Origin of the sequence: Micromonospora sp. NBS 11-29, assembly GCF_002140155.1 — a bacterium.
GTDB lineage: Bacteria > Actinomycetota > Actinomycetes > Mycobacteriales > Micromonosporaceae > Micromonospora.
Genome location: NZ_NAPR01000002.1, coordinates 227,637 through 283,862 on the forward strand (window position 1 = coordinate 227,637; position 56,226 = coordinate 283,862).

Here is a 56,226-nt window from a genome sequence, read left to right on the forward strand (position 1 = left end):
GTGACTGGAACAGCATGGGTGCATCCCGACCTCCCACACACCCATGACGTTCCACCCACGCTCCTCCCAGCCCGTGAGTGGAACGCCATGGGTGCATCCGGGCACGACCCCGGCGAGTCGGACGCCGCGTCAGGCAACCGGGCACCACAGGACGCACGCCTCCGACTGCCCGCGAGCGACACCGGGTGGCATGTGCGCCGGAGGAGGCTGGCTCCCCGCCGAGGAAGCACGGCGGGGCGCCCGCAGACAAGGGGGCTGCCGGCCGCTTCCCACACTCCCGAGCGCGCAGATCGAGCACCGCGTGAGACGGGCGGTCAGGCGCCCGTCGGGCATCCCCGGCGAACGGTTCTGCCCTGGGCAGATCTGCTCACCGTGAACAGGCCGGCCCGGACCGGTTACCGGAGGGCAGAGTGGGTTTCATGCGACTGCTGATGCTGGGTGGTACGGGTTTCGTCGGCGGGGCCGTGGTGGCCGAGGCGGTGCGCCGAGGCTGGTCGGTCACCGTGTTCAACCGCGGCGTGCACGGTGAGGTGCCCGCCGGCGTACACCGGTTGCGGGGTGACCGCACCGCGCCCGACGGGCTGGCCGCGCTCGCCGGCGGCGAGTGGGACCTGGTGGTGGACACCTGGGACGGCGCACCCCGCGCGGTGCGGGACGCGGCACGGGCCCTGGTCGGCGCGGTGCCGCACTACGTCTACGTCTCCAGCGGCTCGGTGTACGCGCCGCCGGTCCCGCTGGGCACCGGGGAGGAGGTGCCGACCGTGGTGGCCGACCCGGACGCGGACGACGGTGACTACGCGCGCAACAAGGCCGGCGGGGAGCGGGCCGCGGCGCAGGTGTTCGGCGGCCGGGCGTTGCTGGCGCGGGCCGGTCTGATCCTCGGGCCGGGGGAGGACATCGGGCGGCTGCCGTGGTGGCTGTACCGGGTCGCGCGGGGCGGGACGGTGCTGGCGCCGGGGCCGCGGGATCTCCCGATCCAGTACGTGGACGTCCGTGATCTGGCGATCTGGCTGCTCGACCGGGGTGCCGAGGGCGTCGGCGGGGCGTACAACGTGATTGGTCGCACCGGGCACGCGACGATGGGTGAGCTGCTCGATGCGGCGGTGGCGGCGACCGGGTCGGACGCGGCGTTGCGTTGGACGGACCCGGCGCCGATCCTGGCCGGTGACGTGGAGCCCTGGAACGACCTGCCGATCTGGGTGCCGCGCGGCCACGAGTACCGCTGGTTGCAGGAGCGGGACGTCGAGCGGGCGTACGCGGCGGGTCTGGTCTGTCGGCCGGTCGGCGAGACGGTCGCGGACACCTGGCGGTGGTTGCGCGAGGTGGGTGGCGTGCCGGAACGCGCGGGCCGGCCGGCGCGGGCGCCGGTGGGCCTGGCCCCGGAGCGGGAGGCGGCGCTGCTGGCCGGCCTCCCGGCCTGACGGCAGCGAACCGGCCCAGGACGCCGGCGGCCCGGGCCGGTGCGAAAGCGGCGCGGGCCCGTGCGGGAGCGGCCCGGGCCGGTGCGGGAGCGGGCCGGTACGGGGCGGATCGGGCCGGGAAGCCAGGGCGGGCCGGTGAGCCGGCAGCCCGGGCTGGGCAGCCGGCAAGCCGGGCTGGGGAGCAGCCGGGACGGTGCCGGCTGAGCCGGCGTGGGTCAGCGGGTCAGGCCGGGACGACCGGTAGGTCGAGCACCTCGTCGACCGCGCGGCGTGGGGTGGCGCGGCCGGGCTGACCGTAGCCGATCCGCATCACCATCTGCGGGGTGCCGAAGCGGCCCAGGGACAGCCGCAGCGCCTCCCGCGCACCGGGCACCTCGATCGGCTGGGAGAGCATCGACACGCCGAGGCCGGCGTCGGTGGCGGTCAGCAGCACCCGCTGCAACGCCTGGCCGGCGACGATCTGGTCGGTGCCGGTGTTGCCGGCCGAGCCGAGCACCGCCACCAGCGGCTCCGGTTCGAAGTCCCGGCCGGGGGCGCGGTCGCGGCCGCCGAAGCCGCGCTGGGGCAGCAGGTCCTGCGGTTCGCTCTGCGGCCCGCCGGCGGCGGCGGGCACCCCGTCGGGGGCCGGCTCCGAGCGGATCCACGCCATCCGCTCGGCCACGTACGCGGGGTCGCGCTCCAGCACCCGGTGTGCGCTGCGGGCGACCTCGGCGAACGCGGCGACCGCGCTGGTGCCGATGACCAGTTCCAGCCAGCTCTGCTCGGCCCGGGCCGCCTCGCCGAGACGCCAGCGGGCCTCGGCCGGCACCGGGTCCGGCCAGAACGGCGCGCGGTTGCTGAACCGGCGGCCGATCGCCGCGTACAGGCTCTGCTCGGTCGGGGTGGGGCGGCGCGGCACGTCGGGCGCCAGCCGGGCCACCACGTCCGGGTCGCCCGGGTACGGGCGCAGCCGGACGGTGGCCGGGGTGCCCGCCACGGCGAGCGCCAGCCGGAGGTTGAACAGCGCCGCCCCGCAGGCGAGCCGGGCGCCCCAGCCGGTCGGGTCGGTGGCGGGCAGCCGGCGCGACGGGTCGATCGCGATCTCGATCCCGTCGTCGTGCAGCCGGAACCGCCACGGCTGGGTGTTGTGCAGCGACGGCGCGCGTACCGCGTCGGCTACCGCGGCCCGTAGCTGCGCGACGGTGTATCCGGTCGTCATGGTCGTGCCCCCTCCGTGCGGTGCCGGGCTTCCGGTTCCTACGGTGCGTCGGCGGGATGTGCCGTGAGCAGGGCCGGAGGTCCCCACCTCGGGCATGTTCGGCAGGGGCAGGCCGGCCCGGGGCGGCACGGCGACGACGGGACCTTCGGCCCGTGCCGGGGCGCGGGGGAGCGGGTAGAAAGGACGGATGATCCGGGTGTTCCTGCTCGACGACCACGAGGTCGTCCGTCGTGGCCTGGCCGACCTGCTGACCGGCAGCGGCGACATCGAGGTGGTCGGTGAGTCCGGCCTGGCCCAGGAGGCGACGCGGCGGATTCCCGCCCTCCGCCCCGACGTGGCGATCCTCGACGCCCGACTGCCCGACGGCAACGGCATCGACGTCTGCCGGGACGTCCGCGCCGTGGACTCGTCGATCAAGGGGCTGATCCTCACCTCGTACGAGGACGACGAGGCGTTGTTCGCCGCGATCATGGCCGGCGCGGCCGGCTACGTGCTGAAGCAGATCCGCGGCACCGACCTGGTGGATGCGGTCCGCCGGGTGGCGGCCGGGCAGTCGCTGCTCGACCCGGCGATCACCACCCGGGTGTTGGAGCGCATCCGCAGCGGCGTGGAGCAGCCGCGGGAGCTGAAGTCGCTCACCGAGCAGGAGCGGCGGATCCTGGAGTACGTCGCCGAGGGGCTCACCAACCGCGAGATCGCGGGCCGGATGTTCCTGGCGGAGAAGACGGTGAAGAACTACGTCTCCAGCGTGTTGGCGAAGCTGGGCCTGGAGCGGCGGACCCAGGCGGCGGTGCTGGCCACCCGGCTGCTCGGCAAGACCCACTGACTCTCAACCGAGCGGGACGCTCCAGCGCACCTCGGTGCCGTGCGGCTCGACCCGGCCCAGCGTGAACTCGCCGCCCAGGCGCGCGGCCCGCTCGCGCAGGTTGACCAGGCCGCTTCGGGCCGCCTCCGGGTCGCAACCGATCCCGTCGTCGGTGACCGTGACCTCGACCTGGCCCGAGTCCACCCGCACCCGCACCGACACCCGGTCGGCGTGCGCGTGGCGTACCGCGTTGGAGAGGGCCTCGCGCAGCACGGCGGTGAGGTCGGGGCGCAGGTCGTCCGGGACGGCGCTGTCGATCGGGCCGACCAGTTCCAGGTCGGGGCGGCGGCCCAGCGACTCGGCGGCCACCTCGATCGCCTCGCGGATCTCGGTGCGCAGCGCCGCGCTCATCGGGGTGCGCAGCTCGAAGATGGTGCGGCGGATGTCGCGGATGGTGGCGTCCAGGTCGTCGACGGCCTGGTTGATCCGCTTGGCCGTCTCGGGCCGGGCGTTCATCGCCCCGCTCTGCAGTTGCAGGCCGGTGGCGAACAGTCGTTGGATGACCACGTCGTGCAGGTCGCGGGCGATCCGCTCGCGGTCCTCCAGGACCACCAGCAGTTCCCGTTCCTCCTGCCCGCGGGCTCGTTCCATGGCCAGCGCGGCCTGCCCGGCGAAGCTGGCGAGCAGGGCGAGGTCGTCGTCGGCGGCGGGGCCGTGGTCGGGCCGGTGGGCGATCACCAGGACGCCGTGCAGCGTGTCGGCGGCGGCGAGCGGGGAGATGACCGCGGGCCCGGCGACCACCGGGCGGGGCCAGGGCGCCGCCTCGGCGAGGTCGTCGACCTGTTCGTGCCGGCGTCGGGTGACCGCGCCGGCGAAGCTGGTCTCGTCGGCGGGCAGCACCGCGCCGACCAGTTCCCGGGCGGCCGGGTCGGCGCCGTCGACCACCTCGACGGTGAACTGCGCCTCGTCCTCGTCGTAGAGCAGCACCAGGGCCAGTTCCGCCTCGGCGACCTCGCGGGCGCGGCGGGCGACGAGCGACAGCGCGTCGGTGCGGCGCACCTCGCCGAGCAGCACGGACGTGATCTCGGCGGCGGCGGCCAGCCAGCGTTCGCGTCGGTGCGCGAGCGCGTAGAGGCGGGCGTTCTCGATCGCCACGCCGGCGGCGGCGGCGAGCGCCACCACGATCTCCTCGTCGTCCTCGGTGAACTCGGCGGCGCCCTGCTTCTCGGCCAGGTAGAGGTTGCCCCAGACGTGGTCACGGATGCGCACCGGCACGCCGAGGAAGCTGTGCATCGGCGGGTGGTTCGGCGGGAAGCCGTACGACCTCCGGTGCCGGGTGATGTCCGGCATGCGCAGCGGTTTCGGGTCGTCGATGAGCAGGCCGAGCACGCCCCGCCCGTGTGGCAGCTCGCCGATGCGCGCGTGCAGCTCGGGACCGATGCCGTGGACGATGAAGTCGTGCAGCAGCCGGTCGGGGCCGAGGACCCCGAGCGCGCCGTAGCGGGCGCCGGCCAGCTCGCACGCCGACTGCACGATCCGCTGGAGCGTGCTGCGCAGGTCGAGGTCGGAGCCGATGCCGACCACGGCGTCGAGCAGGGCCCGCAGCCGTTCCCGGCTGGTGACCACCTCGCCGACCCGGTCGAGCATCTCTTGCAGCAGCTCGTCGAGGCGTACCCGGGACAGTGGGGTCAAGCCGAGCGACGGCGTGACGTGCTCGTGCCGGGGGGTCGGTGCGGCGGCCACCGGGCGATGCTATCGCCCGGTGGCGCGCGGCGACGAGACCGTCAGGACAGCACGTCGCGTACGGCCGAGGTGTCGACGGTCTGCGCGGCGTCCAGCCGCGGTGTGTGCGGCGGGCCGGCGTGCGCCGGGTCGACCAGGCCGAGTCGCATGCTGAGGTACGGGTGGCCGAGCCCGGCCAGCGTCCGCCGGAGCACCTCGCGGGTGCCGTCGACCTCCACCACGCCGGACAGCGGCACCAGGGACACGCCGTGCCGGGTGGCTTCGAGCCAGGCGGCGGAGAGCGCCTCGCCGGCGCGTAGCCAGCTCAGTGGCTCGTCCTCGGCGCCCCAGAGGATGGCGTAGACGGCGGCCTTGTCGTGGCCGGGGCCGATCGGCAGCGAGCCGGGTGCGCCGAAGTCGCGGCCCGGCACGGTGGTCTGCGCCGCCTGGTCGGGCAGCACCTCCGGCGGTAGGCCGGTGCCGGTGCCGGCGCGGCTGGTCCAGTACGCCAGTTCCTCGCGCAGCTCCGGGCTGTCCGCCTCGACGGCGGCGGCCTGCTGGGCGGCGCCGGCCAGTTCGATCTTCTGCATGTCGTCGAGGAGTTGCAGGTTCACGCCCTCGCGGGTGGCGGCCCGGTCGATGTCGCCGAGCGCGGTGGTGGGGATCTGCTCGTCGCTGACCGGCCGCCGGTCGGTGTGCCGTACCCGCATGCACTGCACCGTCCGCATGGCGTCCGGGTCGGCGCCGGTGTGCCGCAGCCCGGTGATCCGGGCCAGCAGGTCGGGCTGGTGCGGGTCGGGCAGCCGTTCCACCACCGGGGTCCAGCCCTCGGCGGCCAGCGCCACCCGGGCGTGGTGCAGCGCGGCGCCGCAGCTCACCACCAGCAGCCGGCCTTCGGGGTCCATGGCGCTCAGGTGCCGTTCCCGGACCACCCGCAGCTCCAGCGCGTCGGGTAGGACTGTCCAGTGCCACGGCTGGGTGTTGTGCACCGAGGGGGCGTGGCCGGCCATTCCGGCGGCCTCCGCGAGCGCGGTGGTCAGCGGGCGACCGGTGGCCGGCGTCTCGTGGCTCATGTCACGACCTTTCCTGGTCTACCCATCGTGCCCCACGCCCGGGTCGCCCGGGTGGGGGTTGCCACTCCATCCTCGGGCATGCCCGGCCGGGCCCGCAGGGGTCCTTCGGCCCGTCGGATCATCCGATTCGCCCCACCCGCCCCGGTCCGGCGCTGAGACGATCCACTCGTGGGGACCGAACCACGCGAGTGCGTACCCGAACGGCCGGCCCGGCTGCGGCGGGCCGCCCTGGCCGAGTGGGGCCCGCTGGTGCTGCTCACCGTGGCCGTGCTGGCCGGGGCCGCGGCGTGGTTCGCCGGGGCGCGCGGCGCGGCCCGGCTGGTCTGGGCCGCGGTCACCGTGGTCGCCCTGGTCCCGGCCGCCTGGACCATGCTGCGGCAGTTGTGGCGCCGGCAGTTCGGGGTGGACGTCATCGCCGTGCTGGCCCTGCTCGGCGCGCTGCTGGTGCGGGAGTTCCTGGCCGGCGCGGTGATCGCCGTGATGGTCGCCACCGGGCGGGCGTTGGAGGAGTACGCCCGCCGCCGCGCCACCCGCGACCTGCGGGCGCTGCTGGAACGCGCCCCCCGGCAGGCCCGCCGCCGGACCGCCGACGGCGGGATCGAGGTCGTGCCGCTGGACCGGGTGGCCGCCGGTGACCGGCTGGTGGTCGGTCCCGGTGAGGTGGTGCCGGTGGACGGCGCCGTCGAGGACGCGGCGACGCTCGACGAGTCGGTGGTGACCGGGGAGTCGCAGTTGGTGAGCCGCGCGCCGGGCGAGCAGGTGGCCAGCGGCGTGGTCAACGCCGGCGCGGGCTTCGGGTTGCGCGCCGGGCGCAACGCGGCGGAGAGCACGTACGCCGGCATCGTCCGGCTGGCCGAGGAGGCGGGTGCCCGCAAGGCTCCGATGGTGCGGCTGGCCGACCGGTACGCGGCCGCGTTCGTGCCGTTCACGCTGCTGCTGGCCGGCCTGGCGTGGCTGCTGTCCGGCGAGTTCGTGCGGGCGGTGGCGGTGCTGGTGGTGGCCACCCCGTGCCCGCTGCTGCTGGCCACCCCGATCGCGGTGGTCTCCGGGCTGTCCCGGGTGGCCCGCCGGGGCGTGCTGGTCCGCGACGGCGGGTCGCTGGAGCAGCTCGGCCGCGCCCGTACCCTGCTGTTGGACAAGACCGGCACGCTCACCGCCGGCCGGCCGCGGGCCGCGGAGACCGTGGTGGCGCCGGGCGGCGACCGGGACGAGGTGCTGCGGCTGGCCGCCTCCGTCGAGCAGCTCTCGCCGCATGTGCTGGCCGCCGCGCTGGTGCGGCAGGCCCGCGAGCGGGGGGTGCCGTTGGCCGAGCCGACCGACGTCACCGAGGAGCCGGGGCGCGGCGTGACCGGGCGGGTGGACGGCCGCCTGGTCCGGGTCGGCCAGCTCGACGGCGAACCGCCGCCGTGGGCCGACCGGGCCCGGGAGCGGGCCGAGCTGGCCGGCCGCTCCACGGTCTGGGTCGCCGACGAGCGCGGCCCGCTCGGCGCGATCCTGCTGGAGGACCCGGTCCGCCCGGACGCCCGACGGACCGTGCGGCGGCTGCGCGAGGCCGGGCTGACCCGGCTGGTCATGGTCACCGGCGACCGGCCGCGCACCGCGCGGCAGGTCGCGCAGGTCGTCGGCGTGGACGACGTGATCGCGCGGTGTTCGCCGGGGGAGAAGGCCCATCGGGTACGCGAGGAGTCGGCGCGGGCGGTGACCGTGATGGTCGGCGACGGCGTCAACGACGCGCCGGCGCTGGCCGAGGCGCACGTCGGGGTGGCGATGGGCGCGACCGGGGCGACCGCCTCCGCCGACGTCGCCGACGCCGTGCTCACCGTGGACCGGCTGGACCGGCTCGCCGACGCCGTGGAGATCGCCCGGTACGCGCGCCGCATCGCGGTGCAGAGCGCCACCGTCGGCATGGGGCTGGCGGTGGTGGCGATGCTGGTGGCCGCCGCCGGCCGGCTGCCCCCGGTCGCCGGCGCGTTCCTCCAGGAGGGCATCGACGTGCTGGTGATCCTCAACGCGTTGCGCGCCCTCGGCGGCGGACTGCGCCGCCGCGACGTCCCCCCGCACACCCGGGAACTGCTCGACCGGTACGCGGGCGAGCACGGCGGCGTCCGCGAGGTGCTGACCCGGCTGCGGGACACCGCCGACCTGGTGGCGACGCGTCCGGACGACCCGGCGTGCGGGCCGGCCCTGCGGGACGTGCACCGCCGCCTGACCGACGAGGTGCTGCCGCACGAGGCGGCCGAGGAACGGCAGCTCTACCCGGCCCTGGCCGGTCCGCTCGGCAGCGACGAGGCCACCTCGACGATGAGCCGCGCGCATGTGGAGATCGCCCGGCTGGTGGACCGTGTCGGCGGTCATCTCGCCGCCCAGCCGGACGGCCGGCTGCGCCGCGAGGAGGTGCCCGACCTGCTGGCGGCGCTCTACGGCCTGGACGCGGTGCTGCGTCTGCACCTGGCCCAGGAGGAGGAGGACTACTTCTCCCTCAACCCGGCCGAGCGTTAGGAGGGGGCCCCTGTTATGCAGAATGCGTTAACAGGGGGCCCCTCCTCTCACTCCCGGACGACGGCGACGGGGCAGTGGGCGTGCTGGATGAGCTGCTGGCTGACCGAGCCGAGCAGCATGCCCCGCAGGCCGCCCCGGCCCCGGCTGCCCACCACCACGAGCTGCGCCGCCCGGCTCGCCTCCACCAGCAGCGACGCCGCGCTGCCGGGTACCGCTGTGATCTCCACCGGCACGTCCGGGAAGGTCTCCCGCCACGGGGCCAGCTCCGCCTCGGCGGCGGCCAGCTCGGTCGCGGCGGTCGCCTCCGGGTCGAAGTCCGGCGGCGTCCACCGGTCGCCCGGCGGCTCCCACACCCGCAGCACCCGCAGCGGCACGTCCCGCTGGGCGGCCCGCTCGACGGCGAAACCGAGCGCCCGCAGCGCCGAGGGGGAACCGTCCGAGCCCAGCACCACCGGCCCGGACGTGGCGACCTGGCCGTCGCGGACCACCACCACCGGGCAGTGGGCGTGCGCGGTGACGGAGACCGCGGTGGAGCCGGTGAGCAGCCCACCGAAGCCACCGTGCCCCCGGCTGCCGAGCACCAGCATCCCCGCCTCGGCGGAGCGTTCCTGAAGCACCAGCGCGGGCGGACCGTCGAAGACCTCGCCGTGCACGGTGAGGCCGGGCCGGTCGGCGGCGGCGTCCGCCGCCGCCTTACGGACCAACTCCTCGACCTGCCGCCGGGCGTTCTCGTCCGGCCAGATGCCCGGAGCCACCCCGGGCCCGATCCAACCGGCCACGGTCAACCACTCGAAGACGTACGCCAGCCGCACCGGCCGGCCCGAGCGGCCCGCCTCGTCCAGTGCCCAGTTCAGGGCCACCGTCGCGTCGGCGGAGCCGTCGTAACCGACCAGAATCTCGTCACTCACTGTGCTTGCCTTCCGTTCGCGACTGCGGGGCTCGCAAGCTCACTCCTCGCACTCACTGGCCACTCCGTACAGCCGGGTCGCTCTCCCGGATCCACCGCCACTCGGCGACCCGGGGGTCGTCCTCGCCGTAGGTGCGGGTGTGGTCGCGGCAGGCCTGCCGGGTGTCCACCATCTCCTGGCGCAGGTGCGCGGCGCGCGAGCGCAGCTCCGGCACCCGGTCGATCACGTCGATGACCAGGTGGAACCGGTCCAGGTCGTTGAGCATCACCATGTCGAACGGCGTGGTGGTGGTGCCTTCCTCCTTGTAGCCGCGTACGTGCAGGTTCTCGTGGTTGGTCCGGCGGTAGGTGAGCCGGTGGATCAGCCACGGATAGCCGTGGTAGGCGAAGATGACCGGCTTGTCGCGGGTGAAGATGGTGTCGAACTCGTTGTCCGGCAGGCCGTGCGGGTGCTCCGACGGCGGTTGCAGGCGCATCAGGTCGACCACGTTGACCACCCGTACCCTCAGGTCGGGCAGGTGCCGGCGCAGCAGGTCGGCCGCGGCGAGGGTCTCCAGCGTCGGCACGTCGCCGGCGCAGGCGAGCACCACGTCCGGCTCGGCGCCGTCGTCGGTGCTGGCCCAGTCCCAGATGCCCAGGCCACGGCGGCAGTGCTGGATCGCCTCGTCCATGGTCAGCCAGTTCGGCGCCGGCTGCTTTCCGGCCACCACCACGTTGATGTAGTGCCGGCTGCGCAGGCAGTGGTCCATGGTGGAGAGCAGCGTGTTGGCGTCCGGCGGCAGATAGACGCGAACCACCTCGGCCTTCTTGTTGACCACGTGGTCGATGAAGCCGGGGTCCTGGTGCGAGAAGCCGTTGTGGTCCTGCCGCCAGACGTGGCTGGAGAGCAGGTAGTTCAGCGAGGCGATCGGCTCCCGCCAGGGGATGTGCCGGGTCACCTTGAGCCACTTGGCGTGCTGGTTGACCATCGAGTCGACGATGTGGATGAACGCCTCGTAGCTGGTGAAGATGCCGTGCCGGCCGGTGAGCAGGTAGCCCTCCAGCCAGCCTTCGCAGAGGTGTTCGGAGAGAACCTCCATGACCCGTCCGTCGGGGGAGAGGTGGTCGTCGCCCGGCTGCCGGCGGCCGACGAACGCGCGGTCGGTGACCTCGAACGCCGCGCCGAGCCGGTTCGAGGCGACCTCGTCCGGGCCGAACAGGCGGAACGTCTCCGGGTTGCGGGTGATCACGTCGCGGACCCAGGGGCCGAGCGTGCCGGTCGCCCCGGCGACCGTGGCGCCGGGTTCCTCGACGTCGACGCCGTAGTCGCGGAAGTCCGGCAGCTCCAGATTGCGCAGCAGCCTGCCGCCGTTGGCCACCGGGTTGGCGCTCATCCGCCGATCGCCGGTCGGTGGCAGCGCGGCCAGCTCGGCGACCGGTCCGCCGGTGGCGTCGAACAGTTCCTCCGGGCGGTAGCTGCGCAGCCAGCGTTCCAGCTCGGCCAGGTGCGCCGGATTGTCGCGGACCCCGGAGATCGGCACCTGGTGGGCGCGGAAGGTGCCCTCGACCTGCTTGCCGTCGACGTCCGCGGGCCCGGTCCAGCCCTTCGGCGTGCGCAGCACGATCATCGGCCAGCGGGGCCGTTCCACGTCGCCGCCGGAGCGGGCCCGGCGCTGGATGGCGGTGATCTCGTCGACCGCCCGGTCCAACGTCGCGGCGAGAAGCTGGTGCACCGTCACCGGGTCGTCGCCCTCCACCACGTACGGCTGGTAGCCGTAGCCCCGCATCAGGTCCAGCAGGTCCCCGGTGGGGATCCGGTCCAGCACGGTCGGGTTGGCGATCTTGTAGCCGTTGAGGTGCAGGACCGGCAGCACCGCACCGTCGCGCGCCGGGTTGAGGAACACGTTGGACAGCCAGCTCCCGGCCAGCGGGCCGGTCTCCGCCTCGCCGTCACCGATCACGCAGGCGACCAGCAGGTCCGGGTTGTCGAACGCGGCGCCGTAGGCGTGGCTCAGCGCGTACCCCAGCTCGCCGCCCTCGTGGATCGAACCCGGCACCTCCGGTGCCACATGGCTGGGGATGCCGCCGGGGAAGGAGAACTGGCGGAACAGCCGCTGCATGCCGCTCTCGTCGCGCGGGATGTGGTGGTACAGCTCGCTGTAGGTGCCCTCCAGCCAGGTGTTGGCGACCAGCGCGGGGCCGCCGTGGCCGGGGCCGGTGACAAAGATGGCGGACAGGTCCCGGTCGACGATGACGCGGTTGAGGTGCGTGTAGAGCAGGTTGAGACCGGGGCTGGTGCCCCAGTGGCCCAGCAGCCGGGGCTTGATGTGCTCGGGCCGCAGCGGCTCCCGGAGCAGCGGGTTGTCGAGCAGGTAGATCTGCCCGACGGTCAGGTAGTTCGCCGCGCGCCAGTAGGCGTCCAGCCGGCGCAGCTCGTCTTCGGTCAGGGGGCTGTGCAGGTCTACCGCGGTGTCCATGCTGCCTCGGCCTCTCGTGACTCGGCGCGTCTGCCACTCGGGGAGGGCCGTTCCCGCCCCGGCCGGTCCAGCCTCGCCCCCGGACGGGGGCCGCGGTCAGGGCCGTAGGTCCCGGGCCGGAGGGGCGTCATGACCCGCCCCCGGCGTGCGGGTCGACTCCCCGCACCACGATCAGCGGGGCGGGCGAGTGGTAGAGCAGGGACTGGCTGACCGCACCGAGGGTGGACCGCACCGGCCCGTCGCCGCGCGCCCCGACCAGCGCGAGCTGCGCCGAGCGGGACCGGTCGACCAGTACGGCGCCGGGATCGCCGCGTACGGTGTGGCACTCGGTGTGCACGCCCGGGTGCCGGGCGGCGTGCCGGCCGACCGCCTCCTCCAGCAGGCCATCGTCGCGGTCACGGCGGTCCGGCTCGACGACCCGGACGGCGAGCAGCCGGGCGCCCCGGCGTTCGGCGCAGTCGAAGGCGTACCCGAGCGTGGCGTGCGCGCCCGGCGAGCCGTCGAAGGCGACCAGCACCGGGCCGGGCGGGGCCGGCTCGGCGCGGCCGACCAGCACCGGGCAGGCCGCCCGGGAGGCCAGTTCGACCGCCGGCGCGTCGGCCGGCACGCAGGTCGCGCAGGTGGCCATGCCGCCGTCACCCAGGGCGACGAGGTACGCGGCGTCGGCGGCCCGCAGCAGCGCCTCGACCGGTGAGCCCTCGACGATCTCGCCGCTGACCGGCACCTCGGGCGCGGTCTCGGCGGCGATCCGGCCGGCCCGCTCCAGCAGGTCCTCCGCGTCGGTGCGGGTGCCGCCGGCCGGGGCGGGACCGCCGGTCGCGGCCCAGTTGAACGCGTGCAGCAGGTGCAGCGGCCGGTCGTGGGCGGCGGCTTCGCCGGCGGCCGTCCGGATCACCGCCAGGTCCTCCGTCGCCCGGCCGACGCCGACGACCACGGCGCCGTTGCGGGATGCCGCCATCCGGGCTCACCTCCCGACCGCGCTTTCCACCCACGGTAGTCGTGCGGCCGCGCCGGCCGGACCGGTCCGGCGGAACTGGGCGGGGGCGGGCGACTCGGCGTCGGGTGGGCCGGCGGGGTGCACACGCAGCACGACGGCGGTGGCGTTGTCCTCGCCGCCTTCGTCGAGGCTGGCGTCGAGCAGGGACTGGACGGCCCGTGCCGGGTCCCGTCGGACGGCGAGCAGGTCCCGCAGCCGGTGGTAGCCGATCTGGTCGCTCACGCCGTCGGTGCAGAGCAGCCAGGTGTCCCCGCGGCGCAACGGCACGGCGAGCAGGTCCGGCTCCGGCTGGTCGGGGTGGCCGACGTAGCGCAGGAGCTGGTAGCGGGCCCGGGTGGCCTCCGGCGAATCGGCCGGCCACCAGCCGTGCAGCAGGCCGAGCCAGGCCATGCTGTGGTCCACGGTGATCAGCTCCAGCAGGCCGTCGCGCAGCCGGTACGCCCGGGAGTCGCCGAGGTGCACCAGCCATGCCTGTTCGCCGTCGGGCTGGGCCACCATCGCGGTGAGTGTGCACCCGGTGATCCCGGTCCGGGTCGACGCGGCCCGGCGTACCCGTCGTTGGGTCTCGGCGGTGGCGGCGCGCAGGCCGGCGGCGTCGATCGCCGGCCACGCGGCGCGGACCTGCCCGACGAAGGTCTGGATGGTGGTCGCGCCGGCCAGTCGACTGCCCTCGCCCTGGCCCATGCCGTCGCAGATCACGGCCAGCGGCAGTTCCGGGTCGACGTGCAGCGCGTCGTAGTTGTCGGGATAGCGGTGCCCGACCACGGCACCCCCGGCGATCTCCAGGCTGAACCGCCCGGCGGTGAGCCGGCGGGCGGCCTCGACCGGCCGGTCCAGTGGACGGCGGCGGAACACCAACGGACAGTATCACCGGTTCAGGGGTAATTCGGGCAGTTCAGGCGTGTCTCCTGTCAACGGAGGTTGACAGGCGGGTGCTGTCAACCTACATTGACAGCATGAGTCAGGCAACGGAACTCGCGGCGGCGGCCGGCAGCACCGACCCCAAGGTCGGCCTGCGCGCGGTGCTCGCCCTGCGCCGGCTGCTCGAACGGCTGGAGGTGGTCCAGGTGGACAACGCCCGACGGCAGGGCTGGTCCTGGCAGGAGATCGCCGACGCCCTCGAGGTCAGCCGGCAGGCGGTCCACAAGAAGCACGCCGGGCGACCGGCGGTGCGCCAGAGTTGGGAGGCGTGATGTTCGAACGATTCACCGACCGGGCCCGTGCCGTGGTGCACCATGCGCTCGTCGAGGCCGAGGGGCGGCACCCGGTCGACACCGAGCACCTGCTGCTCGGCGTGCTGGCCGACGACGGCAACCTGGCGGTGCGGTTGCTCGCCGGCGGCGGCGTCGAGGCCGACGGGCTGCGGGCGGCGATCGCCCGTCACCGCGGCCAGGGCGTCGACGGGCTCGGCGCGGCGGACGCGGCAGCCCTACGCGAGATCGGCATCGACCTCGCCGCGATCGTGGCCCGGATCGAGGAGTCCTTCGGCCCCGACGCACTGCGCGAGGCGACCCCCCGGCCACGCCGGTGGTGGCGTCGCCGACCCGGCGGCGGCCGGTTCTCGCCCCGGGCCAGGAAGGCGTTGGAGCTGTCGCTGCGGGAGGCGCTGCGGCTGCGCCACCGGCACATCGGCACCGAACACATCCTGCTCGGCCTGCTCCGGGAGGGTGACGGCCTGGCGGCGCAGGTGCTGACCGAGGCCGGCGCGGACCTCGACGACCTGCGCCGCCGGGTCGAGACGACGCTACGCGAGGCGGCCTGACGCCCCGGCCGCGCCCAAACCTGTCTGCGATCCCCGCAACGCTCCTGCCCGCCGGGTCGCCGCCGCGCCCCGCGTCCTGCACACTGACGCCGTGGACGGTGCAGACGACAAGAGCCCGGTGACCGCCGAGAACCGGACCCCGCGCTCGGCCGTGGTGGTCAACCCGGTCAAGGTGGCCGACCTGGAGGAGTTCCGCCGGATCGTGGACGGCGCGCTCGACGCCGCCGGCTGGCCGGCGCCGACCTGGTACGAGACCACGGTCGAGGACCCCGGTCGGGGCCAGGCGGCGGAGGCGGTCGAGGCGGGCGCGGAGGTGGTCTTCGCCTGCGGCGGCGACGGCACCGTGATGGCCTGCGTCACCGCGCTCGCCGGCACCGACGTGGCCCTGGCCGTGCTGCCCCAGGGCACCGGCAACCTGCTCGCCGCCAACCTCGGTCTCTCCAACGACCTCGCCGCCGGGTTGCAGGTCGCGGTGGAACGCGGAATGCGCCGGCTCGACGTCGGCGTGGTCGGCGACCAGTGCTTCGCGGTGATGGCCGGGATGGGTTTCGACGCCCAGATGCTCGACTCGACGTCCGAGACCACCAAGAAGCGGATCGGCTGGCCGGCCTACCTGGTGGGCGCGGCCCGGCACCTGCGGGACCGGCCGATGCGGGTCTCGGTGCGCATCGACGGCCGGCCACGGCTGCGCCGCCGTGCCCGCTCCGTCCTGGTCGCCAACGTCGGCCGGCTCCAGGGCGGGGTGCGCCTGCTCACCGACGCCGAGCCGGACGACGGCTGGCTCGACGTCGCGGTGCTGACCCCGCACACGCTCGGCCACTGGCTCGCCATGGGCTGGGCGGTGGTGCGCCGCCGCGGCAGCGTGCCCCGGATGGAGGTGTTCCGGGCGCGCACCGTCGAGATCGCCAGCAACCGGGCGCAGCCCCGGCAGCTCGACGGCGACCTGATCGAGCCGGGCCGGTCGTTGACCGTCTCCATCCGGCCCGAATCGCTCTGGCTCTGCGTGCCGCGTCCCGCGGACGACCCCGACCTGGCGGTGGACGCGGAGGCGGCCGCCGAGCGCGGCGAGCACCTCATCGACGAGGCCCGCCGTGAGTAGCACCAAGCTCGTCCCCGAGACCCGGTTGATGACGCGGGACGAGCTCTCCGCCGACGACGCGTGGCGCACCCTGCGCCGGCACGGCGGCTGGCACCTGCTGCGGGACGCGTTCATCCGGTTCCGCTACGGCGACGGCTTCAGCCACTCCCGGGCGCTGGCGTTCCAGCTCTGCCTGGCCGTGGTGCCGTTCCTGATCGCGCTCACCGGCCTGATCACCGACCTCGGCGCGGACGAGGGCGGCAAGGTCGTCGCCGACACGGTGCTGGCGATCACACCGGGCCAGAGCGAAACCGTGGTGCAGGAGCTGCTGACCGACTCCGACCGCACCGAGGACGCCGGCGAGCTGGCACTGACCCTCGGCCTGCTCACCGGCCTGGTCGCGCTGACCACCACGATGGCCCAGATCGAGCGCGGCGCCAACCGGATCTACGGCGTCGAGCGGGACCGCCCCGCGTTCCCCAAGTACCTGCGCGCCACGGTCCTCGCGCTGGTCGCCGGCGTGCCCGCGCTGACCGGGTTCCTGATCCTGGTCGGCGGCGGCGCGATGGGCGACTCGGTGCGCCGGCACTACGAGTGGGGCGACCTCGCCACCGTCGTCTGGGACGTGGTCCGCTGGCCGCTCAGCCTCGGCCTGACCGTGCTCGCCGTCGCGGCGCTGTTCCGGCACGCGCCCCGACGCAAGCAACCCGGCCTGTCCTGGCTCTTCTTCGGCGCCGGCATCGCCATCGCGATCTGGTGGGTGGCCAGCCTGCTGCTCGCCGCGTACGTGAAGTACAGCGGCGGATTCGGCCAGACCTACGGCGCGTTGACCGGCATGATGGCCCTGTTGCTCTGGGCCAACCTCACCGGGATGGCGCTCNTTCGACACCGGCGACATGACCGCGCTCTGACGCCGCGCCGACGTGGCGTGTACGAAACACCCCGATCGGGTACACCGCGCCTCGCAGAAGAAGAGGGAGGTGCGGTGTGACCGAGGTCAGGGAAGCCGGTCGCCGGCCGCTCGGCCACTTCGCGGAGCGGAGCCTGGTCGGGCTGCTCGCGGTGGCCGGCGCGGGCGTCGCGTTCGGCGTGCTGCTCATGCTCGTCCGGTTCCGCTGGAGCCCGTTGCAACACGGCGACCACGAGGCGGCCGAGTGGTTCAACGACCTTGTGGCGCCGCACCACCCGCTGGTCACGGTGCTCCAGGCGATCACCGACCTGGGCGGCCGGCCGGTGCTGATCTGGCTGGTCACCATCGCCGTGGTGGGCCTGCTGATCCGCCGCCAGTCCCGGCTGGCGGTCTACCTGATCGTCACCGGCGTGGGCGGGCTGATCCTCGACCCGTCGCTCAAGGCGCTGGTGGGACGGCTCCGCCCGGTGGTGGACGTGCCGGTGGCCAGCGCACCCGGCAACAGCTTCCCCAGCGGGCACGCGCTCGGCTCGTTCGTCGCCTACGGCGCGTTGCTGCTGGTGTTCCTGCCGGCGATGCAGCCGCGTTGGCGCAAGCCGGCCATCGCCATCGCCGCCGTGCTGGTCTTCCTGGTCGGGCTGACCCGGATCGCGTTGGGCGTGCACTTCGTCTCGGACGTGCTCGGCGGCTGGCTGCTCGGCGCGGCCTGGCTGGGCGTCACGGCGTACGCCTTCCGGCTGTGGCGGCGCGAGCGCGGCCGGCCGGAGGTGCCGCTCACCGAGGGCCTGGAGCCGGAGGCGGGCCGGGAGATCGCCCCGGCGCCGGCCGAGGAGAAGGTGCTGGCCCACCCCCGCTCGGCGGTGGCCGAGCTGCTGGTCGGCTGGGTGATCGTCTTCGGCGCGTTGTACGCGTTCGGCATGTACGTCAGCTACCACGCCAAGGGCACGTTCTTCGACACGCTCGACACCGAGGTGCCGCGCTGGTTCGCCGCGCGCCACACCGACGCGCTCACCGACCTGAGCTGGTGGTGGAGCAAGTTCGGCGACACCCACGCCATCCTGCTGGTCTCGCTGGTGTTCTGCCCGCTGGTGCTGGCCGTGTGGCGGCGGTGGCGGCCGGTTCTCTTCGTGGTGCTGGCGATGTTCGGCGAGCTGAGCCTCTTCCTGGCCACCGCCCGGGTGGTGGAGCGGCCCCGCCCGCCGGTGGAGAACCTGGACGGGCAGATGCCCACCTCGTCGTTCCCGTCCGGGCACATCGCGGCGACCATCTGCCTCTGGGCCGCCATCGCGATCATCGTGCTGCCCCGCACCGACCGGTGGTGGCGGTGGCTGTTCGTGGCGATGGCCGTGATCATGCCGGTCGGGGTGGCCACCTCCCGGATGTACCGGGGCATGCACCACCCGACCGACTTCATGGGCGCGATCCTGCTCGGCACGCTCTGGCTGACGCTGCTCTGGTGGGTGATCCGGCCGAACGCCGACGTGGCCGAGGGCAACCAACCGGCGATCGAGTCGGAGCAGGTCGACGAGTTGGACGACGAGCTGGCCAAGGCCGGCCGGTCGGACTGACGCCGATGCTGCGGGTGATGACCTGGAACATCCGCACCGGCGGGCGGGACCGCGGCGGCACCGACCGCCGGGACCGGATCGTCTCGGTCGTCGCCGCCCAGCGCCCCGACGTGCTGGCCCTGCAGGAGTTGCGCGGGCTCGACGGCACGCTGGGCGGGCTGGCGGAGCGGACGGGGCTGACGGCCTACCTGGCGCGCTCCTGCTTCGGGCAGCCGGTGGCGGTGCTGGTCCGCCCGCCGCTGCGGGTGCTGCGCGCCGGGCGGGTACGCCGGCCGTTCCACCACGCCGCCGCCCGGGTCGAGGTGTCCACCGGGGCGGGGCCGCTCACCGTGTTCAGCACCCACCTGAACCCGTACTCGGGTGGGCGGCGGCGGATGGAGGCGGGCTGGTTGGCGGCGGCGGTACGGCGTACCGGGGGAGACCTGGCGCTGCTCGTCGGGGACCTGAACACGCTGGAGCCGGCCGTCGACCACACCGCCCGCCTCGCCGGGCTCGCCCCCGGATACCGGCGTCGGCACCTGCGCCGCGACGGCCGTACCGTGGACACCCGCGCGGTGGCGCGGCTGCTCGACGCCGGCCTGGTCGACCTCTGGTCGCGCGCGGGCGGTGACGAGCCCGGCGGCCTGACGGTGCCGACCCGGCACGGCGGCGCGGAGTTCGCCGGGATGCGGCTGGACTACCTGCTGGCCACCCCGGCGCTGGCCGACCGGGTCCGGGCGGTCCGGGTGGTGCGCGACGGCGACGCGGACGTCGCCTCGGACCACTACCCGGTCCTGGCCGAGCTGGACCTCCCGCCCGCCTAGACCAGGTCGGACACCACGATCGCGACGAAGATCAGGATGACGGCCTCGCTGATGATCCAGGAGTGCGCGTCGGCCCAGTCGCGGATCTTCGGCAGCAGCCGTTCCGCGCGCGTGCCGAGCAGCACGAGCGCGAGCAGCGGCAGCGCCAGCAGCAGCACGGTCAGCACTCCGAACGGCAGCAGGTGCCACCACGGCTTGTCGTGCCCGGCCAGGCTGCCGGCGACCGAGGCCATGGTGACCTCGTCGCTGGGCATGGCGAGGAAGAGCAGCACGCCCAGGCCGAAGGCGAACGTGGGCTTCGGGTCCTCCAGTTTGCGCATCCAGCCCGGCGGCTGGTTCCGCTTGCGCCTCAGGAACGTGATCACCGCGAGGATCAGCAGCAGCACCAGCACGATCCAGTCGATCAGGTGCCGGCTGCCGCTGTCCTTCGTGCCGCTGCCGGCGGTGTGCCGGACCACCCGGAACACGGCGTACCAGACGGTCAGGGGGATCAGGATGCCCAGCGCGGCACCCGTCAGGAAGGCCACCGAGCTGCGGCGCGGGTCGCGGCTGGCGGCCAGGAAGATCGCGCTGACCAGTTGCGGACCGGCGACCATGACGATGGCCAGCGGCAGCACCGTCAGCAGGTTCATGGCCTCATTCTGTTGCCGCCCGGTGCGGGGCGCGGCCGGTTCTAGAGGATCAGGTTGACCAGCACGGTCAACACCACCGAGGCCACGATCGAGACGAGGATCATCAGCAGGCAGCCGAGGCCACCGCCGGCGGGCCGGATCTCGGTGTTTCCGATGCGCATGGGGTGTCAGCTCCTCAGGGCCGGGGTGAGCAGGTCGTGGACGGCGTCGGCGACCGCGCCGGGTGCGGTGGTCACCACGTTGTGCGCCGCGCCCGGCACGGTCACCGTGCGGGCGTCGGGCACCAGCCGCGCGGCCTCCTGCCGCCAGCCGGCCGGCACGACCGGGTCCCGGGCTCCGGCCAGCACCAGCGTCGGCGCGGTCACCCGGGTCAGGTCCGCCTCGATCGCGTTGCGGACGGAGTGCGACAGCGTGGCGAACACCCGCCACGGGCGCGCGTCGAGGACGTCACGGAGCAGGATCGGCGCCTGCCACGGCGCCTCCCGCAGCGTGTCCACCAGCCACCGGCCGATCTGGCCGCGTCGGGAGCGGGCGGCCGGGTCGCTGGTCGGCCCGGCCAGCACCAGGGCGCGGACCAGGTCGGGGCGGCGGGCGGCGAGCGCCGCGGCCACCTCCGCGCCGAACGAGTGGCCGAGCAGGCAGACCGGACCCAACCGGTACGCGGCCAGCCAGTCGACCAGGAACGCGGCGTGCCCGGCCACGTCGTACGCGGTGCCGGGGCGCTCGGTCAGCCCGAAGCCGGGCAGGTCGGGCACGTACACCGGGTGGCGGGGCGCCAGGCTCGCCGCCAGCGGGGTGAGGTAGCGGTGCGACACGGCCAGGCCGTGCACGAGCACCACCGGCGCTGCGTCCCCGTGCGGGCCGGCGGACCGCCGGGTGTGCGTGCGCAGCCCGGCGACCGGCCGGAAGTCGCTGACCAGGCCGGCCGCCGGGCGGGGCGCGGCGAGCGCCTGGCGCAGCTCGCCCGGCCCGAAACCGGTCACAGCTCGCGCAGCCGGGGCAGCAGCTCCTCCTGGGCCCAGTCGAGGAACATCGGCTGGGTGTCGCCGCCCACCTGGACCAGCGCGACGTGGGTGAAGCCGGCGTCGACGAACTTCTTGAACGCCTCGACGTGCCGGTCGACGTCCGGGCCGCAGGAGATGCCCTCGGCCACGTCCTCCTCGCGGACGAACTGGGTGGCCGCGTCGAACGCCTCCGGGTTCGGCAGGTCGGCGTTGACCTTCCAGCCCAGCCCGAACCAGCGGAACTGGTCGTGCACGATCTTGCGGCACTCGTCCTCGTCCGGGCCGTAGCAGATGGCCACCTGCCCGTAGCGGGGGCGACCCGCGCCGCCGGCCTCCTCGTACATGTCGACCAGGTGCGACAGCGGGTCGGTGGCGATCATCGCGTCGGCGTACTCGGCGGCGAGCGTGGCTGACTGCCGGCCGGACGCGGCCACCGCCATCGGCACCGGACGCTCCGGCCGGTCCCAGAGGTACGCGTCGGGCACGTCGAAGTGGTTGCCGGAGAACGTGAGGGTCTCGCCGTTGAGCAGCGGCCGGATGATCTGGAGCGCCTCCTCGAACATCTCGTGCCGCTGCTGGACGTGCGGCCATCCGCCGACGACGTGCTCGTTAAGGTTCTCGCCGGCGCCGAGGCCGAGCGTGAACCGCCCGTCCGAGAGCACCCCGATGGTGCTGGCCTTCTGCGCCACCACCGCCGGGTGGTAGCGCCGGATCGGGCAGGTGACGAACGACAGCAGCTCGGGCCGGGTGGTGGCATGGGCGACCGCGCCGAGCACCGACCAGGCGTACGGGGAGTGCCCCTGCGACTCCAGCCAGGGGGAGTAGTGGTCGGACATGACCAGGTGGTCGAAGCCGGCGGCCTCGGCGCGTACGGCGTGGTCGACCAGTTCCTTCGGGCCGGCCTGCTCGCACATCAGGGTGTAGCCGACGTTGACCATGGCGCCTCTCCTTCCGGGTGGATCGTCCCCGGATACCCCACCGGGCGCGGGTCAACCCTCGATGTCCACTTCCCCTGGCCGGAACCCTTGACGGTAGAACAGCCGGGTGCCTACAGTCCGGCTTAACCGGTTCATGCCGGGAGGGCGCACCATCCTGTGGTGGGGATGACCGCCCCGGTGGCGGCCCGGTCGACACGGGCCGTCACCGGACTTAACCGGTTGACTGCTCTCGCTCATCGGCCTACGCTGATGCCGGCGTCCGCCGGGAGTCGGGCGGCGACTGTCGGGCCAGTCGCCACCAACCGTCGTCACCATCACCGCACCCCGCTCGGGCACGGGGAAGACCTCCCTTCTGAGGACAGCCATGAAGAAGATCCTTTCCGTCGCGGGCGCCGCCCTGCTGACGGCCCTGACCGCCGTGTTCGCCTTCGGGCAGCCGGCGCAAGCCGCCACCGGTTTCTCCGTCTCGAACGGCCGGCTCTACGACGCCAACGGCACCGAGTTCGTCATGCGCGGGGTCAACCACGCGCACACCTGGTACCCGCAGCAGACCAGTTCGTTCGCCAACATCAAGGCGCTCGGCGCCAACACCGTCCGGGTGGTGCTGGCCACCGGCGACCGCTGGACGAAGAACAGCGCCGCCGACGTGGCAAACGTGATCTCGCTGTGCAAGACCAACCGCCTCATCTGCGTGCTGGAGGCGCACGACACCACCGGGTACGGCGAGGACGGCGCCGCCACCACGCTGGCCAAGGCCACCGACTACTGGCTGAGCATCGCCGACGTGCTCAAGGGCCAGGAGAAGTACGTCATCGTCAACATCGGCAACGAGCCGTTCGGCAACCAGGGCTACAGCGCCTGGACCAACGACACCTCGAACGCGATCAAGCGCCTGCGCGCCGGTGGCCTCACCCACACGATCATGGTGGACGGGCCGAACTGGGGCCAGGACTGGTCCTTCACCATGCGCGACAACGCCGGCACCGTGTTCAACGCCGACCCGCAGCGCAACACCGTCTTCTCCATCCACATGTACGGCGTCTTCGACACCGCCGCGGAGATCACCGACTACCTGGGCCGGTTCCGCACCGCGGGGCTGCCCATCGTGGTCGGCGAGTTCGGCTTCAACCACTCCGACGGCAACCCCGACGAGGACACCATCATGTCCTACGCCCAGACCAACCGGATCGGCTACCTCGGCTGGTCGTGGAGCGGCAACGGCGGCGGCGTGGAATACCTCGACATGACCACCGGCTTCAACCCGGCCCAGCTCACGAGCTGGGGCCAGCGCATCTTCGCCGGGGCCAACGGCATCACCGCCACCTCCCGCGAGGCCTCGGTCTACGCCGGCAGCTCCCCGAGCCCGACGACCAGCCCCACCACCAGCCCGAGCCCGACCACCAGCCCCAGCCCGACCACGCCGCCGACCACCACGCCCCCGCCGGCCGGCGGCTGCACCGCCACCTACACCGTGACCAACTCCTGGCAGGGCGGCTTCCAGGGCGATGTGAAGGTGACCGCCGGTTCCGCCGCGATCACCGGCTGGACGGTGAAGTGGACGTTCGCCAACGGCCAGACCGTCAGCCAGGCGTGGAACGCCACCCTCAGCAACAGCGGGTCGGCGTACACCGCCCGCAACGTCGACTACAACGGCCGCCTCGGCGCCGGCGCCAGCACCAGCTTCGGCTTCATCGGCAACGGCAGCGTCGCCACGCCCGCGGTCACCTGCGCCGCGAGCTGACCACCGGTGGCCGGGTCCGCACGGACCCGGCCACCTCTCTCCGCTCTCTGACACACCCATTGCGTTCCACTCGCGGGCCAGGCGTGCCGGGGGTGGAACGCCATGGGTGTCTCCGACGCCCTGAAACACCCATGGCGTTCCACTCGCGGGCCAGAGGGGGCGTGGGTGGAACGGTATGGGTGTCAGGCGCCCGTCGAGCCGCCCGTGCCCGTCCCGCACACGGCGAAAGAGATCGGCGGCGGGGAGTTTCCGCGCGGGTCCCGCCCGCCGACGTACGACGCATTGCGGCTGAGTACGGGTCGGCCCGGCGCACCGTCGCGCGTGCCGTGGACACCCCAAGGCGCACGGCATCACCGGGGTCGGGAACGTACGTCGCAGAGCCGTAGCCCGGCGCCTGCCGTACGATCTGGCGCGCGGCGGACCGACCGGTCGGCGCGCGATCGTCGGGAGGGGAAGCGATGAGCACGCCGGGAACCAGGGGCCGACCGTCGGGGCTGGTGATCGGTTCGCTCGTGGCGATCTCCTTCGGCACCGTCTTCGTCCTGGTCAACAGCGGCGGTCTGCCCGCGCCGTGGCCGCTGGTGCTGCGGGTGGCGGGCCTGCTGGTGGCGGCGCTGCTCCTGGTCGGTCTCGTCCGGGCGGCCCGCCGGGAAGCGCCCGCCGCCGGGGCGGGGGAGGCGGCGGGGTTCATGGACCGCCGCTACTGGATCGTGGTGGCGCTGGAGGCGGTCGCGCTCTTCGGCGGCCTGGCCGTGATCAACAACGTGCTCGACCGGCCCGCCGTGGCGGTCGCCTGGGTCGCGGTGGTGGTCGGCGTGCACTTCTTCGGCCTGGCCGCGGTGTGGCGGATGCCGCGCTACCACTGGCTCGGCGCGGTGATGACCGCGCTCGGCGTGGCCGGCTTCCTCACCCACGCCTTCGGCGGCGACGCGGCAGCGGTCGGTCTGGTCTCCGGCGTCGGCTGCGGCGCGGCCCTCTTCGCCACGGTCGCCCTGGCCCTGCGCGACGCCACCTCCGCCCACCACCCGACGACGTGACCCCCGCATGACCCTTTGGGTGCGGTTGTCGTCGCCAGGGCAACCACAACCGCACCCAAAGCTCACCCTCAGACGGCGGTGACCTCCAGCAGCAGCGCCTGCTCCGGGTGCAGCGCGGGAAGTTGCAGGCCGACCGAGCCCAGCACCGACCCGGGCAGCGTCACCCCGCCACCCGCGCCCGACCCGGGCAGCGTCACGCCCGCACCCGCGCCCGACCCGGGCAAGGCGCCCGCCAGCCAGCCCGGTGGGGTCAGCTCCAGCGCGGCCGGTTCCGGCAGCCCGGCCGGCGGACCCACCCGGTAGCGCCGCGCCGGGTCCAGCCCCGGCAACCGCACCGCGCCCGGCACCTGCGCCACCGAGGTGGCGATCCGGCTGATCGCGTACACCGCCTGGGATTTGTCGTGGGCGACCACGCCGTGGGCCTGCACGGCCTCATCCGGGTGGTCGACCCGGACCACCCGCCCGCCGTGCAGCAGCGGGCGGAGCCGCTTGTGCAGCGCCACCCAGGCGGCGAGTTCGGCCCGCGTGGTCGCGTCGATGGCGGTGATGTCCCACTCGATGCCGTGGTGGCCGAAGAACGCCGTGATCGCCCGGAAGCCCAGGTCGTGTACGCGGCGCGTGGTGTGCGAGCGCTCCGGGCCGATGTGCGTGCCGATCAGCTCCGGTGGGAGCAGCAGGCCGGTCCAGCGTTGGATGGCGAGGCGTTCCAGCGCGTCGTTGCAGTCGCTGGCCCAGACCCGGTCGGTGCGGCGCAGGATCTCCAGGTCGACCCGGGCGCCGCCGGAGGAGCAGCTCTCGATCTCCAGGCCCGGGTGCCGGGCGCGCAACTCGTCCAGCAGCCGGTAGACCGCCACGGTCTGCGCGTGCACGCCGGGCCGGCCGGCGTGTCCGGCCTCGGTGAGGTCGCGGTTGTGGTCCCACTTCAGGTACGCGATGCCGTCGTGCTCGCGCAGCACCGCGTCGAGCCGGTCGAGCAGGTACGCGTACGCGTCCGGCTGGGCCAGGTCGAGCACCTGCTGGTGCCGCCACGCCGGCGGCAGCCGGCCCGGCGCCTGGAGCACCCAGTCGGGGTGGGTGCGGAACAGGTCGGAGTCGGGGTTGACCATCTCCGGTTCCACCCAGAGCCCGAACTGCATGCCGTGTGCGCGTACGTGGTCGATCAGCGGTTGCAGCCCGCCGGGCCAGACCTGCTCGTCGACCCACCAGTCGCCGAGCCCGGCCAGGTCGTGCCGCCGGCCGCGGAACCAGCCGTCGTCGAGGACGAACCGTTCCACGCCGACCTCGGCGGCGGCGTCGGCGAGCGCCCGCAACCGGTCCAGGTCGTGATCGAAGTAGACCGCCTCCCACACGTTGAGCGTCACCGGGCGCGGTGAGCGTGGATGACTCGGGCGGGCGCGCAGGTGGGTGTGCAGCACGTCGCTGAGCCCGTCCAGCCCGTCGGCCGACCAGGCCGCGTGGAGCAGCGGCGTGGCGTACTCCTCGCCCGGGTCGAGCACGACCTCACCGGGCGCGAGCAGCTCGCCGCCGCCGAGCGTGGCGTCGCCGGTGGGCCGGCGCTCGGCGACGGTGACATGGTCGCCGCTCCACGCGGTGTGCACCGCCCACACCTCGCCGTGCCGGAAGCCGAAGCCGGGCGTGCCGGCGACCAGCAGCAGCGTGGCGTCGTGCCCGGTGCGGCCGTGCCGCCCTTCGCGCACCCATGCGCCCATCGGCCACGGGTGCCGCTGCGGCGCGCGTTCCCGGCACCAGCGGCCGGTCAGGTCGAGCAGTTCGGTGGCGACCGCCGGCACCGGCAGCACCGGCGTCAGTTCCCGCAGCTCGTAGCGGCCGTCGCCGTCGTTGCGCAGCCGGTGCCGCAGCGTCAGCAACCCCCCCGGGTCCAGCGTGATCTCGACCGTCAGGCGCAACCCCGCGCCCGGGTCCGCCGCCCGCACGGTCACCCGCGCGGCCCCGCCCCCGTCGTGGTCCCGCTCCTCATCGGATACGCGCACCGCCTCCCCGCCCCAGGCCACGCGACTCGCGCCACGGCTTCCCGCAGCCTCGTCGTCACCCGGACCGGCCCCGGTCCGGGCGTCGTGTGGGCTGGCCTCGGGTCCGGTCGGCAGGTCGATCACGTCGACGCCGACCAGGCGGAACGCGCTGGACCAGTCCCGGCCCTCGCGGTGGCCGGCAAGCCCGGGCCGGCCGCTCCAGCCCGCGCTCGCCTCGGGCACCAGCGACAGGACGGTGGGCGCGTCGAAGCTGCTCGGCACCACCGGAGGCGTGGCGGCGTCGACCAGCGCGGACAGCTCCTCCGTGGACAGCGGCCCGAGGTCGGCGCCCCAGTGCGCGACCCGGGGCAGCCCCGGGCCGCGCGCGTCGAGCACCAGGCTGGTGGCTGCGCGGCGCAGGTGGACGATCGTCATCCCTTGGAGGCTCCCAGCGTCAGGCCCCGGACAAACTGCTTCTGCAGCAGGAAGAAGACCACCAGGGTGGGTACGGCGACCAGCACCGAGCCGGCCGAGACGAGGTTGTTGTCGGTGAAGAACTCGCCGCGCAGGTTGTTCAGCGAGCTGGTCACCGGGAACTTGTCGCCGGTGCGCATCAGCACGGTGGCCCAGAAGAACTCGTTGTAGATCCAGGTCACCTCCAGCGTCGCCAGCGCGGCCAGGGCCGGGCGGCACAGCGGCATGGTCACCTGCCAGTACTGCCGCCACACGCTCGCCCCGTCGACCATCGCGGCCTCGTACAGCTCGTGCGGCAGGGCCTTCATGTAGTTGCTCAGCACGAAGACGCAGAAGCCGCACTGGAACGCGACGTTGACCAGGATCAGCCCCCAGTAGCTGTCGTAGAGCAGCTCCGAGTCGCTCATCCAGGCCGGCAGCGGGATCTCGGTGAACATCCGGAACAGCGGGATCAGCAGGGACTGCTGGGGCAGCAGGTTCGCCGCGGTGAAGAGGCCGAGAAGCGCGATGTTCAGCTTCCAACTGAACCGGGCGATCACGAACGCCACGCACGAGGCGAGCAGGAGTGTGAGCAGCACCGCCGGGACGGTGATGTAGACCGAGTTGAGGAAGTGCTTGCCGAACTCGGCCGTGCGCCACGCGGTCACGTAGTTGTCGACGGTCCAGCCGCCGAGCGAGACGTAGCCGTTGACGGCGGTGTACTCGTAGGAGCGGAACGAGGTGAGCACCGCCCAGAGGATGGGGAACAGCCAGCCGACGGCGACCGTACCCAGGAAGAGGTGCAGGACCACCCGGGCCGGCCGTAGCGGCCGGCGGCGCCCGGGTGGGACGGCGGTGGTCATCGCTTCTCCTCCCGCATCACGGTCCAGAGGTAGAGGGTGATGAAGACCAGGGATACGGCCAGCATGATCGTCGCCAGGGCCGAGCCGAAGCCGATCCGGCTCGCCTCGCCGACCACGTTCTGGGTGACCAGGGCGGAGATGAGCTCCAACCCGTTACGGCCCTTGTTGATCACCCAGACCAGGTCGAACGCGCGCAGCGACTCGATCACGGTCACCACCAGCACGATGATGTTGATCGGCCGCATCACCGGGAAGACGACCCGGAAGAACGTCCTGGTCTCCGAGGCGCCGTCCACGGCGGCGGCCTCCCGCAGCGACGGGTCGACGCCCTTCAGGCCGGCGAGGTAGAGCAGCATGATGTAGCCGACGTGCCGCCAGCCGGCGGCGACCAGCACCGCCCAGATGTTGACGTTCGGGTCGCCGTACCAGTCGGTGTCGCCGCCGAAGACGCCGTTGAGCAGGCCCTGGTCCCGGCTGTAGATGAGCTGCCAGACGAAGCCGATCAGCGCCAGCGACAGCACCACCGGCAGGTAGAGCGCGGTCTGGTAGATCCGGCTGCCGCGCAGTTCCTTGTCGAGCAGGACGGCGAGGAACATGCCGAACGGTGTCGCCACGACGAACAGCGCGGCCAACCAGAGCAGGTTGTTCTGCACCGCCGGGACAAACGGCGGGTAGTTGGAGACCACGTCGTCGTAGTTCCTCCACCCGACCCAGTCGATCTCGCCGAGCGGGCCGATGCCGTCCCAGTCCGTGCCGGAGAGCAGCACGGTCGCCGCCGCCGGCAGCCAGACCAGGCCGACGACGAGCAGCAGGGGCACCAGCACCATCAGCGTGATCACCACGCGGTCGGTGCGGGACAGGAGCCGCACGATGTCCTCCCGGTGCGCCGTCAGCTGGTGAAGATGGACTTCTTCTGGTTCTCGATGCTGGTGAGCAGCCCGCCGATGTCCTTCGGGTCCTTGATGAACTGCTGGAGCGCCGGGATGATCACGGTGGAGGCGAAGTCCGGCCGGGTGTCCCGGTCGAGGAACTGGGCGATCTCGGTGGCCGAGCCGACCAGTTCGGCGGCCTTCTTCTGCAGGGCGGTGTAGCCGGCGGTGTCCGCGCCGGTGTTGGCGACCAGCGTGCTCGGGTCGTTCTTGACCGTGATGTCCGCGGCCTCCTTCGAGCCCAGGTACGTCAGCAGCTTGGTGGCCGCGTCCTTGGACTTCGGCTTGCGGGCCATCATGTAGCCGTCGATCGGGGCGTCCAGCGCCTTCGCGCCGATCGTGGAGTCGACCTCGGGGAACGTGAAGAAGTCCAGGTCCTCCAGGTCCGCGCCGCTGAACTGCTGGCCGACGAAGAGGCCGAGCAGGTACATGCCGCTCTTCTTCTGCTGCAACGACTGGGCGGCCTCCTGCCAGGTACGGCCCAACGCGTCCGGCTGGTGCAGGGGGAGCAGCCCGGCCCAGGTGTCGAAGACCTTTTTGACCTTGTCGGAGGTCCACGCCTCCTTGCCGGCCATCAGGTCGATGTGGAACTGGTAGCCGTTGATCCGCAGGTTGAGGATGTCGAACGTGCCCATCGCCGGCCAGCCGTCCTTGTCGGCGAAGGCGATCGGGGTCAACCCGTCCTTTTTCATCTGCGCGCCGAGCGCGGTGAACTGGTCCAGCGTCGTCGGCACCTGGTAGCCGCGCTGCTGCCAGACCGACTTGCGGTAGAAGACCGCCCACGGGTAGTACGACGCCGGCACGAAGTACTGCTTGCCGTCGTCGCCGGTGGACGCCTTCTTGAACGCGTCGGAGTAGCCGTCGAGCTTGCCCCACACGTCGCTGAGGTCGCCGGCGAGCCCCTTGGCCGCGAAGAACCGCATCCGGTAGCCGGCGAACCAGGTGAACACGTCGTCCGGCTTGCCCTGGAGATAGTTGTTGATGTTCTCCTGGAACGTGTTGTGGTCGACCGTGTTGATGTCGACGCTGGTCCCGGCGGACGTGGTGAAGCCGGCCGTCACCTTGGCGAGGACGTCCTTCGGCTTCGGGTCCGACTGGTTCGAGCCGAGCGAGACGCGCTTCGCGTCCGAGCCGGAACCGGAGTCGGAGTCGCCGCAGCCGGCGAGCAGGCCGGTGCCGAGCAGCGCGCCCGTGCCGGCCGCGCCGGCGAGCAGCGAGCGCCGGTTCAGGCCGGCGACGGACGGGGGTACGAGCCGGGCGAGGTACTCGGCCTGCGTACGGGGACGGGACATTGTGCCTCCTACATCGAAGAGGTGCGCTGCGAGATTCACCGAGAATCCACAAGTCCGAACAGAAACAGCCGGTGGCGGTTGAAGCTACCCCCTGTTTCGACGCTGTCAAGAGGGTGGATGAATGCCGACATCCCTGCTGTGGCAAGGAAGTGATGGGTAAACGTTGTAACGTCTATCGATGTTCAAAAGTGTTGACTTGGCTGCCGATCCGGGGGCACGCTCTGCTGTCATGCGGAACTGGCACGGCGAGGGCATCTGGTACGGCGCCGACTACAACCCGGAGCAGTGGCCCGAGACGGTGTGGGCGGAGGACGTCGAGCTGATGCGCCGCGCCGGGGTCAACCTCGTCTCGGTCGGCATCTTCTCCTGGGCCCTGCTGGAACCCGCCCCCGGTCGGCACGACTTCGGTTGGCTGGACCGGGTGCTCGACCTGCTGCACGCCGGCGGGATCAGCGTCGACCTGGCCACCGCCACCGCCAGCCCGCCGCCGTGGCTGGCGCACCGGCACCCGGAGACGCTGCCCCGCCGCGCCGACGGCACGGTGCTGTGGCCCGGCGGCCGGCAGGCGTACTGCCCCAGCTCGCCGGTGTTCCGGGAGCGCTCACTCGCGTTGGTCGAGGCGGTCGCCCGCCGGTACGCCGACCACCCGGCCGTCGTGCTCTGGCACGTCTCCAACGAGCTGGGCTGCCACAACGTGCACTGCTACTGCGACGTCAGCGCCGAGGCGTACCGCCGGTGGCTGCGTGAGCGCTACCGCGACCTGGACACGCTCAACACCGCCTGGGGCACCGCGTTCTGGAGCCAGCGCTACCACGACTGGGCCGAGATCAACCCGCCGCGCACCGCGCCGACCTTCGCCAACCCCACCCAGCAGCTCGACTTCCTGCGCTTCTCCTCCGACGAGCAGCGCGCCCAGCTCCGGGCCGAACGGGACCTGCTGAACCGGCTCGTCACCCAGCCGGTCACCACCAACTTCATGATCGGCGCCGGCATCAAACACCTGGACTACCACTCCTGGGCGTCCGACGTGGACGTGGTCGCCAACGACCACTACCTCAACGCCGCCGACCCGCGCCCGCACGTCGACCTGGCGCTCGCCGCCGACCACACCCGCGGCGTGGCCGGCGGCGCGCCGNNCCCCGGCCAGCTCCGCCGCAACAGCCTGGCCCACGTCGCGCGCGGCGCCGACGGGGTGCTCTTCTTCCAGTGGCGGGCCTCCCGGGCCGGCGCGGAGAAGTTCCACTCCGCGCTGGTGCCGCACGCCGGGCCGGACACCAAGGTGTTCCGCGAGGTCTGCCGGCTCGGCGCCGACCTGCGGGCGCTGGCCGAGGTACGCGGCAGCCGCGTCGACGCCGACGTCGCCGTGCTCTTCGACTACGAGGCGTGGTGGGGCGTGGAACTCGACTCCCACCCCAGCGTCGACGTCACCTACACCGACCGGCTGACCGCGCTGCACGCCGCGCTCTGGCGGGCCGGGATCACCGCCGACGTGGTGCACCCGTCGACCGACCTGTCGGGCTACCGGCTCGTCCTGGTGCCCACGCTCTACCTCACCCGTGACGCCGACGCCGCCGCCCTGCGCCGCTTCGTCGAGGCGGGTGGCACCGCCCTGGTCACCTACTTCAGCGGCATCGTCGACGAGCACGACCACATCCGGCTCGGCGGCTACCCGGGCGCGTTCCGCGACCTGCTCGGCGTACGCGTCGAGGAGTTCTTCCCGCTCCGCGCCCGCCAGCGGGTACGCCTCGACGACGGCGCCCGGGCCGACGTGTGGACCGAGTGGCTGCACGCGGAGGGCGCCGAGGTGCTCGCCGCGTACACCGACGGGCCCCTGCCCGGCGTGCCGGCGCTGACCCGGCACGCGGTCGGCGCGGGCGCCGCCTGGTACGTCGGCACCCGGCTCGACGACGCGGCCACCGACCGGCTGGTGGCCCGGCTGCTCGCCGAGGCCGACGTCCGCCCGCCGGTGCCCGCCCCGACCGGGGTGGAGGTGGTCCGTCGCCGCGACGCGGACCGGAGCTGGCTGTTCGTGGTCAACCACACCGAGGCGGACGCCCGGCTGCCGGTCACCGGCGTCGACCTGCTCACCGGCGAGCGGTGCGACGGCGAGCTGGTAGTGCCGGCGGGGGAGGTGGCGGTGGTCCGCGAGGAGGAGGTCGCATGCTCGCCCGACAACGGCAGAGCGCCATCCTGGAACTGATCCGCCAGCGCGGCGGCGTCCGGGTCAGCCACCTGGTGAGCCGCTTCGGCGTGTCGGACATGACGATCCGGCGTGACCTGGAGGTGCTGGCCGAACGCGGGCTGGTCGACAAGGTGCACGGCGGGGCCACCCTGGCCGGTCCCGGCTCGACCGAGGAACCCGGCTTCGCGGCCAAGTCGGCCCGCCAGCGGGCCGAGAAACAGGCCATCGTGGAGCGGGCCGCCGCGCTGGTCGAGCCCGGCATGGCCGTGGCGCTCTCCGCCGGCACCACCACCGCCGCGCTGGCCGCCCGGCTCGCCGGGGTACGCGGACTGACGGTGGTCACCAACTCGATCCCGGTCGCCGACGCGCTCTACCAGAACCCCCGCGCCGACCAGACCGTCGTGCTCACCGGCGGCATCCGTACCCCGTCCGACGCGCTGACCGGCCCGGTCGCCGAGGCGGCCATCGCCGCGCTCAACGTGGACCTGCTCTTCCTCGGCGTGCACGGGATGAGCCAGCGGACCGGCTTCACCACCCCCAACCTGCTGGAGGCGGCGGTGAACCGGCGGTTGATCGGGGCCGCCCGGCGGCTCGTGGTGCTCGCCGACCACACCAAGTGGGAGACCATCGGCATCGCCACCATCGCCCCGCTGGACGAGGCCGACGTGCTGATCACCGACGGCGGCCTGCCCCCGGACGCCCGCCGGCAACTCGCCGAGCAGGTGGGTGAACTGTTCATCGTGGACGAGGGATGAACTTCGGGCGTGCCTCACAGGCACTTCTCAGCGACACCGGTTAGGGTGCCCTGACCAAGCGTCCGACGGTCCATGTCGGAGCGCCGTCCCGCAGGAGTGACCGATGGTCTTCAAGAAGATGTTGAGCGCGTTCGGCGTCGGCGGCCCCAGCGTCGACACGGTGCTGACCAACCCCAACACCCGACCGGGTCTGGCCCTGGACGGGCACGTCAACCTGGTCGGCGGCGACGCCCCGGCGCGGATCGAGCACATCAGCGTCGGCCTGGTCACCCGGGTCGAGATCGAGGGCGGCGACAGCGAGTACGCCGGCATCATGGAGTTCCACCGGATGCCGGTCAGCGGCGCGCTCGAACTGGCCCCGAAGCAGCAGCTCGCCATCCCGTTCCAGATGCCGGTGCCGTGGGAGACCCCGGTCACCGACGTCTACGGCCAGCGGCTGCACGGCATGACCATGGGGCTGCGCACCGAGGTGGCGGTGGCGCGGGCGGTCGACAAGTCCGACCTGGACCAGGTGTCGGTGCACCCGCTGCCGATCCACGAGCGGATCCTCGACGCGTTCCAGACGCTGGGCTTCCGGTTCAAGCACGCCGACCTGGAGCGGGGCCACGTCTACGGCGTACCGCAGACGTTGCCGTTCTACCAGGAGATCGAGTTCTTCGCCGCGCCGCAGTACGCGCAGACGGTCAACGAGGTCGAGCTGACGTTCGTGACCAGCCAGCAGGGCGTCGAGGTGATCCTGGAGTGCGACAAGCGCGGCGGCTTCTTCAGCGCCGGGCAGGACGTCTACGGCCGATACTCCATCCCGCACAGCGACGCCGCCCGTACCGACTGGGCGCAGGTGGTCGACGGCTGGCTGCGGGAGACCACCTCGCGCTACGGCGGCCTGCGGGCCCAGGGCTACGGCGCCCCGCAGGGCCACTACGGCGCCCCCGGCCACTACGGTGCCCCGGGCCACGGCCACCACGGCGGGCGCGGTGTCGGCATGGGCGGCGTGGTGGCGGGCGCCGCGCTGGGCGTCGCCGGTGGCCTGGTCGCCGGCGAGCTGATCGAGGACGCGTTCGAGGGCGACGAGGGCGACTTCGGGGACTTCAGCGACGAGTGACGGCACGCGACGACGCCCCCGGGACGGATCCCGGGGGCGTCGCCGTTCACGTGGCCCGGCGCGTCAGCGCCGGCCTCGACGCTCCTGACCGGAGCGACGCGCGCTGCCTGCCTTGGACAGGCCCCGGCTGATCAGGTACGCGCCGGTCAGCGCGGTCAGATACCACCAGGCCTGATTCGGGTTGTTGATGTTCAGGCCGTTGGCAGTGGTACCCCGCCAGAACGCGGCGATCACGACGACCGCGGCGGCTGCGGCGTACACCCAGAACTCGGTGGTGAGGAACGCCTGCTTCGTCTCGGTACCGGGACTCGGCATCGGCTCCCGGTGACCGTCGTGCATCGACGGCATCGGACGCGTCGGCGACTCCTGCATGTCCGCCCGGTTCTGGACGTCCTGCATGGGCCGGTTGGCCGGCCTGGTGGATGCAGCTTGCGTGCTCATCTGGTCCTCCTCAGGATTTGATGAGTCGTTACCTGCACACCCTCGCCCCGCTGCCGCAGGTCGGCCACGGCACGGTTTCGCGCTCTGTGGCGGGGGCACCCTCCGTCTACCCGGCCCCCGAGACAAGGTAACCGCCGGATCCCGGCCGCATCCGGTCCCCGCCCCAGGCCCCCGGAACCGGACACACGACCCGGTAGCCGACACCCCCGTCGTTCCCGCCCCGGGCCGGTTTCAGCCCTGCGCCGTCGGGCACGCACCCGGGACACCCACATCAGAGCTGCGAGGTGGTTGACGTGCGCGAGGACGACATGCGGCAGGACGCCGCCCGGCGGGCCGAGCAGCGGGTCGCCGGCGGGGTGTACGGCGAGGGCGCGCTCGACGAGGTCACGGTGCCGCATACCGACGTGGAGCGGGTGCGGCAGGAACGGGACCCGGACGACCCGGCGGACGTGCCGGTCGACCCGAACGTGCTGCGCGACGGCGGACCGACCCGGGGCCAGGGCGCGGTGACCACGACCGGCGGTACGGCCGGCCCGGCCAGCGTGCGCCGGGTGGCCCGCCAGCCGGAACAGCACCCCGGCAAGGTGGCGCCGACCACCACCGGCGACGCCACCACCGGCGGGCTGAGCACCCCGGCCGGCGGTTCCACCAGTGACGCCTCGGCGACCGGCGCCCAGGTCGGCAACGTCACCGACGAGGGCGCCGACCCCGGCTGAGTGATGTTAATAGGGGCCCCCGCCTCTACCGAATGCGTTAACCGGGGGCCCCTCCTTACCTCCGGAGGATGCCGAGGCGCTGGGTGGCCCGGGTGAGTGCGACGTACAGGTCGCTGTGCCCACGCGGCGACTCGGCGACGATCCGGTCCGGGTCGACCACCAGCACCGAGTCGAACTCCAGCCCCTTGGCCTGCTCGGTGGTGAGCACCACCACCCGGTTCGCCAGCTCCGGTTGCTCGCCCACGGTCGCCTCGGGCAGCGCCGCGACGACGGCCGCTCCCAGCTCGGTGACCTGTCCGGTCGGCACGATCACGCCGAGCCGGCCGTCGGCCAGTCCGGCCGCCTCGCGGGCGGCCACCTCGACCAGTTCGGCGACGAGCGAGTCCGCCGGCACGGTCCGGTCCCAGGGCGGTACGCCGGTGGCGCGTACGGAGCGGGGTGGGCGCGACGCCGGGTCGATCCGGGCGAGCACGTCGGCGGCCACGGCCATGATCTCGGCCGGGGTGCGGTAGCTGACGGTCAGCTCCTCCAGCCGCCACCGGTCCGCCACGTACGGGCGCAGCGCCTCGCCCCACGACGGGGTGCCGGTCAGCGCGCCGGTCTGCGCCACGTCCCCGACGATCGTCATCGACCGGCTCGGGCAGCGGCGCATCAGCAGCCGCCAGGCCATCGGCGACAGTTCCTGCGCCTCGTCGACGATGACGTGCCCGAACGCCCAGGTCCGGTCCGCGGCGGCACGTTGCGCGGTGGTCAGGTGGTCGGACTCCTCCTGCCGTTCGGAGAGCCGGGCGGCGTCGATCAGGTCGGTCACGCCGAGGATCTCACCGCCGTCGGCCTCGTCCTCGACGTCGATCGAGCGGGAGCCGCGCCAGATCTCCAGCACGCCCTCGGCGTACTCGCGTTCCATCGCCCGGATCCGCTCACGGCGGGCGGCGGCGGCGCGTTCGTCCTCGCCGAGCAGTTCGGCGGCCTCGTCGAGCAGCGGCACGTCGGCCGGCGTCCAGCCGCCCGGCTCCCGGTGCAGCGCGGCCCGTTCGGCGTCGGTGAGCATCGGCGCGGCGGTGGCGATCCGCTCCGGCGAGGCGTACAGGTCGGCGAGCAGACGTTGCGGGGTGAGCACCGGCCACAGCTCGTCCAGCGTGGCCCGGATCTCCGGCTCCTCGTGCAGCTCCCGCCGGATCTCGGCCCGGTCCGCCTCGGAGAGCAGGTTGTCGCCGCCGAGCGGGTCGGCGCCGATCCGCTCGGCGACCTGGTCGGCGAGCGCGTGCACGATCTCGATGTCGAACCGCGCGCGGGCCAGGTTGTGCGGGCGGCCGCTGCGGCGGACCCGGTCGCGGGCCTGACGCACGGTCTCCGGGTCGAGCGTGAGCACCTCCCGCTGGGGCAGCTCGATGGTGATCGGTTCGTCCGGCACCCACTGCCGGTCCCGCACCGCCCCGGCGAGCACCTCGGCCAGCACGGCACGGCCCTTGAGCGCGGCGGTGGCGGCCGGTTCGACGCGCCGGGCGTGCACGCCGGGGAACAGGTCGGCCTGGGTACGCAGCAGCACACCGGTCTCGGCCAGCGCCGGCAGCACCTGGGAGATGTAGCGCAGGAAGGTGGCGTTCGGGCCGACCAGCAGCACGCCCCGGGTGGCGAGCTGCTGGCGGTGGGTGTAGAGCAGGTACGCGGCCCGGTGCAGCGCCACCGCCGTCTTGCCGGTGCCCGGCCNCTGCACCACCATCACGCCCGGCAGGTCGGCGCGGATGATCCGGTCCTGCTCGGCCTGGATCGTCTCGACGATGTCGCGCATCCGCCCGGTGCGCCCGGCGTTGAGCGCGGCCAGCAGCGACGCCTCCCCGGTGACCTCCTCGTGCGCGGTGGGCGAGGCGGCGGTGATGTCGAGCACCTCGTCGTTGAGGCCGGTGACCTTGCGGTCGCGGGTGCGCAGGTGCCGACGTCGGCGTACGCCCTGCGGGTTGGCGGCGGTGGCCAGGTAGAACGCGCGGGCGGCGGGTGCGCGCCAGTCCATCAGCAGCGGGTCGTAGTCGCCGGACGTGTCGAAGATGCCGATCCGGCCGATGTAGCGGGTGGCGCCGTCGTCGCCGTCGAGGCGGCCGAAGCAGAGGCCGGACTCGACCGCGGAGAACTGCTCGACCTGGTCGGCGTACATCGCCACGGTGGTGTCACGCTGCGAGCGTGCCTGTTGGGTGCCGCCGGTGTGGCGCAGTTCCTCGTCGAGCCGGCGGGCGGCCTGTTCACGCAGGCCATCCAGCCGGTCGTAGAGCATCGAGACGTACTCCTGCTCGCGCCCGATCTCGTCGTCCTGGCGCAGGTCACCCGCCACGTCGGAGTGCGTTGACAAGCCGGCTCCTCATTGACTAAAATTGCCGCAAGAATGGCATTCGAATGCCATTCTTTTTTGTGTCTGAACTGAGAAAGATAGCGCGTCGCCCGCCTCCCGACCAAGCCCGGACACGGCTCCCCCCCNGGCCTGGTAGAGCCGCTCCGGCGTGACCAGCCCGGCGACCACCCGCCCGTCGTCGGTCAGCAGCACGCTGAACAGCTTGCCGCTCAACAGCCGGCCGCTGCCCCAGTCGCCGCTGACCTTCGGCAGGTCGCCGAGCACCTTGGCCAGCATGTCCGCGTCCGGCGCGTCCGCGCCGGCCTTCGCACCGCCGGCCTTGGCCGCGTCGCCGAGCGAGGCGACCACCACCGTGGTCCAGCCGGTGCCGACGGTACGCACGTCCGGCCGTGCCGCGTCCGCCCCGCCGGGCTTCGAGCCGGGCGTCTTCCCGGGCGCCCTGCCGGCCGGGCCGGGTCGCGCGTCGGCCGGCGCCTCGGTGACCTTCACGCCCGGCGGCGGGTTGAACCGGAACTGGTCGGCGTCCGGGGTGCGGAAGTCGACCTGGGTGAACGCCACCTCGAACGCCGGCTCGTCCTGGCCGTCGGCGAGGACCTCGAAGCGCAGCGGCACATGCTCCTTGGCGTCCAGCGCGATCCGCACCTGGTGCACCAGCGACGCCTTGTCCCGCGGCGTGAGCACCAGCTCGTACGCGTCCCGCCCGGCCACCGTGGCCGACCGGCCGACGGTCACCGCGGTGGTCGGGTCGATCGCGGCCAGCGCCTGCTGGGCGGCGTCGGCCGGGGTGGCCGGCGCGGACGGCAGCTCCCTGCCGTCGGCCGGCAGCTTCCGGTGGACGGCGGTGTTCTCCCGGCTGTTCCAGGCCCAGACGTCGCGCCCGTCCCGCAGGATGTCCTGCTCGCCGAGCGTGTCGACCAGGGCGATCCGCTGCCGGTCCTCGCCGCCATACCAGACGCGCAGCGTGTGCGTGCCGGCGACCAGACCGGCCAGCCCGTTGCCGGTCGCCTTGCCGGCCAGCGCGGCGATCGGCGGCAGGCCGAGGTCGGCGCGCTGCACCACGGTGCCGGAGAGCCCGTCCAGGCGGGACGTACGCAGGTCTTCCAGGAGCTGGGCGGCGCTGCGCGGCGGCAGCGCCGGGTCGGCGGCGGCGAACGTGCCGACGGCGGCACCGCCCCCGATCACGGCGACCCCCGCGGTCACCGGGACCAGCCAGCGCAGCACGGCGCGGTTCTTCATCACGGACATAGTGTGCACCTCCTGCGCTCCATGCTGCGCGATCGTCGCTGTGACGACGCTGAGGAGATCCCCTACGGGTGACCCGGTGGTGGCACCCTGGACCGGTGCGGTTGCTGGTGGTGGAGGACGAGACGCGGCTCGCCGCGGCGCTGCGGCGGGGCCTGTCGGCGGAGGGTTTCGTGGTGGACGTGGCGGCCACCGGCCCGGCCGGGCTGGAGGCGGCCCGGCACGGCGACTACGACGCCATGGTCCTGGACGTGATGCTGCCCGGCCTCTCCGGTTACGAGGTGGTACGCCGGCTGCGCGCCGAGCAGCGCTGGCTGCCGGTNNGCGCCGACGACTACCTCACCAAACCCTTCTCGTACGTGGTGCTGCTGGCCCGGCTGCGGGCGCTGCTGCGTCGGGGCGCACCCCGGCGGCCGACCGTGCTCACGGTCGGTGACCTGCGGCTGGATCCGGCCCGGCGACGGGTCACCCGGGCCGACGCCGAGGTGGTGCTGACCAGCCGGGAGTACGCGCTGCTCGACTACCTGATGCGCCGCCCCGGCGAGGTGGTGTCGAAGACCGAGCTGCTGGACCACGTCTGGGACGCCTCGGTGGACACCGCCCCGAACGCGGTGGAGGTCTACGTCGGATACCTGCGCCGCAAGATCGGCCGGGAGCGGTTGGAGACGATCCGGGGCGCCGGCTACCGGCTGGCCACGTGACCCGGCCACGGCTCGGTCTGCGGGCCCGGCTGCTCGTCCTGGGCGTGTTCGGGCTGGTGCTCGGGTTCGCGCTCGGCGGCGCGCTGCTGCTCGGCGCGCTCGGCTGGACGTTGCAGCGTTCGGTCGACGCGGAGGCGCTGCGCACCGCCGACGCGGTGGCGCTGCTCACCGCCGAGGACGCGCTGCCCGATCCGCTGCCGGTGGCCGGTGGGCAACTGCGCGTGCAGGTGGTGGACGCGCGCGGCCGGATCCGGGCCGCCTCGATCGACGCGGATCGCCTCGTGCCGATGCTGGGCCCGGACCGGCTGCGGCCCGGGCAGCGGCAGCGGCTGGTGGTGGACGGGCAGCGGGTCGGCCTGTCCGGGCCGGTCCGGGTGGTGACCGTGCCGGCCGGCACGCCGGCGGAGCCGCGTACGGTGCTGGTCGCAAAGTCGCTGTCGGACGTGCGACACAGCCTGCATGTGGTGCGCAACCTGCTGCTGGTCGGCTTCCCGCTGCTGGTGGCCGGCCTGGCGGTGGTGGCGTGGCGGGTGGTGGGCGCGACGCTGCGCCCGGTGGAGGAGCTGCGCAGCGGCGCCGCCGAGATCACCGGGCGGGCCGGGGCGGAGCGGCTGCCGGTGCCGGCCGGGCGGGACGAGATCCACCGGCTGGCGGTGACCCTCAACGACATGCTGGACCGGCTGGCCGCGTCCCGGGACCGGCAGCGGGCGTTCGTCGCCGACGCCGCGCACGAGCTGCGCAGCCCGCTGACCAACATCCGGACGGAGCTGGAGGTGGCCCGGCGTCTCGGCGACGCCACCGACTGGCCGGCGGTGGCCGACGACCTGCTCGCCGACACCGAGCGACTGGCCCGCCTCATCGACGACCTGCTGCTGCTGGCCCGCCTCGACGAGCAGGCGCCGGCCGATNTGGGCCCGGTGGAGCTGGGCGAGCTGCTGCGCGGGGTGGCCGCCCGCTGTCCGTCCCCGCCGGTGCGGTGGACGCCGTCGGCCGGGACGTGGTGGATCGAGGGCGATCCGGGGGAGCTGCGCCGGGTCCTGGTCAACCTGGTGGAGAACGCGATGCGGCACGCGCACGCCGAGGTGCGGCTGGCGGTGACCGGCCCGACGCTGGTGGGGGAGCGGGCGTACCACCTGGTCACGGTGACCGACGACGGGCCGGGCATCCCGGCGGCGGACCGGGAGCGGGTGTTCGCCCGGTTCACCCGGCTGGACGACGCGCGGGCCCGCGACGCCGGTGGCGCGGGCCTCGGCCTGGCCATCGTGCGCGAGCTGGTACGCCGCGCCGGCGGCACGGTGGAGCTGACCGACGCCGCCCCGGATGCGGCCGCGCCGGCTCAAGCCGGGCCGGTCGGTGCCGGGCCGGTCGGTGCCTTGCCGGTCAAGGCCGGGCCGGGTCTGCGGGTGACGGTGCGGCTGCCCGCGCTCGTCGAAACCGATCCGGAGTGACCGGTCAGCGGCGTCGCTTGGTGCAGACCGGGCCGGTGCGGGCGACCCGGTCGGTGGACCAGACCAGCGCCACGGTGAAGCAGTAGTCGGTGGTGCGGTCGAGCCCGTAGGCGATGTATTCGGCCGAGCCGGCCGGCAGCGTCTCGAACGTGTGCTGCGGCTGCCCGGCCCGGCCTCCGGCGATCACCACCGGGCCTTCCGCGCCGGCCGGGTACGTCCAGCTCAGCACGATGTTGTCGCGCCGGTCGGTGAGGGTGAGCCGGCCCGGCGGGGTGCCCGGGGAGGCGGGCGGCGGCGCCTTCGGGGTGGGCCGGGCCGAGGTGGGCGGGGCGCTCGACGACGCGGCCGGGGTGTCGCCGGTGCCGCCCACCTTGGACACTCCGGCGATCACCGCGATGGTGCCGAGCAGCAGCGCTACCACCACCCCGAGCACCGCCAGCGGCAACCAGGGCCGTTCGCGCCGGGGGGCGACGGGCGGCCGGGGCACGTGCACCGGCAGGTAACGCGACGGCGCCTCGGGCGCGGGGGCCGGCGGCACCCGGCGTACGCCCGCGGGCGCGTCCTCGGTGAGCCCGACCACGCTCGGCGGCAACGCGTCCGGGCCCGAACGCCAGCGCTGGTCGGTCGGCCCGTCCGGGCCGGACCGCCAGGGTCGGTCGGCGGGCTGGTCCGGGCCGGACCGCCACGGCTGGTCGGTCGGCTCCTCGGGGCCCGGCCGCCAGGGTCGGTCGGCAGGCTCGTCCGGGCCCGGCCGCCAGGGTTGGTCGGCCGGTTCGTCCGGCGGCCACGGGTAGTCGTCGAACGTCTCGCCGCCGGCCTCCGGCGGGGTGCGGGGCGTCGGCACGTGCGCGGCGTCGGCGGCCCGGTCCCGCGGCTGGTAGAGCGGCGTCTCGACCGGGTCGTCGAGCGCGGGCGGCGTGTAGGGCGGCAGGTCGGGCGGCCCCTCGGCGGGCGGTGGGACCCGGGCGGCGGGCACCACCGGTGTCTCCCGGGCGGGCGGCTCGGGCGCGGCGCAGACGTGGTCGGGGTCGGCGGCGGCCCGGGCCAGGCCGGCGACCTGCACGGCGAGCGGGTCGTCCACGGCCAGGTGCTGGCGGCACAGGTCCTCGGCGAGCGCCAGGTGCTCGTGGGCGTCGGCGTACCGGCCGCAGTCGCGTTCCATCGCGCCGAGCTTGGCCAGCATCTTGATGCCGTTGGGATGGTCGTCGCCGTAGACCTCGCGGTGCAGCTCCCAGGCGTCGGCGAGGCGGTCGCGGGCCACGTCGCACTGGCCGCGGGCGTACTCCACCGTGGCCAGGTCGGCGTGCGCGGCCAGCACCCGCTGCGACTCGGGCCCGTCCTGGGCGGTCAGCTCGATGATGACGTCGGAGTAGAGCCGGGCGGCCCGGGCGTCGCTGCCGACCCGGTGCAGCACCGCGGCCAGGGTGGCGGCGGCGGTGACGGTGTGCTCGTCGGAACGCCCGTACAGCCGGGTGTTGGCGGCGTACGCGAACGCGGCCCAGCCGCGGGCGGCGTGTGGCTCGCCGAGCGCCACGAGCAGCCGGGCCTGGAGCCCGGCCGCCTCGGCCAGCTCGGGGGAGGCGTTGGCGGGGCGCGGATCGGCGTCGCTGAGCGCGTCGGCGAGCAACCGTTGCGCGCCGGTGAGGTCGCCTTCGGACACCAGTTGGTGCGCCTGGAGGGTCAGGTCAGCGAAGCCGGAGGACACGCCCCATCGTGCGCATTCGGCGACGTTATGTACAACCCCCGGAGTGGATCAGTTTGGCGTCGATCCGGTCAGGTGGTCGGCGAGCGTCTCGCTGATCCGGCGGAGCTGGTCGACCTGGGCGGGGCTGAGCGCGTCGAACAGGTGCCGGCGTACCCCCTCGACGTGGCCGGGGGCGGCGGCGGCCAGGGTGGCGAAGCCGTCCTCGGTGAGCACGGCGAGCTGGCCGCGCCGGTCGGTGGGGCAGTCCTCCCGGCGGATCCAGCCGGCGGCCTCCAGCCGGGCGGCGGCGTGCGAGAGCCGGCTGCGGGAGGAACCGGTGGCGTCGGCCAGCTCGCTCATCCGCAGCCGCCGGTCGGGGGCCTCGGAGAGGCGGACCAGGATCTCGTAGTAGGCATGCGGCATCCCGGCGTCGCGTTGCAGCTCGCGGTCGAGCGTGTCCATCAGCGCGCGGGAGGCGGCCAGGAACGCCCGCCAGGTCCGCTGCTCGTCGGGGTCCAACCACCGGGTCATGACGCCCATCATAGCGCCAATGGTTGAACGCTCAACAAAATCGGGGTACGGTCGGTGTCATGGGAATCCACCGGCTCAACCATGCCGTCCTCTACGTCAGTGACCTGGAGCGCAGCGTCGCCTTCTACCGCGACGTNTCCAGGCGCCCGACTCCACCAACGACCACGACCTCGGGCTGTTCGAGGTCGGCGCGGCGGCCGGGGCGTCCCAGGCCGGCCGGGCCACCGTCGGCCTCTACCACCTCGCCTGGGAGCTGGACACGCTCGACGAGCTGGGTGCCACCGCCGAGCGGCTGGCCGCCGCCGGCGCCCTGGTCGGCACGTCCGACCACGGCACCACCAAGAGCCTCTACGGCCGCGACCCGGACGGGCTGGAGTTCGAGATCGTCTGGATCGTCCCCGCCGACCTGCTGGACGACGCCGCGCTCGCCGCGCGCAAGCGGATCGGCCGGCTCGACCTCGACCGCGAACGGCAGCGCTACGGCGGCCAGACCCGTGGCGGCGTGGGCATCTCCGTCCCGGCCTGAGCGGGGTGCCCGGCCGGGCCGGTCGCGCGGTGCGGTAGAAACGGCACCATGCCGACCGATGCCGTCCTGCGCGAGCTGCTCGTCCGCCAGCTCGATTACTGGCTGCCCGCGGCGCTGCACCGTGCCCGGCGGGCCACGCTCGCCCTCGCGTACGCCGGGGGTGACGCGACCGGCGCGGAGGCGGCGCTGCGTGTGGTGGCCGGATTCGCCGACCGGCTGCGCGGGCGGCGACTGACCGTGCTGGTGGTGGCCGACGGCGGCCCGGAGCTGGCGACCCGGCTCGGCGCGGCCGAGGCCGCCCTGCCGGCCGACACGGCCGTGCACGTGGTGCCCGGCCGGCCGGACCGGCTGCCGGTGGCGCTGAAGGCGGCCGGTGCGGCGGGTGCGCCGCTGCTCACCGTGGTCGACGGCGCCGAGCCCGACCCGGCCCTGCTGGCCGCCGCCGTGTCCGGTCGCCCGGCCGAGCTGCTGCTGCTCACCGCGCCCGGCCGCGCGCTGCGCCCGGCGCTGACCGCCGCCGGCTTCCCGCTGGTCGCCGAGGTCGAGCTGGTGCCCGGCGGGGACGCGCCGGCCCGCCTGCTCGGGTACGCCACCGGCTCCGACCGCGGCCTGGAGGCGATGAAGGAGGCGCTCTGGGCGCTCGACGGGGACGCCGGGGTGCGATACCGCGACCCGGCCGACCCGACGGGCCGGGTGCTCGACGTCGGCCCCGACCCGGAGCTCGACCCGCTGGGCCGCGAGCTGCTGGCCGAGTTGGGCCGCGTCGGCCCGCGTACGGTGACCGAGCTGCGCCGCTTCGCCGCCACCGCCACCATCTACCGGGCCGCCGACGCGAACCGGGCGCTCGCGCCGCTGCTCGCCGCCGGCGCGGTCATCCGCGACCCGGAGCACGGCCGCCTCGGCGGGGACGTGGTGATCCGCGCGTCGACCGCCGGATCGCCGGCCTGACGTCGGAACGAACGAGCGGGGTGCCGGCGAACCGCCGNTGTCCTGCTTCCAGGAGAGCGGCCCCGGAAGGTCCACGCGGTGGGCGCGGGTGTTCGAGTTCCAGGACCAGCGGCCGATCTTGATGCTCCACGAGGAGAACCCGTTCTGGGTGAAGTGGAGGATCAGCGGGCCGTACTTCTTGCGCTTGCGGAACTGGACGCCCATCGGGGGTACCTCCCTCATCTCCCTGCCTCTGCGACATCGAACATGCCCGGTTCGGCGATTCGCGAAACCCGGTCGGGTCCGCTCTGGACGGTGGGCGTACCGCCCGGCACAATCTCTATCCAACGGGTAGGTATTAAGGAGCGATAAATGCTGGTGGAGGCGGTTGGTAACAAAGCCAGCGACGAAAGTCTCAATGACTGGAAGAGCGTTGACCGGCGGGAAGAGCGGTCGGCAGCATGAGGGCATGTCGCAGCGGGACGAGCTCCTCCTCACCGCTCGTGTGCACGTCGACCTGGTCCGGCACGCGAGCGCGCTCTGTTGAGCCCAGCGCTCGTCCAGCTCGCCGCTCCCGCGCGGGCCCCCTCCTCGACGTCACGACCGCCTGAGAGGACCGCCCATGTCCCGGACCCTCCATCTCAACGCCTTCCTGATGGGTGTCGGCCACCACGAGGCCGCCTGGCGACACCCGTACACCGACCCGACCCGCCTGGCCGACGTGCGGCACTTCCAGGAGCTGGCCCGCATCGCCGAGCGGGGCACGCTCGACTCGGTCTTCCTCGCCGACGGGCTGGCCGTCGGCCCCGCCGTGCGACACAACATCCAGGCCGTCTTCGAGCCACTGACGCTGCTCGCCGCGCTGGCCACCGCCACCGAGCACATCGGCCTGATCGCCACCGCCTCCACCACCTACACCGAGCCGTACCACCTGGCCCGCGCGTTCGCCTCGCTCGACCACCTCAGCGGCGGACGGGCCGGCTGGAACATCGTCACCTCGGCCCAGGCCCGGGAGGCGCGCAACTTCAACCTCGACGACCACCCGGCGCACGCCGACCGCTACCGCCGCGCCGCCGAGTACGTCGACGTGGCGATCAAGCTCTGGGACAGCTGGGAGGACGACGCGCTGGTCCTCGACCCCGCCGCCGGCGTGTTCGCCGACACCGACCGGGTGCACGAGATCGCACACCACGGCGAGCGGTTCCGGGTGGCCGGGCCACTCAACACCCCCCGCCCGCCGCAGGGCCGGCCGCTGCTGGTGCAGGCCGGCTCCTCGCTGGACGGCATCGCGTTCGCCGCCCGCCACGCCGACGCCGTCTTCACCGCCCAGCAGACGCTCACCGACGGCCAGGCGTTCTACACCGCACTCAAGCGGACCACCGCCGACGCCGGCCGCGACCCGGAACTGATCAAGGTGCTTCCCGGTATCGCGCCGGTGATCGGGGGTACCGAGAGCGAGGCCCGTGCCCTCGCCGACGAACTGGAGGCGCTGATCGTGCCCGAGCACGCCCTCGCCCAACTCTCCGGCATGACCGGGCTCGACCTCACCGGCCTGCCGCTGGACGGCCCGCTGCCCGACCTGCCCGACGCCGCCGCCGTGCAGGCCCACCGGAGCCGCTACCAACTCGTGGTCGACCTGGCCCGGCGGGAACGGCTCACCCTCCGGCAACTCATCGGCCGGCTCGGCGGCGGGCGCGGGCACCGCGTCGTGGTCGGCACCCCGGAACAGATCGCCGACCAGATCGAGCTCTGGTTCACCCAGGGCGCCGCCGACGGATTCAACGTCATGCCACCGCTGTTACCCCACGGACTGGAGGCCTTCGTGGACCACGTCGTACCCCTGCTGCGCCGGCGCGGGCTGTTCCGGTCCGCCTACACCGGGCGCACCCTGCGCGAGCACTACGGCCTGCCCCGACCGGCCAGCGTCTACGCCACACGAGAGCTGGTGGCGTCGTGACCACCGTGGACCGGCCCGGTGCCGGCACCATCGAGCTGCGCCCGGTCGACGTCGACTCGTTCCGCGGCCTGCTGCGCCGCCAGGCCTCCACGGTCACCGTGGTGACCACGCCCGGCCTGCACGGCGGTCGGCTCCTGCCCACGCTGCCCCCGGCCGGCTTCACCGCCACCTCGTTCACCTCGGTGTCGCTGGATCCGCCGCTGGTCTCGGTCTGCCTCGGCCGCGCGTCGTCGAGCTGGCCGACCATCGCGCACGCCGAGCACATGGCGGTGCACCTGCTCGCCGCCGACCAGCAGGAGATCGCCCAGATCTTCGCCACCAGCGGCATCGACCGGTTCACCGCCCACCCGGGCTGGACCACCGGGCCGTTCGGGGTGCCGCTGATCGGTGACGCACATGCCGTGCTGCTGTGCCGGGTGGTCCGCCGGATCACCGCCGACGACCACACCATCGTGGTCGGGGAGCCGCTCGCGCTCGGCGCCGGCGAGGACGGCGACCCGCTGCTGCACCACCGCGGTAGCTGCACCACCACCGTCGACGACCGGACCGACCCGTGGTGACCAGCACCACCGAGGAACTGCTCGCGCTCGACCGGGCCGCCCAGGACCTGCTGTTCCGGGCGGCCCGCACGGCCAACGCGTTCACCGACGAACCGGTCGACGACGCGCAGGTCCGGGCCGTGCACGACCTGATCCGGTACGGCCCGACCGCGATGAACGCCCAGCCGCTGCGGGTGCTGCTGCTGCGCTCCCCGGAGGCGCGGGCGAGGCTGCTGCCCTACGTCAGCGCCGGCAACCGGGACAAGACGGCCACCGCGCCGCTGACCGCGGTGCTCGCCGCCGACGTGGACTGGCACGACCGGCTACCCGAGCTGTTCCCGCACCGCGCGGGCGCGCGGGACTGGTTCGCCGGGGACCCGGCCGGCCGCGAGGTCCAGGCCCGGTTCAACGCCGCGCTCCAGATCGGCTACCTGGTGATCGGGGTACGCGCCGCCGGGCTGGCCGCCGGCCCGATGGCCGGGTTCGACCCGGCCGGGGTGGAACGCGAGTTCTTCCCCGACGGGCGGCACCGGGCGCTGCTGCTGATGAACATCGGCCGCCCGGCGGTGGACGCCTGGCGGGAACGGCTGCCGAGGCTGCCGTACGAAGACGTGGTCACCGAGCTGTGACCGGCCGGGTCAGCGCGGCTCCCACGCGTCCGGCTGGGCGGTCAACCGGCGTACATGGGCCGGCAGCCGGCCGCTGACCAGCTCGTCCAGGCTCACCTCGTCGACCACCCGCCGCACCGACGCGCGCACGGCCACCCAGAGCCGGGGCAGGTTCTCCGCCGCCCCCTCGTACCGGGTCTCCTCGGGACGCAGCCCGCGTACCCCGGCCAGGGGGCCGTCGACGGCGCGCAACACCTGCCCGATGGTGACGTCGCGCGGCGGCCGGGCCAGGGTGTAGCCGCCCTCGGCGCCGCGTTGGGCCCGGACGATCCCGGACCGCCGCAGGTCGGCCAGGACCGCTTCGAGGAACTTGCGGGGCATGTCCTGCTCCGCCGCGATGGCCTGGGTGGACAGCAGGGTGGGGTACGCGATGGCCAGGCTCAGGGCCGCCCGGACCGCGTAGTCGCCGCGCGCGGAGATCTGCACCCTGCCATCATGCCCGGCCGGCAGGGGTGGGGGAGTCGGTGGGCGGACGTTGTCGCACCGGACGCAGGGGCAGCGGCTGTTCCCGGGCCGCCCGGAAGACCCCCGGGCTCACCCCGACCTCGCGGGTGAAGAAGCGGCCGAAGTTGGTCGGCTCGGGAAAACCGAGCCCCCGGCCGATCCGGGCGATCGGCTCGTCGGTGGCGGCGAGCAGGCGGCGGGCCTGCAACGCCACCCGCTCGTCGATGACCTGCTTGGCGCTGCGGCCGGTCACCGCCAGACAGGCCCGGGTCAGGGTACGCACCGAGCAGCCGAGCCGGGCGGCGTAGTCCTCCACCCGGCGGGTGTGCCGGTAGTCGCGTTCCACCTCCCGGCACAGCCGCCGGAACGTCTCCGTCTCGGCCCGCGGCCCGTCCCCGTGGTGCGGCAGCAGGCTCAACCGCAGCAGCAGCACGGCGAGCTGGTGACGCAGCAGCGCCGCCGCGGCGGGCACCAGCGCGTGTCGGTCGGCGTCCACCGCCAACTGGGTCACCTCGCCGATCACCGCGTCCTGGTCCTCGCCGGCGAGCTGACGGTGGGTCGGCACCGCGCCCGGGTCGACGTCGAGGCCGCGCAGCGCGTCCGGCCCCCAGCTCACCACCGTGGCGTCGAGCTGCGGCCCGAGGCAGCGCAGCGCCTGACCGGCCCGGCCGCGCACCAGCGTGCCCGGCCGGCAGGGCAACGCCCGGAAGTCCAGTTCGGCCGTGCCGTGGCCGTGGGTGACCAGGATCAGCAGGTCACGGTCGAGGAGGACCGGACGGGGCCAGCCGGGTACGGTGGGCAGGTCGTCGAGCACACCGGTGACGATCCCGTCGGTGCCGAGGCGGGGCTCCGCCAGGCCGGTGCGGGTGGCCGGGGAGGGCGGACCGGTGGTGACCATCATCCCGACGGTAACCGGCCCGGCAGCAGCTTGCACCTCGACGGTTGCACCCCGCGCGGGCGCCCTTGTCGGCACGCCCTGGCGGCGGTTAGGTTACCGATCGGTAGCGCGCGGACCGGCCGACCGGCCCGCGGGACGGCGATGGGATGGGCATGACGGATCTGTTCTCGGTCGACGGCAAGACGGTCCTGGTCACCGGCGGTTCCCGGGGGATCGGGCTGATGATCGCGCGCGGATTCGTGCGGGCCGGCGCCACGGTCGTCATCTCCTCGCGCAAGGCCGACGTGTGCGAGTCGGTCGCCGCGGAACTCTCCGCCGAGGGGCACTGCGAGGCCATTCCGGCCGACCTGGGCAGCGACGAGGGCGCGCTGGCGCTGGCCGAGGCCGTGCGGCAGCGCCACGACCGGCTGCACGTCCTGGTCAACAACGCGGGCGCGACGTGGGGTGCGCCGCTGGAGGCGTACCCGGAGGGCGCCTTCGACAAGCTCTGGGCGGTCAACGTCAAGGCCGTGTTCCGGCTCACCACCGCGCTGCTGCCGGAGCTACGCGCCGCCGCCGACGCCGACGACCCGGCCCGTGTGATCAACATCGGGTCGATCGACGGGATCCGGGTGCCCTGGATGGAGGTGTACGCCTACTCCGCCACCAAGGCGGCCGTGCACATGCTCACCCGCAGCCTGGCCCACCAGCTCGCCGGCGAGGCGATCACAGTCAACGCGATCGCGCCGGGGCCGTTCGAGAGCAAGATGATGGCGTTCGCGCTCGACGACCCGGAGTCGCGGGCCGCGATCGAGCAGCAGGTGCCGCTGGGCCGGATCGGGCGACCGGAGGACATGGCGGGCACCGCGATCTACCTCGCGTCGCGCGCCGGCGCGTACCTGACCGGAGCGGTGATCCCGGTCGACGGCGGGATCACCACGCACGGCTGAGGCCGTACCCCCGGGGTCGGACGGGCCGGGGCCGCGCGGACCGGCGAGGTCCGCGCGGCCCCGGATGTCGGGCGGGGTCAGCGCCCGGCGAGCAACCGGTTCACCGCGGTGTCGACGTCCAGGTGCTCGGCCTCCCGGCCGCGCGGGACGACGACGTAGGTCCGGCGCAGGAAGCGCACCAGCACGCTGCGCGGAACCTCGAACAGGGCGTTGCCGTCCGGGGACGACAGCGCCAGCGCGACGAAGTCGCCGCGCGGGGTGGCCCACGGCCAGACCCGCACATCACCGATGCCGGCCGGCTCGTCGAGCCCGGTGACCAGCAGTTCGCGAGCGAACGACCAGCTCACCGCCTCGCCACCGGCGGATTCGGCGTGGAACAGGACATGGACCGCATACGGGTCAGCAGGGTCGTAACGCAGGCTGGCACGCACCGGCAAGGCGGTGGCGTCAGGCGCGACGAGCCTTAGCGACGTCTCGACCTCAACGGTCGTCGGTCGGATGACACTCATGGACGTTCTCCCCCCGGCACCGCGTGCGGAACGCGCGTGTCCCGCTTTTCCCATACTCAGGTGCTGCTCCTGGCTACGCTCCGCCATACGCTGACTTCACCCAGTGGTGGGAAGGGGGTCGGAAAGCCTTCGAGAACGTGAATACCCGTGTAGGATTTCCGGTCCACCCACTCCGTCGTCCCCGCCCGGCAACGGGTGGTTCAGTCGTCGACTACTCCGGTAACGTCCGGTGCTCGGCAGGAGTGACGGTCCCGGGCGACACTGGGGGTGGAAATGGTCCGGAAGGCGGGGGTGCGAGGTGCCGGTTGACGGGCGCGCGCGCGACGCTCTGCTGGATCGGCGGCGACGGGGCTGGCACGGACGCGTGCACACCACGCTCGACCTCATCCGCGCCAACCCCACCGGCCGCATCGCCCTCAAGATATTCATCGGCATCCTCGGCGCGATCGTGGTCACCGTCGGCATCGTGCTCATCCCGCTGCCCGGCCCCGGGTGGCTGCTCGTCATCGCCGGCCTCGGCGTCTGGGCGGTCGAGTTCCACTGGGCCCGCCGGCTGCTGGCGTTCACCCGCCGGCACGTCAACGCCTGGACGCGTTGGGCGACCAGCCGCTCACTGGGCGTACGCTTCCTGCTGGGCGCGGTCGGGTTGGCCTTCGTCTCCGTGGTGGTGTGGCTGTCGCTGAAGTACAGCCTCGGCATCGACGTGGTGGCGCGGGCGATGCACTACCTCACGACGCACTGAGGGCCGGTTTTTGGTCCGGGGCCGTGATCCGGTAGAGTCATGGGCGCTGAGGGCGATTAGCTCAGCGGGAGAGCGCTTCGTTCACACCGAAGAGGTCACTGGTTCGATCCCAGTATCGCCCACCGTAAATGTATGCAGGTCAGAAGCCCGTCGCCGGAACTACCGGTAACGGGCTTCGCCGCTGTTACCCCTTAGACTGGGAGCAGATTGGGAGCATGGCGCTCCCGCCCTATGGTTGCCTGGCAGCCCCTTCGGCCCTCGGCGGGCGTTCGCCGGCGTCCGCTCGCTCGGATCGATTAGTGGTGAACTCCACGCGCGACGAGCTTGGACACATCTCCTGCGATCCGCAGCGACTGCAGTCCCGGCAGCTGGCCGGAGTGCCCTCAAAGGCGTGAGGAGGACCTGCGGGTCGCCGGTCACAGCAGCTCGAACGGCGGAGCACTCTCTCTCGTGGGGAGGTCAGAACGCCAAGGGCGGTGCGCGAGATATGCCGCGCATGAGGGCGTTGGCCGTAAACGCCTTACCCCACAAGGCAACGCGGCAGAGGCCTCAGCGTCGGCCAGAAGAACCGGCGACGCGTCCGCCGGATCCGAGGGGCTACCGGCCGAGTCCTGCGTCCTATGGACGACCATAGGCCGCTGACCGTGAGCAGCTGGACCTGACTGGTAGCAACGGCAGAGCCAGGCGCTCCTGCCCCCTCGCGGCCCCCACTGGCGCGACGTTCACCCCCGATGGACCCTGCAGCGATGCCGCCGCCTGACACGCAGCCTTCGCCATCGCCGGCCGCCACCTCGCCGACGCCGCGCACACCGGACGATGTCAACGCCGGCTGAAATTTGGTTCTGGCACACATTCTGTGATTGATCTTGTTGTTCGCTCATGGGGTGGTCAGGACGCGTTTGCGGAGGAGGTCGAGGTTCGCCCGGCCATACATCTGTCGCTTGATCGTCTTGATGCGGTTGACCTGGCCCTCGACCGGGCCTGAGCTCCAGGGCTGAGCGAGGCCGGCGACGACGGGCGTCACGGTCGCCGGCCAGGCCGGCGGCGAAGCCGCGGAGTTCGGGGTATCCGGCGTGGCGGGCTCGGTCGATCCAGGCGTCAAGGTGCTGCCCGGTGCCCTGATGGCGGACCAGCGCGGCGAACCCGCGGGCGAGGCCGGCGACGGTGTCGAGGTCCGGGCAGCGGCGGCGGGCGTCGGCGAGATCAGCGCGGTCGTCGTCGGTGAGTTTGTGGCCGGGTCGCATGCTCCAGGCGGTGATCCGCCGGGCCGACGGCACCCGGACTGCGGTCGAAGGGGCAGGCCGGATGCGGTTGATGGCGAGCCAGCCCCGCAGCACCCGCAAGCTGCCGTGATAGCCGTGGGCCACGATCTCGGCGTGCAGCACGGCTGTCTGGTAAACGCCGTCGGTGAGGCGTTGGCGCAGGTAGGGGTGGAACGGGGCGAGGACGCTGGGTCGGCTGCTGGCGTTCGGGCCAATCAACGCCTCGGCGGTGGCGGCATGGGCGTACTTGCGGGCGGTTCTGACGTTCATGTCGAGGCGGCGGGCGGTCGCACTGATCGACAGCCCTTCGGCACGCACAGCATGTACGGCCGCGTGGCGTTGGCGGGTGTTCGCCGCCCGACGTCCCGCCCTGACCGGCTCGTCGGTCGACGCGGCCAAGGCGGGAGTCGAGTCGGTGTGCTCCCGTAGGCATCGGCGGTGTCCACGGATGATTTTCTCGAGGGTGTCGCTGAGGTTCTTGAGCAGGTGTCATCTGTCGGCGATCTGGATCGCGTCAGGTGCTCCCTTGCGGGCGCCCTCGGCATAGCTGCCGCCTCGGTCGCGGCAGATAATTTGAACGCCAGGATGGTCGCGCAGCCAGGCGGCGAGGACGTCGGCGGTGCGGTCGGGCAGAACGTCGATCGGTCGGCGGGTATGCATGTCGAGCAGCACCGTCGCATATCGGTGCCCACGACGGCGGGCGAAGTCGTCCACGCCCAGAACCGTCGGCGTCATCGGCGACGGATCGGGCATCCTCCGAATCATCCGGATCAACGTCATCCGTGACACCGCCAGCCGCTGCGCCAACCGGCTGCCCGCCCGGCCGCCCAGCGCCACCGCGACGGCTTCCAAGTCGCTTGCTGCCAAAACGGTGTTACGGGCATGCCGCCGCGTCAGACCCGGCACTTGCTCGACGAACGTCCGCCGCTGGCAGCTGCTCTCGCCGCAAGCGAATCGGCGGACTGTCAATGCGACCAGCACCTCATGGCCACCCAACCTGACATCGGCCAGCCGCCGCACATAGCGACCATGCACTGTGGCCGACCAGGTGCCGCAGGCGACACACCGTGCCTGCACCGTCTGTGTCGTCGCGTTGATCCTGACCCCGGCGGCCCGAACCACCACCGCTTCCAGCCGCAGGTCCGTCAGGTGCGGCAGCAACGCCGAAATGATCTCCACCTGGGCACCCAACCCGAACTACCGGCGAGCAGAACTCACAAAATGTGTGCCAGAGCCCGTAATCCTGACCTCGGAAAACTCGGCACTTCGCCAAGTCCTAGCAATATGCTCGTCGGGTGTCTGTCAATTACGTCGTGGCGGCGCAGCCGGTGGACCATGGTTCCATTCGTCCACTCGGTCGATCACCGTCTCCTGCTGCGACTGGCCCTGGTTGGACCGGGCGACGCTCAGGCGTTGCCGGCGGATGGCTTTGTAGCCCCGATGAGCTGGCCCTCAGGCTGCGGGTGGGGTTTGCTCCCGCAGCCGCTTTGGAGCTGCGACCTGCTGTCAACGCCGGCTGAGCTTTCAGGCGGAGCCGACATCCCCGTTGATGACGAGATGGGCGCCGTCGCTCAGTCGCCCTCACTGTCCGTACCCTCGGGTACAGCAGCAAGCCCGCCCAGGTCTTCAAACCGTCGGTTGGCCAGCTCGGTAAGCCGCTGCAACTGCCTACGCAGGCTGAGCCGCAGTCCTGTGTTTTGAAGACTCCGCTCTGAGATCCTGCTGCTAAGTCTGGCGGCGACGGCCGCCCGTCTGGCGATCCTGAGATCAGGATGCCCGAGGCGGGCGCGGGTTTCGGCAGACAAGACATCGAAACGCACGCTGGCCGGCACGCTGGGAACGTTGGCTACGGCTGGCACACGTTTTTCGTTGAAAAGCGTTTCCGAGAACCGTTGCTCGACTGCGTACTCGAGCGCGGCTACGAAGTCTCTAGCCNTAGTGGATCTAATACGCCCATTGCGACGGCATCCGTCCGCTGGTTTGTCAGGTGGCGCCTAATTCGAGTGCTGACGCCCTCGGTTGTCTTCCCCACATACATGGCGATGCCGTCGAAATCATAGAGGGCGTAAACGCCGTAGCTGCCTGAACCGACCCTCCTGTCGCCGATTTGCCAGTCATGTCTCCGGTTTCGATGTCCCGCTCGCAGTTCAATGCCACGGGCCATTTCTTCTCTTTTGGCCTCCGTTGCGGCCAGTTCTGCGAGAGCCTCCCCCAGGCTAGATCGAACCGGCTTTAGGTCAGCTTTGCACTGTTTGAGGCCCCGGCGAGGCGCGGGAGCGGCCAAGATTTTATTCAGGCGCTCCAGCCCCTCAGCTTCCACAGCCCTTAGGCCTGATACCTCTTCAGTCAGCTCATAGATGAGGTGGTCCAACTCGTCCACTGTCTGGTCAAGAGCCCTGAGGGCTGCTGCGTCCTGGTCAAGCGTCAGGTTCAGCCCATCTGCGAATAATTGGTAGAACTCGTGAATATCGGGCGTATCGGTGTCGTAGTGCGGCTGCGGGACCAGTCCGGGCATGGCTTCAGAGGTTAGCGCTCGGTGGGTGGCTAGTAGAGGAGGGGTGGCTGGCGCGCCTAGGGTGATGACCGCGGCGGACCGCCCCTAGAGATCAGTCCTCTTCGCTAGACTTATCTAGCGAAGAGGCGGGCGACGCCCCTGCTGATCCCAAAACGTTACGCACAATAAGAGCGGCCTGCTCAACCCGAACGTGTTCCCAGACTCGGACGACCGTCCATCCAGCCTGATCAAGCGCTCGCCGGCACCGCCATCGTTACGTTCGTCGTCTTCGTCCGGCTCGTTAGGTGCGAACGGCATCAGGCAGACTGAAATCTGGCGCTGCCCGCGTCGCAGGCTTGCTTCCCCCGCCGCTGCACTTCAATGCCTGACGCTGGTTGGTGTGAAACTACAGCGAGAGCACCTCCTCGGGCCTCCGTGAGGTGACCGCCTCCTCGTAGCCGCTCGCAAGGTCACTGAGGAATGCCTCCAGGTCGCCGCCGTGGCTATCCATGGCCATGCGGCGCACCTCTTCAGCGAGCCGGCGTCCGTCGATCAGCACGATAGGGTACTGGTCCTCCACCATCTCTTCCTGTGCGTTACGGCTGTAATCGCTGGTAGTGACATAGACACCGATCCAGCCGCGCCGCAGGCGGGCCACCACACGGGCAAGCTCCTCAGCGCTCACTGACTTGTCGAGGCGACACTTGGCCTGCCCTAGGACAACGAGCGAAGTTAGCGCGCTCTCGCTGCCCACATCCAGCCGCCCAACGAAATCCACACCCCTGTCGCCGCTTCCTCGTGTCAGCCAGCCCTCGTGATAAACGGCTCCTTGGCCGCGAAAGACCCTGGCGGCGACCCGAGCGGCCAGTAGCTCGAACCGGTGTTGCCGTCCTTGATAGAAGTCGTAGATGCGCCCGAGAATTTGAGCCTCAACACTGCCGCGATCGGGTTGCTGGTCGCCCTTGGAGCGAACGCGTAAGGTCGCGACCTTGCGACGGAGGCGAGGCAGCAACGGGTCGCCGTGCTCGACCCAGCGCAACCAGGATCGCGGGGCGTGACGGTGCGTTTCCTGAGAGCGCGTTTGGTTTGTGGGTGGGTCGGGTGTGCCGCACAGTGGGTCCGGTCGA

The 56,226-nt window shown here is 73.0% G+C and carries 49 protein-coding genes, 1 tRNA gene and 2 pseudogenes; 26 read left to right on the forward strand and 26 right to left on the reverse strand.

Annotation, left to right across the window (positions count from 1 at the left end; translation table 11 throughout):
* The first annotated feature begins 419 nt into the window (after window positions 1-419).
* A complete protein-coding gene (locus B1205_RS01045; RefSeq protein WP_089153935.1) occupies window positions 420-1,421 on the forward strand; it encodes an NAD-dependent epimerase/dehydratase family protein in 1,002 nt (333 codons plus the stop codon).
* Window positions 1,422-1,644: 223 nt separating this feature from the next.
* Here B1205_RS01045 and B1205_RS01050 read toward each other — a convergent pair whose 3' ends face one another.
* Entirely contained in the window at window positions 1,645-2,619 is a 975-nt protein-coding gene (locus tag B1205_RS01050; protein ID WP_089153883.1) for an Acg family FMN-binding oxidoreductase, read from the reverse strand.
* A 187-nt stretch (window positions 2,620-2,806) separates the two neighbouring features.
* Here B1205_RS01050 and B1205_RS01055 point away from each other — a divergent pair, with 187 nt between their 5' ends.
* Window positions 2,807-3,445: a response regulator gene (locus tag B1205_RS01055; protein ID WP_089153884.1), complete on the forward strand. Its 639-nt coding sequence runs from the start codon at window positions 2,807-2,809 to the stop codon at window positions 3,443-3,445.
* Between the two features lie 3 nt (window positions 3,446-3,448).
* Here B1205_RS01055 and B1205_RS01060 read toward each other — a convergent pair whose 3' ends face one another.
* Together B1205_RS01060 and B1205_RS01065 are read right to left on the reverse strand one after the other, a co-directional pair.
* A complete protein-coding gene (locus B1205_RS01060; RefSeq protein WP_176308381.1) occupies window positions 3,449-5,116 on the reverse strand; it encodes a sensor histidine kinase in 1,668 nt (555 codons plus the stop codon).
* Between the two features lie 92 nt (window positions 5,117-5,208).
* Window positions 5,209-6,219, reverse strand: a complete 1,011-nt coding sequence (locus B1205_RS01065) for an Acg family FMN-binding oxidoreductase (RefSeq protein WP_089153886.1) — start codon at window positions 6,217-6,219, stop codon at window positions 5,209-5,211.
* A gap of 168 nt (window positions 6,220-6,387) precedes the next feature.
* Between B1205_RS01065 and B1205_RS01070 the strand changes: the two genes are divergently transcribed.
* Window positions 6,388-8,718, forward strand: coding sequence for a heavy metal translocating P-type ATPase (locus B1205_RS01070; protein ID WP_089153887.1), 2,331 nt, complete (start codon window positions 6,388-6,390; stop codon window positions 8,716-8,718).
* A gap of 47 nt (window positions 8,719-8,765) precedes the next feature.
* Here the strand turns inward: B1205_RS01070 and B1205_RS01075 are convergent, their stop codons facing one another.
* The 4 genes from B1205_RS01075 to B1205_RS01090 form a co-directional block, all read right to left on the reverse strand.
* Complete coding sequence (locus B1205_RS01075; RefSeq protein WP_089153888.1) at window positions 8,766-9,626, reverse strand: universal stress protein; 861 nt, start codon at window positions 9,624-9,626, stop codon at window positions 8,766-8,768.
* A gap of 52 nt (window positions 9,627-9,678) precedes the next feature.
* Window positions 9,679-12,081: a phosphoketolase family protein gene (locus tag B1205_RS01080; RefSeq protein ID WP_089153889.1), complete on the reverse strand. Its 2,403-nt coding sequence runs from the start codon at window positions 12,079-12,081 to the stop codon at window positions 9,679-9,681.
* A gap of 127 nt (window positions 12,082-12,208) precedes the next feature.
* Window positions 12,209-13,039 carry a universal stress protein gene (locus B1205_RS01085; RefSeq protein WP_089153890.1) on the reverse strand — a complete coding sequence of 277 codons (831 nt, stop codon included), beginning with the start codon at window positions 13,037-13,039 and terminating at the stop codon, window positions 12,209-12,211.
* Between the two features lie 6 nt (window positions 13,040-13,045).
* Window positions 13,046-13,933 (reverse strand): PP2C family protein-serine/threonine phosphatase, encoded by an 888-nt coding sequence (locus B1205_RS01090; protein WP_089153891.1) that lies wholly within the window; start codon window positions 13,931-13,933, stop codon window positions 13,046-13,048.
* Between the two features lie 101 nt (window positions 13,934-14,034).
* Here B1205_RS01090 and B1205_RS01095 point away from each other — a divergent pair, with 101 nt between their 5' ends.
* The 6 genes from B1205_RS01095 (at window position 14,035) to B1205_RS01120 (ending at window position 19,199) form a co-directional block, all read left to right on the forward strand.
* Entirely contained in the window at window positions 14,035-14,271 is a 237-nt protein-coding gene (locus B1205_RS01095; RefSeq protein ID WP_089153892.1) for an HTH domain-containing protein, read from the forward strand.
* Window positions 14,271-14,840, forward strand: coding sequence for a Clp protease N-terminal domain-containing protein (locus tag B1205_RS01100; protein WP_089153893.1), 570 nt, complete (start codon window positions 14,271-14,273; stop codon window positions 14,838-14,840). Before B1205_RS01095 ends, B1205_RS01100 begins: the two co-directional genes overlap by 1 nt.
* Before the next feature lie 91 nt (window positions 14,841-14,931).
* A complete protein-coding gene (locus tag B1205_RS01105; RefSeq protein ID WP_089153894.1) occupies window positions 14,932-15,939 on the forward strand; it encodes a diacylglycerol/lipid kinase family protein in 1,008 nt (335 codons plus the stop codon).
* The gene (locus B1205_RS01110) at window positions 15,932-16,909 is read left to right on the forward strand and encodes a YihY/virulence factor BrkB family protein (protein WP_254909614.1); all 978 of its coding nucleotides are present in this window, start codon (window positions 15,932-15,934) and stop codon (window positions 16,907-16,909) included. Before B1205_RS01105 ends, B1205_RS01110 begins: the two co-directional genes overlap by 8 nt.
* Window positions 16,906-18,396 (forward strand): phosphatase PAP2 family protein, encoded by a 1,491-nt coding sequence (locus B1205_RS01115; RefSeq protein ID WP_089153895.1) that lies wholly within the window; start codon window positions 16,906-16,908, stop codon window positions 18,394-18,396. Before B1205_RS01110 ends, B1205_RS01115 begins: the two co-directional genes overlap by 4 nt.
* Window positions 18,397-18,401: 5 nt before the next feature.
* Window positions 18,402-19,199 (forward strand): endonuclease/exonuclease/phosphatase family protein, encoded by a 798-nt coding sequence (locus B1205_RS01120; RefSeq protein ID WP_089153896.1) that lies wholly within the window; start codon window positions 18,402-18,404, stop codon window positions 19,197-19,199.
* On the opposite strand, the gene B1205_RS01125 is transcribed toward B1205_RS01120, so the two are convergent.
* The 3 genes from B1205_RS01125 to B1205_RS01135 all read right to left on the reverse strand — a co-directional run bounded on the left by B1205_RS01125 (window position 19,196) and on the right by B1205_RS01135 (window position 21,773).
* Complete coding sequence (locus B1205_RS01125; protein ID WP_089153897.1) at window positions 19,196-19,831, reverse strand: GAP family protein; 636 nt, start codon at window positions 19,829-19,831, stop codon at window positions 19,196-19,198. The two genes, B1205_RS01120 and B1205_RS01125, sit on opposite strands and share 4 nt — an antisense overlap.
* A gap of 167 nt (window positions 19,832-19,998) precedes the next feature.
* Entirely contained in the window at window positions 19,999-20,814 is an 816-nt protein-coding gene (locus B1205_RS01130) for an alpha/beta fold hydrolase (RefSeq protein WP_089153898.1), read from the reverse strand.
* Complete coding sequence (locus tag B1205_RS01135; protein ID WP_089153899.1) at window positions 20,811-21,773, reverse strand: TIGR03557 family F420-dependent LLM class oxidoreductase; 963 nt, start codon at window positions 21,771-21,773, stop codon at window positions 20,811-20,813. Before B1205_RS01135 ends, B1205_RS01130 begins: the two co-directional genes overlap by 4 nt.
* A 364-nt stretch (window positions 21,774-22,137) precedes the next feature.
* On the opposite strand from B1205_RS01135, the gene B1205_RS01140 reads away from it, so the two are divergent.
* Window positions 22,138-23,514 (forward strand): cellulase family glycosylhydrolase, encoded by a 1,377-nt coding sequence (locus B1205_RS01140; RefSeq protein ID WP_089153900.1) that lies wholly within the window; start codon window positions 22,138-22,140, stop codon window positions 23,512-23,514.
* 497 nt (window positions 23,515-24,011) lie between these two features.
* Window positions 24,012-24,551, forward strand: coding sequence for a hypothetical protein (locus tag B1205_RS01145; protein WP_254909615.1), 540 nt, complete (start codon window positions 24,012-24,014; stop codon window positions 24,549-24,551).
* Between the two features lie 68 nt (window positions 24,552-24,619).
* Here B1205_RS01145 and B1205_RS01150 read toward each other — a convergent pair whose 3' ends face one another.
* The 4 genes from B1205_RS01150 to B1205_RS01165 are packed head-to-tail and all read right to left on the reverse strand — an operon-like array spanning window position 24,620 to window position 30,058.
* Window positions 24,620-26,956: an alpha-galactosidase gene (locus tag B1205_RS01150; RefSeq protein WP_089153902.1), complete on the reverse strand. Its 2,337-nt coding sequence runs from the start codon at window positions 26,954-26,956 to the stop codon at window positions 24,620-24,622.
* Window positions 26,953-27,837: a carbohydrate ABC transporter permease gene (locus B1205_RS01155; protein ID WP_089153903.1), complete on the reverse strand. Its 885-nt coding sequence runs from the start codon at window positions 27,835-27,837 to the stop codon at window positions 26,953-26,955. Before B1205_RS01155 ends, B1205_RS01150 begins: the two co-directional genes overlap by 4 nt.
* Window positions 27,834-28,706 carry a carbohydrate ABC transporter permease gene (locus tag B1205_RS01160; RefSeq protein WP_254909616.1) on the reverse strand — a complete coding sequence of 291 codons (873 nt, stop codon included), beginning with the start codon at window positions 28,704-28,706 and terminating at the stop codon, window positions 27,834-27,836. Before B1205_RS01160 ends, B1205_RS01155 begins: the two co-directional genes overlap by 4 nt.
* Before the next feature lie 20 nt (window positions 28,707-28,726).
* Complete coding sequence (locus tag B1205_RS01165) at window positions 28,727-30,058, reverse strand: ABC transporter substrate-binding protein (protein ID WP_089153904.1); 1,332 nt, start codon at window positions 30,056-30,058, stop codon at window positions 28,727-28,729.
* Window positions 30,059-30,287: 229 nt separating this feature from the next.
* Between B1205_RS01165 and B1205_RS01170 the strand changes: the two genes are divergently transcribed.
* The 3 genes from B1205_RS01170 to B1205_RS01180 all read left to right on the forward strand — a co-directional run bounded on the left by B1205_RS01170 (window position 30,288) and on the right by B1205_RS01180 (window position 34,097).
* A complete protein-coding gene (locus B1205_RS01170; protein ID WP_089153905.1) occupies window positions 30,288-32,258 on the forward strand; it encodes a beta-galactosidase in 1,971 nt (656 codons plus the stop codon).
* A complete protein-coding gene (locus tag B1205_RS01175; protein ID WP_089153906.1) occupies window positions 32,219-32,995 on the forward strand; it encodes a DeoR/GlpR family DNA-binding transcription regulator in 777 nt (258 codons plus the stop codon). The genes B1205_RS01170 and B1205_RS01175 overlap by 40 nt, the downstream gene beginning before the upstream one ends.
* 103 nt (window positions 32,996-33,098) lie before the next feature.
* Complete coding sequence (locus tag B1205_RS01180) at window positions 33,099-34,097, forward strand: sporulation protein (protein ID WP_089153907.1); 999 nt, start codon at window positions 33,099-33,101, stop codon at window positions 34,095-34,097.
* 63 nt (window positions 34,098-34,160) lie between these two features.
* Here B1205_RS01180 and B1205_RS01185 read toward each other — a convergent pair whose 3' ends face one another.
* A complete protein-coding gene (locus B1205_RS01185) occupies window positions 34,161-34,538 on the reverse strand; it encodes a hypothetical protein (protein ID WP_089153908.1) in 378 nt (125 codons plus the stop codon).
* Between the two features lie 293 nt (window positions 34,539-34,831).
* Between B1205_RS01185 and B1205_RS01195 the strand changes: the two genes are divergently transcribed.
* Complete coding sequence (locus B1205_RS01195; protein ID WP_176308369.1) at window positions 34,832-35,254, forward strand: hypothetical protein; 423 nt, start codon at window positions 34,832-34,834, stop codon at window positions 35,252-35,254.
* Window positions 35,255-35,309: 55 nt separating this feature from the next.
* Here B1205_RS01195 and B1205_RS01200 read toward each other — a convergent pair whose 3' ends face one another.
* Window positions 35,310-37,523 carry a HelD family protein gene (locus B1205_RS01200; RefSeq protein ID WP_254909623.1) on the reverse strand — a complete coding sequence of 738 codons (2,214 nt, stop codon included), beginning with the start codon at window positions 37,521-37,523 and terminating at the stop codon, window positions 35,310-35,312.
* A gap of 192 nt (window positions 37,524-37,715) precedes the next feature.
* A pseudogene (locus B1205_RS01205) lies at window positions 37,716-38,843 on the reverse strand (LolA family protein); the annotation flags it as partial.
* A 95-nt stretch (window positions 38,844-38,938) separates the two neighbouring features.
* Between B1205_RS01205 and B1205_RS01210 the strand changes: the two are divergent.
* Window positions 38,939-39,541, forward strand: a complete 603-nt coding sequence (locus tag B1205_RS01210; protein ID WP_089153911.1) for a response regulator transcription factor — start codon at window positions 38,939-38,941, stop codon at window positions 39,539-39,541.
* A gap of 17 nt (window positions 39,542-39,558) precedes the next feature.
* Entirely contained in the window at window positions 39,559-40,989 is a 1,431-nt protein-coding gene (locus B1205_RS01215; RefSeq protein WP_441338428.1) for a sensor histidine kinase, read from the forward strand.
* A 4-nt stretch (window positions 40,990-40,993) separates the two neighbouring features.
* Here the strand turns inward: B1205_RS01215 and B1205_RS01220 are convergent, their stop codons facing one another.
* Both B1205_RS01220 and B1205_RS01225 read right to left on the reverse strand, forming a co-directional pair.
* Window positions 40,994-42,694 (reverse strand): tetratricopeptide repeat protein, encoded by a 1,701-nt coding sequence (locus B1205_RS01220; RefSeq protein WP_089153913.1) that lies wholly within the window; start codon window positions 42,692-42,694, stop codon window positions 40,994-40,996.
* Window positions 42,695-42,742: 48 nt separating this feature from the next.
* The gene (locus B1205_RS01225) at window positions 42,743-43,213 is read right to left on the reverse strand and encodes a MarR family winged helix-turn-helix transcriptional regulator (RefSeq protein WP_089153914.1); all 471 of its coding nucleotides are present in this window, start codon (window positions 43,211-43,213) and stop codon (window positions 42,743-42,745) included.
* Between the two features lie 166 nt (window positions 43,214-43,379).
* On the opposite strand from B1205_RS01225, the gene B1205_RS01230 reads away from it, so the two are divergent.
* Window positions 43,380-43,730, forward strand: a complete 351-nt coding sequence (locus tag B1205_RS01230) for a VOC family protein (protein ID WP_254909624.1) — start codon at window positions 43,380-43,382, stop codon at window positions 43,728-43,730.
* A 48-nt stretch (window positions 43,731-43,778) separates the two neighbouring features.
* Complete coding sequence (locus B1205_RS01235) at window positions 43,779-44,678, forward strand: hypothetical protein (protein ID WP_089153915.1); 900 nt, start codon at window positions 43,779-43,781, stop codon at window positions 44,676-44,678.
* Between the two features lie 39 nt (window positions 44,679-44,717).
* Here B1205_RS01235 and B1205_RS30605 read toward each other — a convergent pair.
* A pseudogene (locus B1205_RS30605) lies at window positions 44,718-44,882 on the reverse strand (DUF4236 domain-containing protein); the annotation flags it as partial.
* A gap of 244 nt (window positions 44,883-45,126) precedes the next feature.
* Between B1205_RS30605 and B1205_RS32830 the strand changes: the two are divergent.
* The 4 genes from B1205_RS32830 to B1205_RS01255 all read left to right on the forward strand — a co-directional run bounded on the left by B1205_RS32830 (window position 45,127) and on the right by B1205_RS01255 (window position 47,782).
* A complete protein-coding gene (locus B1205_RS32830; protein WP_349881247.1) occupies window positions 45,127-45,204 on the forward strand; it encodes a putative leader peptide in 78 nt (25 codons plus the stop codon).
* A gap of 75 nt (window positions 45,205-45,279) precedes the next feature.
* Window positions 45,280-46,614, forward strand: a complete 1,335-nt coding sequence (locus B1205_RS01245) for an LLM class flavin-dependent oxidoreductase (RefSeq protein ID WP_089153916.1) — start codon at window positions 45,280-45,282, stop codon at window positions 46,612-46,614.
* Window positions 46,611-47,174 (forward strand): flavin reductase family protein, encoded by a 564-nt coding sequence (locus B1205_RS01250; RefSeq protein ID WP_089153917.1) that lies wholly within the window; start codon window positions 46,611-46,613, stop codon window positions 47,172-47,174. Before B1205_RS01245 ends, B1205_RS01250 begins: the two co-directional genes overlap by 4 nt.
* A complete protein-coding gene (locus B1205_RS01255; protein ID WP_089153938.1) occupies window positions 47,171-47,782 on the forward strand; it encodes a malonic semialdehyde reductase in 612 nt (203 codons plus the stop codon). Before B1205_RS01250 ends, B1205_RS01255 begins: the two co-directional genes overlap by 4 nt.
* 9 nt (window positions 47,783-47,791) lie before the next feature.
* Here the strand turns inward: B1205_RS01255 and B1205_RS01260 are convergent, their stop codons facing one another.
* On the reverse strand, window positions 47,792-48,247 hold the full coding sequence (locus tag B1205_RS01260) for an RrF2 family transcriptional regulator (RefSeq protein ID WP_089153918.1): 456 nt from the start codon (window positions 48,245-48,247) through the stop codon (window positions 47,792-47,794).
* A gap of 7 nt (window positions 48,248-48,254) precedes the next feature.
* Window positions 48,255-49,166, reverse strand: coding sequence for a helix-turn-helix transcriptional regulator (locus B1205_RS01265; protein ID WP_089153919.1), 912 nt, complete (start codon window positions 49,164-49,166; stop codon window positions 48,255-48,257).
* Between the two features lie 149 nt (window positions 49,167-49,315).
* On the opposite strand from B1205_RS01265, the gene B1205_RS01270 reads away from it, so the two are divergent.
* The gene (locus B1205_RS01270; protein ID WP_089153939.1) at window positions 49,316-50,092 is read left to right on the forward strand and encodes a glucose 1-dehydrogenase; all 777 of its coding nucleotides are present in this window, start codon (window positions 49,316-49,318) and stop codon (window positions 50,090-50,092) included.
* A gap of 77 nt (window positions 50,093-50,169) precedes the next feature.
* Here the strand turns inward: B1205_RS01270 and B1205_RS01275 are convergent, their stop codons facing one another.
* The gene (locus B1205_RS01275) at window positions 50,170-50,601 is read right to left on the reverse strand and encodes an SsgA family sporulation/cell division regulator (protein ID WP_007457244.1); all 432 of its coding nucleotides are present in this window, start codon (window positions 50,599-50,601) and stop codon (window positions 50,170-50,172) included.
* Between the two features lie 298 nt (window positions 50,602-50,899).
* Between B1205_RS01275 and B1205_RS01280 the strand changes: the two genes are divergently transcribed.
* On the forward strand, window positions 50,900-51,343 hold the full coding sequence (locus B1205_RS01280; RefSeq protein WP_176308370.1) for a TIGR02611 family protein: 444 nt from the start codon (window positions 50,900-50,902) through the stop codon (window positions 51,341-51,343).
* 50 nt (window positions 51,344-51,393) lie between these two features.
* A tRNA-Val gene (locus B1205_RS01285) sits at window positions 51,394-51,465 on the forward strand.
* A 600-nt stretch (window positions 51,466-52,065) separates the two neighbouring features.
* On the opposite strand, the gene B1205_RS30610 is transcribed toward B1205_RS01285, so the two are convergent.
* From B1205_RS30610 to B1205_RS01295, 3 genes are all read right to left on the reverse strand, one after another.
* On the reverse strand, window positions 52,066-53,004 hold the full coding sequence (locus tag B1205_RS30610; protein WP_254909617.1) for a hypothetical protein: 939 nt from the start codon (window positions 53,002-53,004) through the stop codon (window positions 52,066-52,068).
* 90 nt (window positions 53,005-53,094) lie between these two features.
* A complete protein-coding gene (locus B1205_RS30615) occupies window positions 53,095-53,784 on the reverse strand; it encodes an ISL3 family transposase (protein WP_254909618.1) in 690 nt (229 codons plus the stop codon).
* Between the two features lie 1,721 nt (window positions 53,785-55,505).
* Window positions 55,506-56,226, reverse strand: a 721-nt coding sequence (locus B1205_RS01295; RefSeq protein WP_140157953.1) for a restriction endonuclease, incomplete at its 5' end; no start/stop codon positions are given.

What these genes read in the sequence shown, in the direction of transcription:
- B1205_RS01275 (WP_007457244.1), bottom strand. Translation starts at nt 50,601, where the DNA reads ATGAGTGTCATCCGACCGACGACCGTTGAGGTCGAGACGTCGCTAAGG.
- B1205_RS01225 (WP_089153914.1), bottom strand. Translation starts at nt 43,213, where the DNA reads ATGGGCGTCATGACCCGGTGGTTGGACCCCGACGAGCAGCGGACCTGG.
- B1205_RS01100 (WP_089153893.1), top strand. Translation starts at nt 14,271, where the DNA reads ATGTTCGAACGATTCACCGACCGGGCCCGTGCCGTGGTGCACCATGCG.
- B1205_RS01270 (WP_089153939.1), top strand. Translation starts at nt 49,316, where the DNA reads ATGACGGATCTGTTCTCGGTCGACGGCAAGACGGTCCTGGTCACCGGC.
- B1205_RS01055 (WP_089153884.1), top strand. Translation starts at nt 2,807, where the DNA reads ATGATCCGGGTGTTCCTGCTCGACGACCACGAGGTCGTCCGTCGTGGC.
- B1205_RS01185 (WP_089153908.1), bottom strand. Translation starts at nt 34,538, where the DNA reads ATGAGCACGCAAGCTGCATCCACCAGGCCGGCCAACCGGCCCATGCAG.
- B1205_RS01265 (WP_089153919.1), bottom strand. Translation starts at nt 49,166, where the DNA reads ATGATGGTCACCACCGGTCCGCCCTCCCCGGCCACCCGCACCGGCCTG.
- B1205_RS01245 (WP_089153916.1), top strand. Translation starts at nt 45,280, where the DNA reads ATGTCCCGGACCCTCCATCTCAACGCCTTCCTGATGGGTGTCGGCCAC.
- B1205_RS01095 (WP_089153892.1), top strand. Translation starts at nt 14,035, where the DNA reads ATGAGTCAGGCAACGGAACTCGCGGCGGCGGCCGGCAGCACCGACCCC.
- B1205_RS01135 (WP_089153899.1), bottom strand. Translation starts at nt 21,773, where the DNA reads ATGGTCAACGTCGGCTACACCCTGATGTGCGAGCAGGCCGGCCCGAAG.
- B1205_RS01050 (WP_089153883.1), bottom strand. Translation starts at nt 2,619, where the DNA reads ATGACGACCGGATACACCGTCGCGCAGCTACGGGCCGCGGTAGCCGAC.
- B1205_RS01180 (WP_089153907.1), top strand. Translation starts at nt 33,099, where the DNA reads ATGGTCTTCAAGAAGATGTTGAGCGCGTTCGGCGTCGGCGGCCCCAGC.
- B1205_RS01085 (WP_089153890.1), bottom strand. Translation starts at nt 13,039, where the DNA reads ATGGCGGCATCCCGCAACGGCGCCGTGGTCGTCGGCGTCGGCCGGGCG.
- B1205_RS01165 (WP_089153904.1), bottom strand. Translation starts at nt 30,058, where the DNA reads ATGTCCCGTCCCCGTACGCAGGCCGAGTACCTCGCCCGGCTCGTACCC.
- B1205_RS01235 (WP_089153915.1), top strand. Translation starts at nt 43,779, where the DNA reads ATGCCGACCGATGCCGTCCTGCGCGAGCTGCTCGTCCGCCAGCTCGAT.
- B1205_RS01065 (WP_089153886.1), bottom strand. Translation starts at nt 6,219, where the DNA reads ATGAGCCACGAGACGCCGGCCACCGGTCGCCCGCTGACCACCGCGCTC.
- B1205_RS01175 (WP_089153906.1), top strand. Translation starts at nt 32,219, where the DNA reads ATGCTCGCCCGACAACGGCAGAGCGCCATCCTGGAACTGATCCGCCAG.
- B1205_RS01120 (WP_089153896.1), top strand. Translation starts at nt 18,402, where the DNA reads ATGCTGCGGGTGATGACCTGGAACATCCGCACCGGCGGGCGGGACCGC.
- B1205_RS32830 (WP_349881247.1), top strand. Translation starts at nt 45,127, where the DNA reads ATGTCGCAGCGGGACGAGCTCCTCCTCACCGCTCGTGTGCACGTCGAC.
- B1205_RS01125 (WP_089153897.1), bottom strand. Translation starts at nt 19,831, where the DNA reads ATGAACCTGCTGACGGTGCTGCCGCTGGCCATCGTCATGGTCGCCGGT.
- B1205_RS01155 (WP_089153903.1), bottom strand. Translation starts at nt 27,837, where the DNA reads ATGACCACCGCCGTCCCACCCGGGCGCCGCCGGCCGCTACGGCCGGCC.
- B1205_RS01140 (WP_089153900.1), top strand. Translation starts at nt 22,138, where the DNA reads ATGAAGAAGATCCTTTCCGTCGCGGGCGCCGCCCTGCTGACGGCCCTG.
- B1205_RS01150 (WP_089153902.1), bottom strand. Translation starts at nt 26,956, where the DNA reads ATGACGATCGTCCACCTGCGCCGCGCAGCCACCAGCCTGGTGCTCGAC.
- B1205_RS01045 (WP_089153935.1), top strand. Translation starts at nt 420, where the DNA reads ATGCGACTGCTGATGCTGGGTGGTACGGGTTTCGTCGGCGGGGCCGTG.
- B1205_RS01080 (WP_089153889.1), bottom strand. Translation starts at nt 12,081, where the DNA reads ATGGACACCGCGGTAGACCTGCACAGCCCCCTGACCGAAGACGAGCTG.